The 56,164-nt window shown below is 45.5% G+C and carries 42 protein-coding genes and 4 pseudogenes (1 of these 46 running past the window's edge); 20 read left to right on the forward strand and 26 right to left on the reverse strand.

The window, feature by feature from the left end; all coding sequences use genetic code 11:
* The 7 genes from L1D55_RS08745 to L1D55_RS08775 all read right to left on the reverse strand — a co-directional run.
* Positions 1-248 carry the 5' end (the start) of a CpaF family protein gene (locus L1D55_RS08745; protein WP_239917167.1) on the reverse strand. 1,099 nt of this gene lie to the left of the window's left edge, so only the first 248 of its 1,347 coding nucleotides appear in the window; its start codon is at positions 246-248; its stop codon lies off the left edge, out of view.
* Positions 248-1,408, reverse strand: coding sequence for a P-loop NTPase (locus L1D55_RS08750; protein WP_239917168.1), 1,161 nt, complete (start codon positions 1,406-1,408; stop codon positions 248-250). The genes L1D55_RS08745 and L1D55_RS08750 overlap by 1 nt, the downstream gene beginning before the upstream one ends.
* Entirely contained in the window at positions 1,405-2,028 is a 624-nt protein-coding gene (locus L1D55_RS08755; RefSeq protein WP_239917169.1) for a CpaD family pilus assembly lipoprotein, read from the reverse strand. The genes L1D55_RS08750 and L1D55_RS08755 overlap by 4 nt, the downstream gene beginning before the upstream one ends.
* 7 nt (positions 2,029-2,035) lie before the next feature.
* Positions 2,036-3,430 (reverse strand): type II and III secretion system protein family protein, encoded by a 1,395-nt coding sequence (locus L1D55_RS08760; protein ID WP_239917170.1) that lies wholly within the window; start codon positions 3,428-3,430, stop codon positions 2,036-2,038.
* Positions 3,423-4,304, reverse strand: a complete 882-nt coding sequence (gene cpaB / locus L1D55_RS08765) for a Flp pilus assembly protein CpaB (RefSeq protein ID WP_171367515.1) — start codon at positions 4,302-4,304, stop codon at positions 3,423-3,425. The genes L1D55_RS08760 and cpaB overlap by 8 nt, the downstream gene beginning before the upstream one ends.
* A gap of 30 nt (positions 4,305-4,334) precedes the next feature.
* Positions 4,335-4,517 carry a Flp family type IVb pilin gene (locus tag L1D55_RS08770; protein WP_239917171.1) on the reverse strand — a complete coding sequence of 61 codons (183 nt, stop codon included), beginning with the start codon at positions 4,515-4,517 and terminating at the stop codon, positions 4,335-4,337.
* Between the two features lie 68 nt (positions 4,518-4,585).
* A complete protein-coding gene (locus tag L1D55_RS08775) occupies positions 4,586-9,418 on the reverse strand; it encodes a DUF1566 domain-containing protein (RefSeq protein ID WP_239917200.1) in 4,833 nt (1,610 codons plus the stop codon).
* A gap of 266 nt (positions 9,419-9,684) precedes the next feature.
* On the opposite strand from L1D55_RS08775, the gene L1D55_RS08780 reads away from it, so the two are divergent.
* Both L1D55_RS08780 and L1D55_RS08785 read left to right on the forward strand, forming a co-directional pair.
* Positions 9,685-11,697 carry a hypothetical protein gene (locus tag L1D55_RS08780; protein WP_239917172.1) on the forward strand — a complete coding sequence of 671 codons (2,013 nt, stop codon included), beginning with the start codon at positions 9,685-9,687 and terminating at the stop codon, positions 11,695-11,697.
* A gap of 205 nt (positions 11,698-11,902) precedes the next feature.
* Positions 11,903-13,084 (forward strand): MFS transporter, encoded by a 1,182-nt coding sequence (locus L1D55_RS08785; RefSeq protein ID WP_239917173.1) that lies wholly within the window; start codon positions 11,903-11,905, stop codon positions 13,082-13,084.
* A gap of 81 nt (positions 13,085-13,165) precedes the next feature.
* Here L1D55_RS08785 and L1D55_RS08790 read toward each other — a convergent pair whose 3' ends face one another.
* The 3 genes from L1D55_RS08790 to L1D55_RS08800 form a co-directional block, all read right to left on the reverse strand.
* The gene (locus L1D55_RS08790; protein WP_239917174.1) at positions 13,166-14,512 is read right to left on the reverse strand and encodes an MATE family efflux transporter; all 1,347 of its coding nucleotides are present in this window, start codon (positions 14,510-14,512) and stop codon (positions 13,166-13,168) included.
* Positions 14,513-14,612: 100 nt separating this feature from the next.
* Positions 14,613-15,455, reverse strand: coding sequence for a helix-turn-helix domain-containing protein (locus tag L1D55_RS08795; protein WP_239917175.1), 843 nt, complete (start codon positions 15,453-15,455; stop codon positions 14,613-14,615).
* Between the two features lie 247 nt (positions 15,456-15,702).
* Positions 15,703-16,620: a DMT family transporter gene (locus L1D55_RS08800; protein WP_239917176.1), complete on the reverse strand. Its 918-nt coding sequence runs from the start codon at positions 16,618-16,620 to the stop codon at positions 15,703-15,705.
* A gap of 469 nt (positions 16,621-17,089) precedes the next feature.
* On the opposite strand from L1D55_RS08800, the pseudogene L1D55_RS08805 reads away from it, so the two are divergent.
* Positions 17,090-17,999 (forward strand): annotated as a pseudogene (locus L1D55_RS08805) (LysR family transcriptional regulator).
* Between the two features lie 77 nt (positions 18,000-18,076).
* Here the strand turns inward: L1D55_RS08805 and L1D55_RS08810 are convergent.
* Positions 18,077-19,597, reverse strand: coding sequence for a DUF1254 domain-containing protein (locus L1D55_RS08810; RefSeq protein ID WP_239917177.1), 1,521 nt, complete (start codon positions 19,595-19,597; stop codon positions 18,077-18,079).
* Positions 19,598-19,813: 216 nt separating this feature from the next.
* Positions 19,814-20,707 (reverse strand): DMT family transporter, encoded by an 894-nt coding sequence (locus L1D55_RS08815; RefSeq protein WP_239917178.1) that lies wholly within the window; start codon positions 20,705-20,707, stop codon positions 19,814-19,816.
* A 123-nt stretch (positions 20,708-20,830) separates the two neighbouring features.
* Here L1D55_RS08815 and L1D55_RS08820 point away from each other — a divergent pair, with 123 nt between their 5' ends.
* Positions 20,831-21,313 carry a MarR family transcriptional regulator gene (locus L1D55_RS08820; RefSeq protein WP_239917179.1) on the forward strand — a complete coding sequence of 161 codons (483 nt, stop codon included), beginning with the start codon at positions 20,831-20,833 and terminating at the stop codon, positions 21,311-21,313.
* Positions 21,314-21,543: 230 nt separating this feature from the next.
* Positions 21,544-21,846 (forward strand): hypothetical protein, encoded by a 303-nt coding sequence (locus tag L1D55_RS08825; protein WP_239917180.1) that lies wholly within the window; start codon positions 21,544-21,546, stop codon positions 21,844-21,846.
* 153 nt (positions 21,847-21,999) lie between these two features.
* Here L1D55_RS08825 and L1D55_RS08830 read toward each other — a convergent pair whose 3' ends face one another.
* Positions 22,000-22,614, reverse strand: coding sequence for a LysR substrate-binding domain-containing protein (locus L1D55_RS08830; protein ID WP_239917181.1), 615 nt, complete (start codon positions 22,612-22,614; stop codon positions 22,000-22,002).
* A 411-nt stretch (positions 22,615-23,025) separates the two neighbouring features.
* Here L1D55_RS08830 and L1D55_RS08835 point away from each other — a divergent pair, with 411 nt between their 5' ends.
* The gene (locus L1D55_RS08835; protein WP_239917182.1) at positions 23,026-23,169 is read left to right on the forward strand and encodes a DoxX family protein; all 144 of its coding nucleotides are present in this window, start codon (positions 23,026-23,028) and stop codon (positions 23,167-23,169) included.
* A gap of 178 nt (positions 23,170-23,347) precedes the next feature.
* Here the strand turns inward: L1D55_RS08835 and L1D55_RS08840 are convergent, their stop codons facing one another.
* Positions 23,348-23,788 (reverse strand): heme-binding protein, encoded by a 441-nt coding sequence (locus tag L1D55_RS08840; RefSeq protein WP_017631066.1) that lies wholly within the window; start codon positions 23,786-23,788, stop codon positions 23,348-23,350.
* An 85-nt stretch (positions 23,789-23,873) separates the two neighbouring features.
* Positions 23,874-25,499 (reverse strand): malate synthase A, encoded by a 1,626-nt coding sequence (gene aceB / locus L1D55_RS08845; RefSeq protein ID WP_239917183.1) that lies wholly within the window; start codon positions 25,497-25,499, stop codon positions 23,874-23,876.
* A 303-nt stretch (positions 25,500-25,802) separates the two neighbouring features.
* Here aceB and gcl point away from each other — a divergent pair, with 303 nt between their 5' ends.
* From gcl to L1D55_RS08870, 5 genes are all read left to right on the forward strand, one after another.
* Positions 25,803-27,575 (forward strand): glyoxylate carboligase, encoded by a 1,773-nt coding sequence (gcl, locus tag L1D55_RS08850; protein WP_239917184.1) that lies wholly within the window; start codon positions 25,803-25,805, stop codon positions 27,573-27,575.
* Between the two features lie 116 nt (positions 27,576-27,691).
* Entirely contained in the window at positions 27,692-28,468 is a 777-nt protein-coding gene (hyi, locus tag L1D55_RS08855; RefSeq protein WP_239917185.1) for a hydroxypyruvate isomerase, read from the forward strand.
* Positions 28,469-28,505: 37 nt separating this feature from the next.
* Complete coding sequence (locus L1D55_RS08860; protein WP_239917186.1) at positions 28,506-29,402, forward strand: 2-hydroxy-3-oxopropionate reductase; 897 nt, start codon at positions 28,506-28,508, stop codon at positions 29,400-29,402.
* A gap of 258 nt (positions 29,403-29,660) precedes the next feature.
* Complete coding sequence (locus tag L1D55_RS08865) at positions 29,661-30,971, forward strand: glycerate kinase (protein ID WP_239917187.1); 1,311 nt, start codon at positions 29,661-29,663, stop codon at positions 30,969-30,971.
* 147 nt (positions 30,972-31,118) lie between these two features.
* Positions 31,119-31,733, forward strand: a complete 615-nt coding sequence (locus L1D55_RS08870; protein WP_239917188.1) for a TetR/AcrR family transcriptional regulator — start codon at positions 31,119-31,121, stop codon at positions 31,731-31,733.
* Between the two features lie 64 nt (positions 31,734-31,797).
* On the opposite strand, the gene L1D55_RS08875 is transcribed toward L1D55_RS08870, so the two are convergent.
* Complete coding sequence (locus tag L1D55_RS08875; protein WP_239917201.1) at positions 31,798-33,048, reverse strand: HAMP domain-containing sensor histidine kinase; 1,251 nt, start codon at positions 33,046-33,048, stop codon at positions 31,798-31,800.
* A gap of 50 nt (positions 33,049-33,098) precedes the next feature.
* Complete coding sequence (locus L1D55_RS08880; protein ID WP_239917189.1) at positions 33,099-33,803, reverse strand: response regulator transcription factor; 705 nt, start codon at positions 33,801-33,803, stop codon at positions 33,099-33,101.
* A gap of 197 nt (positions 33,804-34,000) precedes the next feature.
* On the opposite strand from L1D55_RS08880, the gene L1D55_RS08885 reads away from it, so the two are divergent.
* From L1D55_RS08885 to L1D55_RS08895, 3 genes are all read left to right on the forward strand, one after another.
* The gene (locus L1D55_RS08885) at positions 34,001-34,834 is read left to right on the forward strand and encodes an efflux RND transporter periplasmic adaptor subunit (RefSeq protein ID WP_239917190.1); all 834 of its coding nucleotides are present in this window, start codon (positions 34,001-34,003) and stop codon (positions 34,832-34,834) included.
* A gap of 2 nt (positions 34,835-34,836) precedes the next feature.
* Positions 34,837-37,881, forward strand: a complete 3,045-nt coding sequence (locus L1D55_RS08890; protein WP_239917191.1) for an efflux RND transporter permease subunit — start codon at positions 34,837-34,839, stop codon at positions 37,879-37,881.
* Between the two features lie 216 nt (positions 37,882-38,097).
* Positions 38,098-39,534: an amidohydrolase gene (locus L1D55_RS08895; RefSeq protein WP_239917192.1), complete on the forward strand. Its 1,437-nt coding sequence runs from the start codon at positions 38,098-38,100 to the stop codon at positions 39,532-39,534.
* Positions 39,535-39,630: 96 nt separating this feature from the next.
* On the opposite strand, the gene L1D55_RS08900 is transcribed toward L1D55_RS08895, so the two are convergent.
* The 6 genes from L1D55_RS08900 to uraH form a co-directional block, all read right to left on the reverse strand.
* Positions 39,631-42,027 carry a hypothetical protein gene (locus tag L1D55_RS08900; protein ID WP_239917193.1) on the reverse strand — a complete coding sequence of 799 codons (2,397 nt, stop codon included), beginning with the start codon at positions 42,025-42,027 and terminating at the stop codon, positions 39,631-39,633.
* A gap of 167 nt (positions 42,028-42,194) precedes the next feature.
* A complete protein-coding gene (locus L1D55_RS08905) occupies positions 42,195-43,433 on the reverse strand; it encodes an alpha-xenorhabdolysin family binary toxin subunit A (RefSeq protein WP_239917194.1) in 1,239 nt (412 codons plus the stop codon).
* A gap of 692 nt (positions 43,434-44,125) precedes the next feature.
* Positions 44,126-45,490 (reverse strand): 8-oxoguanine deaminase, encoded by a 1,365-nt coding sequence (locus L1D55_RS08910; protein WP_239917195.1) that lies wholly within the window; start codon positions 45,488-45,490, stop codon positions 44,126-44,128.
* Between the two features lie 161 nt (positions 45,491-45,651).
* Entirely contained in the window at positions 45,652-47,103 is a 1,452-nt protein-coding gene (locus L1D55_RS08915) for a nucleobase:cation symporter-2 family protein (RefSeq protein ID WP_239917196.1), read from the reverse strand.
* Between the two features lie 226 nt (positions 47,104-47,329).
* Positions 47,330-48,673, reverse strand: a complete 1,344-nt coding sequence (locus tag L1D55_RS08920; protein WP_004737475.1) for an NCS2 family permease — start codon at positions 48,671-48,673, stop codon at positions 47,330-47,332.
* A 244-nt stretch (positions 48,674-48,917) separates the two neighbouring features.
* Positions 48,918-49,271, reverse strand: a complete 354-nt coding sequence (gene uraH / locus L1D55_RS08925) for a hydroxyisourate hydrolase (protein ID WP_008220987.1) — start codon at positions 49,269-49,271, stop codon at positions 48,918-48,920.
* Positions 49,272-49,682: 411 nt separating this feature from the next.
* On the opposite strand from uraH, the gene puuE reads away from it, so the two are divergent.
* From puuE to L1D55_RS08955, 6 genes are all read left to right on the forward strand, one after another.
* Positions 49,683-50,603 (forward strand): allantoinase PuuE, encoded by a 921-nt coding sequence (puuE, locus tag L1D55_RS08930; RefSeq protein WP_239917197.1) that lies wholly within the window; start codon positions 49,683-49,685, stop codon positions 50,601-50,603.
* A 23-nt stretch (positions 50,604-50,626) separates the two neighbouring features.
* Positions 50,627-51,142: a 2-oxo-4-hydroxy-4-carboxy-5-ureidoimidazoline decarboxylase gene (uraD, locus tag L1D55_RS08935; RefSeq protein WP_004737478.1), complete on the forward strand. Its 516-nt coding sequence runs from the start codon at positions 50,627-50,629 to the stop codon at positions 51,140-51,142.
* A gap of 123 nt (positions 51,143-51,265) precedes the next feature.
* Positions 51,266-52,252, forward strand: a complete 987-nt coding sequence (gene alc, locus L1D55_RS08940) for an allantoicase (protein WP_102425349.1) — start codon at positions 51,266-51,268, stop codon at positions 52,250-52,252.
* Between the two features lie 14 nt (positions 52,253-52,266).
* Positions 52,267-52,827 carry an ureidoglycolate lyase gene (locus tag L1D55_RS08945; RefSeq protein ID WP_171367494.1) on the forward strand — a complete coding sequence of 187 codons (561 nt, stop codon included), beginning with the start codon at positions 52,267-52,269 and terminating at the stop codon, positions 52,825-52,827.
* Positions 52,828-52,841: 14 nt separating this feature from the next.
* Positions 52,842-54,161 (forward strand): urate hydroxylase PuuD, encoded by a 1,320-nt coding sequence (locus L1D55_RS08950; protein WP_239917198.1) that lies wholly within the window; start codon positions 52,842-52,844, stop codon positions 54,159-54,161.
* 321 nt (positions 54,162-54,482) lie between these two features.
* Positions 54,483-54,794 (forward strand): hypothetical protein, encoded by a 312-nt coding sequence (locus L1D55_RS08955; RefSeq protein ID WP_239917199.1) that lies wholly within the window; start codon positions 54,483-54,485, stop codon positions 54,792-54,794.
* Here the strand turns inward: L1D55_RS08955 and L1D55_RS08960 are convergent.
* From L1D55_RS08960 to L1D55_RS08970, 3 pseudogenes are all read right to left on the reverse strand, one after another.
* Positions 54,791-54,979: pseudogene (locus L1D55_RS08960) on the reverse strand (IS5/IS1182 family transposase); the annotation flags it as partial. The gene L1D55_RS08955 and the pseudogene L1D55_RS08960 sit on opposite strands and share 4 nt — an antisense overlap.
* 60 nt (positions 54,980-55,039) lie before the next feature.
* Positions 55,040-55,576: pseudogene (locus tag L1D55_RS08965) on the reverse strand (IS5 family transposase); the annotation flags it as partial.
* 4 nt (positions 55,577-55,580) lie between these two features.
* Positions 55,581-56,164: pseudogene (locus L1D55_RS08970) on the reverse strand (IS5 family transposase); the annotation flags it as partial.

The following is a 56,164-nucleotide window of genomic DNA, read 5'->3' on the forward strand; positions in this document are numbered from 1 at the left end:
TGAGTCACATCCTGATGACCGAGTGGTAGCTGCTTAGAAACCACAATTTCCGATACCATTTCTGAAATTCGAGCTTCAAGATCGGACGCACTTAAACTCACAACCGCTGATGGATCGATTGCCTTGATGATCTCTTCATGAATCACATGATAATGATCACGTAGCGAAGGAGCGGATGTTAACGTTTCATGCAACCGAGCTTGGTTGACTTCAATCGGATCAACCGTGTTTGCTTTTTGACCAAACATTATGCACCTCGCTTCCAAAAACGGCGGCTGTTTTGCTGCGATTCACCTGTGATTAATTCAACTAAAGAGTTGAACGCCACTTTTACTTTCCTGTTGCCTCTGTGGGCTGGTTGACCAAGTGATGACTTGCTCAAAAAGTGGTTCGGGGAGAATGGAATGACAACGTCTACCGGTACACCTAACGACTTTTTCACATCGTTAACTGAAATCATTGAGCCTGAATCGGACTTGGTGTGATTGAGCACAACAAGCGTTTGGGAGTCGGCTTGATTCTGAAGTCGTTTGATTATTTGACCTGCATTGCGGATAGAGCCAAGTGTTGGCTCTACGACAATTACTCGGATATCGGCACTTTTCAGTGCGTCAAAGCCAACTTGATCACGCAAAGAGTACGTCGGGATATCCACTAATAGGTAGTCTGAGTTTTGTAGGCAAAACTTAGTAAATTGGTCTAAAGCGCTCTTTTGTGGCCAAAATGGTGTGGCATCTAAAGGTAGATAGCCAGTAAAGAGGGTGTGCTTTGCTGATACACTGATCCCACTACGTTCGAAAACTAACGGGTCTAGTCTCTCTGGGTATTGTAAAAGCTCGATCAATGCTGAGTTTCCCTCAACATTGAGTAGCAGATCCAAGTCGCCCATTGAAAAGTCTAGGTCTAGACAAGCCACTTTCTTATCGATATCTGCAAGCTGTTGAGCAAGAGTTGCAGTAATGGTGCTGCTGCCTGAACCACCTTTTGCACTGACAACTGAGATGACTTTTTCATTTCGTTTTTCGCTGTTGTTTTGTAAAGCCGCGAAAGAAACGTGTTCTAGATCTTGCGGGGTCACAGGAGGAACTAGGTAATCACTCGCGCCTGATGCCAGCATGCCACGGTAGATGAAAATTTCATCTGAATGGCCGATAGCGATAATTTGACAACCTGTACGCTTAATCAAGCGCTGCACGGCTTGTTTTGACTCAGCCAGTTCACAATTCAACACATCGATAAATACTGTCTTGATGCCATGCTTTAGCACTTGTCGCACCACGTCGTCTTCTTGATTTGAAGAAACAGTGATGTTGTGGATACCAAAGTCATTCAGTGTGTGAGTAAGCGCTAGGGTGTCGAGTTGCTCAGACGCTGCGATCAGTACCATTAACTGGTGTACTTGATTCATAGCGAACCTCCTTGCGTGGTCGTCGAAGAACCATTATTTGGCTGTTGGTTTTGGGCTGGTGGAGCAAAGTAGTTATCGATACTAGAGACAGCTTTCTGCCCTTGCGCACCATTAATTGGCTGACCGACGATCAGGTCTTTAGGGTTGGCTACCATTTGCGCAAGCGCATTGGCATTTGCACACCCAAAATTGCGCTGAGTACGGTAGGCGTTGAGCGTCGTTCTTGGCGTTTTACCCGCGTCACAGGCTGTGACTTTGGCGCGGTAAGACTCGACTAAAATAGTGATGTCGCCTTTACCTTCTGTTGCTTCGTCTGCTACCCAAATTTGTGAGGGGTAGAGACCTGATTTGATAAGATGAAGTCTTACTTTCTCGAGCTGTTTTTCACCTTTCGGAGTTGTTTTTTCTATTTTGATCATCAAGCTACTTGCGCTGCCTCGACGAGCGATAAAGTCAGAAATATCCGCTTTTTCCTGAGTCGACAGTGTTTTCCCGGCAAGCGTTAGAGAGAACTTGTTAGTCACAGACACCACATCGACCGATGGTTGCTGAGTGGTTGGCGTAGGTGCGCATCCCGCAAACACAAATAGGGCAGGGAGCAATAAGGATAATTTATTCATGATGTCCTCAGTAATAGAACCCGTTGTCACCCAGCAAGCGAGGCTTGTGGTTGTCGGTGTATGTGTCTTGGTCGTGTGTTCTTTTACGCTGAATTCTTGGCCATGCTAGAAGACGTTCTACATCGCTTAGTGGAATGAGACCGTCGGTTGGTAGCTGCATTGAATCTGAACGAGTTGGCTGCACTAGGTAAGCTGTGACAATGATGATCAACTCTGTTTCTCGGCGAGTGAATTCAGTTGAGCGGAACAGACTGCCTAGCACAGGTACTTCACCGATAAGCGGCACTTTTTGTAGTTGTTCAATGTCTTCTGATTTCAATAAGCCGCCCAAGGCAAAGCTCTGTCCACTGGCTAATTCGATGGTGGTCGCTGCACTACGGGTAGTAAAAGAGGGGAAGTTAGTCCCATGTATCACTTGCTGGCTTTCGATGGAGACGTTACTGACCTCAGGGTTCACCTTTAAACTGATGCGATTTTGGCTGAGCACCGTTGGAGTAAAGTTGAGTTTTACACCGAAGTCTTTGTACTCGATTTGAGTGGTATCAGCAGTGATCAAAGGCAATGGAACCTGACCACCCACCAGAAACTCAGCATCTTCGCCCGACATCGCCGTCAAGTTAGGCTCAGCCAGTACAGACATCATGCCGTTTGTCGCTAGTGCATCAATCAGTGCGGTAATGCTTGGTTTGCCCCAACTGCTGACATTCGGCAGCTTTGAGAATGAAAACTGTCCAACACCACCTGCGATAGAGCCCCACTTGATACCCAACTTGTTCGAAACATTTCTCGATACTTCAGCGATTTTCACTCGAATGTTGACCTGGTTTGGCATGGTGACAACCAATTGATTGATCAGCTCATCTTCATTGGATTGCATTGGCTGATCTTTAGTCGTCGTATTGCTACTACCTGTACCGCTTTGAGTGTTTGAGCTTTCTTGTTGCTGGGTTTGGTCAACAATAGGAGACAAGTAACCTTTCGCTAAGGACACGATATTATGCGCCATCATAGGTGAAGGCACTTGCCCTTTTAGCCATAGTTTTCCACCCAGAGATTCCGCGTTTACGGACGCTTCTGGGAACTTGTTTTTGACCAATTCATTGAACTCGCGGCTGTTGTGAGTCACGCGAATCTTATTGGTATAGATGACGCGTTCTTGCTCGTTCAAAACAGTGATAGTGGCACTGCCAGCTCGTTTACCAAATACCATTACCTTGGTGTTGGTTAAGGTCTGGTAATCAGCAATATGGGTGCTAGAGATGAAAATCGACTTCGCTTTTTCTGGTAAGCGAATCATTTTTGCCTCATTGATTGTCACATCAAGCGCAGATGCTGCTGATGCGAAAGAGAGGCACAGGCTTGATAGTAGGAGAATCCCCCACCAACGACAGGTACTAGCCATTGTTATCAGCTCCGGTTTTATTGTTGATCGTTTTGTTGTCGGCTCTAAACTCCACCAAACCGACGTCAGGCAGTACCTGAGTTGTGTCTGGCGAGATGGCTTTCAGCGTCGCTGAATTTGCGTGCTGAGTTTGATTTGGGTCTTCGTTTTGTCCGCGTAAGACAAGTGTTAACTTGCCTAATTGCTTAGCCAAAACAACTTGGTTTGCTTGCTCGGGTGTTACCTCTAAAGAGACACTGCTGTCGTCAGGGATACCATTTTCATAATGATTAGATTCGCGGGCCTTTTGATAAGACTCAGCTGTTTGCTTGTCATTAAATGCCAAGACTCTCACATCATGAGCGATCGTTGTGACATACAAACCCTGCGAAGAATTGCCATAACGAAGCAGCTCACCATCTTGTGAACCGAGTAGGAGAATATCCACGTGGTCGCCCGGTTCAATAAATCCCGAATTTGATGTCACCTGATCAACAGGCACTGAGATAGCGCGATAACCGGGTTGTAACTTTAATGAAAGCGAGTAGCCGCCTTCTGGCTCGGTAATATCCGCTTTCGACAATATTGAGTCTTTGACAAGCTTGGTACGCGCAAGCCCCGACATAGAGTGATCAGCAGAAATATCTTCCGGTGTCACATGGTCGATGTAGTTCTCCAACTCTTGTTGTGGAACTTCTTTCCATCGGAACGAGTTTGGTGTGTAGGCTTGACCTATCTCTATCGTGCGAGTTGGAACCAGCACTTTGACCGTTTGCTTAACGGCTTGTTTAGAAGAGGTGGTCGCAGACTCGCTATTGGTTTGGCTCAACAGCAAAACGGATATTCCGAGCACCGAGCAAAATAACGACAGCAACATGAGTCGCTTGGCAGTCATAACTATTCCTTTAATTTGCAATAAACGGGCTTACTCTGAGGCTTGTTGTGCGTTTTTTAGTTGGTCGACTACAGTACCGTAGGCGTCACTGATAGCTGTGGTTAGCTGACCGTTCTCACCGCCAACAAAATTGAGTAGTACGACTGCCATTGCTGCTGCGAGAATGGCGTATTCGATTGCGGCTGCACCGCGTTGCTTTTTCTTGTTCAACATTTCTTGTTTCCTAGATGAAAACAGCCTCAGCAGAGGCTGTTGTAGTAATTAATAAGAGGTTTTAGTGCCTATTTGGCAATAAGTCGGTAGAGGTAGCGGCCGTCGTAACTTTGAGTACCAACTTGGCTTTCATCCATGGTTGTCATATTCAAACCGAGGACACGACCATAAGGAGCAGGATCGCTGGTGATATAGGAACTATGGTTGGAATAACCTCCACCAGTGACTTCGTTAAACTTAAAGACATTCGCATTGATAGGAAGTAATCCATACAGCTCTGCTTTTGATGGGTAGCGCCAGTTCGCTTTGCCACACACCTTTTGTGTATTTCGTGTTGAAATTAAAGGTGTTACCTCTACGTATTTCTTGAAACGACTGCTGTCTCCGTTGGTAAACAGTTGCCAAACGAGCTTGCTGTCAGTGTCTTGTGCGCAAATGGCATTTTGGCGATCGGCAACAACGCTCCCTTGCATATCTAGGTACTGGTACGTTGTCGCTTTTTCTCTAACAAGGCGTCCTAAGATGACGGCATCTATAGTACCGCCGACTTCCGAACTACGGACATCTTGGTAGCTGCGCTCAGAACTGTAGTTTGTGATGTATTGTTTGGTGTCTTTTGCTTGATTCGACCAGTAGTAAAAAATCACACCACCGTAATAGCTAGATTTGTCATACTCCGGATCCAGCCCTCGGTGATGAGGGAATGCATCTGTATCGATTGTTATGGTCGAGTTTGAGCTAGAGATTGCTTTAGTTTGTAGTGAAAGTAGCTGGGACAGCGCTGGTACTTTCCAATCGTTGAAGCCACATAAGTTCGCATCATTAGTGCTTTCTAACAGGCCGTTACTGCCTAAGACACTTGCTACACCAGATGCTGAAGCGTCATAAGCAAGATCGTCAGCACCTTTTGGTCGGCCGTCTTTGAGCAGTGTCCAAACTCGGCGTTTGCCTGTGATATTAGTGTCCTCAACACAACGCCAGCCTTGTTGGTAGGTGGTGTCTTTTGGTAGGTAGTTACCTAACTCGTCCAATTTAGCGAAGCGGTTGCTGACCATTGCGTCTGTTTGAGAAACGCTAAAGCCATTGTCTTTTGCCAGTTTCAGTCCATCTTTTGCTAGCACTTTTGATTGTACTAAGTTGTGGATTGTGGCCGTCGTGTTCATCTCACTGACAAACTTCTGGAACAACGTACTTAGGGTGGCAAACTCCAAGCCTAGCGTTTGTGTTGATGTATTCAGCTCGCTTACGAACGAATTAACCATGCCATATTGATACTCTAAGTCTGAGATAGCCTTGTATAGGTCTAAACTTGCTTGGTGAATATCCTTAGCCAGTGACGCAGAGCTTAGTGCGTTGGTTGAGCTTGATAGAGTTACGGACTTTTGCTGCATGAACGCCAATTTTTGAGCAAACTCAGAACCAGAGACTAATGCGCTCAGTGCAACGGTGTTTTGTTCTAATTTAGCGACTTGTTCTTTATACGCTTTGACTTTATTAATGAATTCAAGGCTTTCAGCATCAGTTCGGCTTTGAGCAACAGATGCCTGAAACTCAAGAGCTTTTAGCTTGAGCTTTGTATTCTTAAGATCATCTGCCCATGGTTGGGTTAAAGCCTGCAGTTCTACTACTTTAGCTTGAGCTTCCGTTTCTAATGCAGCGTAACCTTTGCTCTTAGATTGGTTGGCGGTTAGCCAGGTTTCTAAATAAAGCTCTGTAGCGCTAATCTTCGTATCTTGTGTACTCAGAAAGGTGGTTATTTCAGTCGTCGCGCTATTTACACCAGTGAGTAACTTTGTACCTGATGGCAATTGCCATTTAGCGTATGCGTATTTTGAATAATATTGCTCAACAGATTCTTGGCCTTTGTTGATAGTGACAGCGACGCCATTTTTATCCGCTAATACATTCACTGACTTATTCGATACCAAGTAACCACTTCTTAGATTTGAAGGGAGTGTTGCAGGATCTCTCTGCGACAACGTGATCACTTCATTGGTGTCTGGAAGTGTCCAACCCGCGATACCACAATCATCTAGTTGTGCGATTTTATCGAAGACAGTATTGATGTCTGAAGATATTCGTTCTGCCCAAAATGTCGGTTCCCCTTGTCCTTTATCATCGTATTCAGCAATACAATTGAGCGAGTACGTATTCCATGAGCCACCGTAACCAAAGTCAGCAGCTTGAGAACGGGTTTTCATTGGTACGAATTTTAGGCCGATAAAGCGACTGCTTGCTGCTGTTGCCCAAAGCGTGTCGCTGGTTGAGTTTGCGACACCTTCTTTCGCATGTGCTTTTAGTCGGATACCGACACTAGCCTTGTCATATGCTTCAGGGCCAATGAACTGTGGGTTCGAAACAGCAGGGTGCCAAGTCAGGCCTTTGTCGTTGGTGAACTCATAGTGTTCAGCTTCATCAAAGCGAACAGACTGGCCATCAACGTTAGCCGTTAGGTAGTCCCACTCAAAACCATTGGTCTTGATTGGGTTTGAGCCAGTGAAGGTGTTGGTAATCTCAGGCGAGGTTGGTGCTGGAATCTCAAACACTTTGGTGAAGGCTTGTGTGGTTAATGCTGCTACGCCATGAGGCATGCCATTCGTCGGATTTTGAGCGACGCGTAATTGAACCTCACCGATATTCTTGTCTACGTTACCGATCACAACCGGTTTGGCAGTGACTTTAGTCCAAGTCGAGCCTGAGTCGATCGTGACTTCGAAATGCTCTGGTTGTGTGAATTCGCCAAAGTATGTCCAATCTAGTGTGTTGTCCGTATCGTTCACCACTAGGCCTGTTGGAGCATTGGGTGCAGATGGACGAACGGTAAACGCAGTATCATTTGTCAGCTCTGATCCACTAGGACGACCGGTGATTGGATCTCGTTTGACTCGTACTTGAATTGAGTTAACAGCGTAAGCTTGATCGTTTAACTGATAAGGTTTCTGAGTAACCGTTGCCCAACCAGTATTGAGTACATTGATCTCGTAATCTGCAGCTTCTGAAAAGCCTGTTGCGAATGTCCAATCAAATGTGTCTAACCCATCGTGAGTGATTGGAGATGTTGGTGCCGATGGCTTGTCAGGTGTCACCGAATATGGCTTATCTGAGCATAGCGTTTCACCAGGATCATGTTGAGGATCTGTTCCGGCTTTCACTCTTACACAGACTTGTCCCTTAGCAAACTTCTCATCTGGGACTGCTTGTGGGTTGCTAGTTACCGGGCTAAATGTAAGACCTCTGTCTAGTGAGTATTCGTAGAAGTCATTGCCTGCAAACTCTGTAACTTCTGTCCACGCAAATGTGTTTTCAGCATCATCAATAATCGGCAGGGTTGGCGCAACAGGCTGGTTTTCTGAGCGAGTGAAAGCCGTACCAATCACTAGTGGATTGCCTGCAGGGCGAGCATCTTGCAAATTAGATTTTACACGGATAGAGATGCTGTTAGCCGGAAGTGAAACGTTGCCAACCACATATGGCAGTTCAGTGACAGTATTCCAACCGTTACCTAGGTTAATCTCGTAGAAAGATGGCGCATCATATCCAGAGACCCAAAGCCAGTTGATCTGATTCGTGCTGTCGTTTGCAAAATCCAGCACAGGTTTTACTGGTTGCGCCGGGGTTACTGTCATCGGTTTGTCTGAAATAGCACTTAAGCCGGTCGGGTGACCTAGGGAGTCATCCTTCGCGATACGTACTTTTAGATGCCCAACTGGAATATCTAAGTCTTGAATGCGTTGAGGCTTTTCAGTTGCTTTTACCCAGTTAGCACCGTTATCTAGAGAGTACTCGTAAAGAGAGAATTCATTAAAAGAATCGACCAGCGCCCAATCAAATTCGTTGCTAGCGTTGTCCACGGTGACCCAAGCGGGTGCTGCCGGGACTGTCGTAAGCGTAAATGCTTTGTTTGAAAGAAGCGGTTTACCTGCTGGAGTATTACGAGCACTAGAGGCTGCGACTCGTACCTGAATAGCGCCTTTATCGAATGCCTGTTTTCCAACCACAATTGGTTTGCGAATCACAGTCGACCAGGTGCTACCGGAATCTACGGAATATTCGTAGTCTGTGTTTTGATTGAATCCACGCACAAACTGCCAGTTGAAAGTATCTGATGCATCATTGACTTTACCGTGCTTGGGCGCTGGTGGCTTAACCACGATTTCACTACCGTCGATATCTTCTTGCGAGACTTTGAGCTGCTCTCGGTATTCCTTGCCGAGTTGATCCAGAGCACCCTCTGTCCCAGACGCACCGTGTGAAAGTCGATCCGTTTTGGCTTTGAACTCGACCAAATCAAGATCAGCAAGCTTGTACATTGCACCTTTGCGGGCGTTAACTTGGTCGACGCCTGCGTCTACTGAAGCTTTTTGAGCTTCTTGCAGTACGCGAGTCACACCACGCGCAAACATGTGCACTTCACGGCTTTTTGCCGAATTTGAAGCAGAGTAATCACCCAATGCTAGGCTTTTGTCGATCCCAAGGTCGTTAGCAACAAGCTCAGTCGCATCATCGAAGCTGATACCGCTGGTCTTTGACACACTGGCAATCAGTGAGGTAACCGGGCTCACTACGTCCGAGTTGTTACTTGGTACTTCTAAGGTAAACCCAGATTCAATTGCGTGGTTGGGGGAGTCCATATCTACGGTTATGCCTGCTACGGCTTCAACCAACACTTTGTATTGAGCCACATCATCGTCGACATTGAGTTGGAATTGTCCTTTGGCGTCCGTTGTCGCAATTTCTCCATCGGCAGAATCACACATCGCATTGCTATTTTTGTCTAAACAGACCTTGGCTTTGTGCAAATAACCATCTAACGCTATGCCTGAAATATTCGAGGATTTTGGCTGAGTTTGTGACTGGCTAAGCTTGGGATCTGACTCTGCACCACCACAAGCAACAAGCATTGTAGAGACGAGTGAAATACCCGCCAATTTGTATGGATTCCTTACCACTTGAACTCCAAAAGATTTATAAATTACCCGTAAGAAAGGCTGAGAATATTAATTTAAATGATAGTAGTTATCAATATCATTTGATCTTTTATTTCGTTAAGTGATTTAATAGCAAAATAAAATACTATCAACGCAACAATAAACTAGGTGAATCGGTCGAAAAAATGCACAATAATTTTTTAGTATGCAAACTATCACTAGCTATATCTAGTGTCTTAATGGTCGCAGGATGCGGAGGCGGTTCTGATGGCGAAAACCCAGTTGGATCTACTACTTCAGGCTATGCATTTCAAAGTTCATTAGTATGTGCTGATGCAGATCTGAATGGTGTATGCAGTGAGCAGGAAAAGCAGCTTGAAGAGGTTTCTGGTTATGCAAAACAGCGCCAGTATGATGGTGCAATTTTAACCGCTTCACCGAGTATGGCGTTGGTTACTCCATTCACCACTTTGATTCATAGTGAGATGATGTTTAATCCTGGCGTCAGCAACAATGTTGAACAAGCCAAGGCCTCACTTCAAAGTAAATTGGGTGATCATGTTGGTGTTAATTTTTCTTCACTAGATACAACGTACGGCCCTAAAGATCAGTCTAATGTGTTGCTAAAATCTCTGAAAAAGGCACAAACTGATGGGAAGCAAGCTGCATACACCAACATCGCTCATGCGCTCGATCTCATGATTGAGCATAAAACGCTAGATCTATCCGATGTCGATGTTGCGGGAACCGCTTCGAGACACTTACAGATTGAGGATGCTTTGGTCGTTCGTGGCTCTCAATCGGTGCCAGAATTCTCTGGTGCGAAGTCTATCGCTCTGAACCCAGCGAGCAGCCAGATTGTGTTTTTAACGGCGAATGATGTGGTTATGCAAATCGATAGCTCTTCACGTAATAAGCCTGTGACAATTGATGGTGATCTTGCTTCCCAAGCGAATTTTGATGGTGTTGGTATTCGTTCGTACGACGACGATTACGACGATCATGATGATGACGACGATGACGATGACGACGATGATGGTGACCATGGTAGTGGCACCGGGGGAGGCGAAATACCGGTAGACTCTAATGAAATTGTTCAGTTAGTGCCTGCGCTGAATGGCGTTCAGGCCTATAAGCTTTATAAGCCGACCTCCCATGTTTCCTCGACAGCGAGTGATGTTTGTAATAGCAAAGGCTCGAACGGTATTTTCTTATCGAATCTAAGTGACACCAATAACAATAATAATGGCGCAAAAGCGTACGCTATTGATAGCTATAGCGGCCAAAGTGGAGGAACACTACCTCCAATTCCGACGCCGAAACCCAAACCTGCCGTGACTCCTAATTCGAGTGAATCTTGTATTAACGATAACTTCGCTAAAGTGGTTCCATTGCTGCAGAGCGGTTCGTTATTGGCAGTTAAAAATACGGGAGGTTCGATTTACTCGCAGCAAGAGCTCAAATCGTTAAGTGCCGACAAGTTAACGATGAAAAGTTGGCGCCATACTCTTAAATCTTCTTCACCTCAAATCATGCCATCGTATGACCAGAGTGAAGCCTTGATTGTTTACAAAAATTATTTTTCGAGCGCCAATTTAGCGGCTGAGGTTATTGATACAACTAACTTATCCACTAAGAGGACGATTGATAAGTTGAACCTGAAAACCGCCAATATTGTAGCGAACCAGCAAATTTTGTTGGGGCTAGACAGTAACAAGCTTGAATGGGTGTCAAACTCGATTCAGCAAACGGTACTTGGGGAGTTAGATGTCGACTCCACCATCAGTAAGATAGCAACATCGAAGGATGGCAAAATAAGTGCGGTTGCTACAGCGAACACTCTCTATATCGTTGATAACACGAATAGAACCTTGTTAGTACAAGAGGTGTTGAGCAGCTCGGCAATCAATTCTTTGTATGTATTAGCTGAAAAAGTGATTGCGCTGACTTCTTCTGGGGTAGATTACTATCAATTCCGAAATATTAGTGGTCCAGCTCTTAAAGTTGGCAGCCAACTGGTAACAAAAGAGCTCCTTAAAAAATGGGAAGACAGTGGAAACTCAAGCTGGAACTCTACTAACTTGGGCTACATTCTTTCTCAAACAGGAACCGAAAGTAGCATTTCTGATAAATTCAAAAATGTTAATCTTTCATTCTCTCCTTCTAACGCAACAACCTCAAGTGGCATCACTGGAGTGAACGTTAGCGGCTTAGAACGAGGCGAGTGGTTAACCTTCTATAAATCTCTATAAGAGTTTTGGGTAGTGAAAGAGGGGAGGTTAGCTCCCTTCTTTTTACATTTTTGCCTCTAAGCTTTATTAAATAATTCCCCCCGAATATCATTTTTACCACCCAATATTTACTCGCCTTATAAGCATAAAAAACAAAAGTTAATCATTTGTTACTCGACATAAAACCGGAGTATGATACTGGATTACTATTTAGGATTTGGTTGTTATGAGTGCATCGAAGGCGAGCTGGAAAACGCCGCAAAACTTTTTATTATTGATTTCGATTGTTGTACCTATCGCGTTTTCGAGCTGGATGGCTCTGTTGAACAACTTCGTGATAGAGAAAGCTAACTTTGATGGTGCCGATATCGGCTTGCTGCAAAGCGTTCGTGAAATTCCGGGCTTTTTAGCTTTTACTGTGGTGTTTGTGTTGGCTTTCATCCGAGAACAACGTTTCATGTTGGTATCGCTGGCAATGCTCACTGTAGGTACTGCGATTACTGGCTTGTTCCCTTCACTTACCGGCCTTTTGTTTACCACCATTTTGATGTCGACGGGCTTTCATTATTTTGAAACCCTCAAGCAATCTTTGTCCCTACAATGGCTGAGCAAAGAAGAAGCGCCAGAGATGCTAGGTAAAATGATCTCGGTTGGTGCGTTAGCATCTCTGCTTACTTACGGCTCTATCTGGGTGATGTTGGAGCAGTTAAAGCTCGATTTCGTTTGGGTATATGGCATTACTGGAGGGCTAGGTTTTGTTCTGGTACTCGTGATGACTTTTGGCTTCCCTGAATTTCAAACGAAGACCCAACAAAATAAGAAGTTGGTGCTGAGAAAGCGTTACTGGCTGTACTACGCGTTGACCTTCATGAGTGGTGCTAGAAGACAGATATTTACGGTTTTCGCAGGCTTCTTGATGGTAGAGAAGTTCGGTTACTCGGCGGCAGACGTTACTCTACTGTTCTTAATTAATTACCTGTTTAACTTCTTGTTTGCTAAGCGTATCGGCAAGTTCATTGGTGTAGTGGGTGAGCGTAAAGCGCTTATTTTCGAGTACGTGGGTTTGATTGGCGTGTTTGTCGGTTACGGCTTGGTGCAAAGTGCGGAATGGGCGGCAGCATTGTACGTGATCGATCATCTATTCTTTGCTTTCGCTCTAGCAATTAAAACATACTTCCAGAAGATTGCCGATCCGGCTGATATGGCTTCCACTGCGGGTGTGTCTTTCACTATCAACCATATTGCGGCAGTCGTTATTCCTGTTGTATTCGGTGTGATTTGGCTCTCTTCGCCTGCGACAGTGTTCTACATTGGTGCAGCAATGGCGGCGGTTTCTTTGGCGCTGTCTTTGAATATTCCGAAGAAGCCAGAAGAGGGCAACGAAGTGCGAATGTTTAGCTGGCGCTAATGTCACGGTCACCTAACGTGAGATAAATAAAAAGCTCCAATAGCGATATTGGAGCTTTTTTAGTTTCTGCTGTTCGCTCGTCTACACGATTTGTTGCTCTAAGGAGTCAGCAAAGCGCTTCTTGTAACTGCGTAACATGCTAAAGCTGGCGATTGCCGTTAGAGTTTCCGCGAATAGAATACTTGCCCAAATCCCTTGTTCTGGGAACAGCTTTGGCAGAATGATGATACCTAAAGCCACGAACACAAAACCGCGAGCAAGAGATATCAGCGTTGCCTGTTTAGGTTTGGCAGTCGCTTGAAACAGGTTAGCAATCACTAAGTTGATTCCCATTAGCGGCACACCAAAGAAAAAGAAGGTGAGTGCGGTCGCGGATAACCCTATCAAATCACTTGAAGCTCCCAGATAAAGCGCTGCGATTTGAGGGGCGAACAGATACACAATCCCCATAAATACTAGGCCACTGCCGACCGCACTTTTTAATCCTAAGCGGAAGATTTCTTCGATGCGATTTGGCTGGTTCGCACCATGATTAAAGCTAATGATAGGCTGACAAGCTTGAGCAATACCGACCATCACAAATAGAGCAAAGACCCCGATGTTGGCTGTTAAACCATAAGCGATAATGTGGTTCTCACCAAACTGATCCAACAGTACATAGTTGAACAGCAAGATCGTCATAGCGGCTGTTACTTCAATGAAGAAAGTTGGAGTGCCAATCTTAAGGATGCTTGGCAGTTTATCAAAACCAATGCCTTTTAAACTCAGCGTTAAGGTGCCTTGTTTACGTACAAAGTGACTCAATAAAATACACGCGATGACACCCTGCGCTATGGCTGTGCCGTAGGCGGCCCCTTTCATGCCCCAGCCCCATTTTAGGACGAAGAAGTAATCCAATACGAGGTTGACCACTGCACCAATCGACATGGCGTAAGTCGCCAGTTTTGGGTTGGTATCGTTACGCACAAAGCACGATATAACCCAAGCTAACGAGTAGAGCACGAAGAACTGCAGCATTACAGATAGGTAGTCGTGAGTGAGCTCTGCCATGTACCCAGAAGCACCCATCAGTGCAATAATCTCATCGAGCCAATACAAGGCAACGCTGACGGTTACTGTGCTAAACAGAGCGGTGATCAACATCGATTGATTAAACAGAGTTTGCCCAGAGGTTACGTTGCCTTTGCCCACTTCAATAGACATCAGCGCCGCACCACCAATACCAACCATCATGGCGATTGCAGTGAATATTGAGAAAGCAGGGATAGTTAGAGCGATAGCGCCCAAGCCATCAGGACCGACACCATGCCCAACGAACCAAGCGTCTCCCATGATGAAAAGGGATTTGATCACCATGCCGGTTAACGCAGGCCAAAGGTATTGATAAAAGGATTTAGATATTGGATCGGTTTTTAGGTTGATGGCCATTCGAACAAGCTCCCAACAATTTGGATGTACCAAAATGGATGAAATAAAGAGGGAGCATTATCGGAACTTAGTGGCAGCTAAAAAAGGGATTATCTGCGTATTATATTGCACTATCTGCACATCGGGTTCGAAACTGTGCCGGTGACTCTTTCATCTGTCCGCGATAAAAACGGCTGAAATAGGCCGGGTCTTCGAAGCCGAGTTCAAAAGCGATGGTCTTGATGGTCTTGGTTGAGAAGATCAGCTCGCGATTCGCTTCTAAAATGATCCGATCGTGGATCAATTGAGTGACGGTTTTACCTTTTTCAGCTTTGACGATCTCGTTAATGCGTTTGTTGGTTATCGACAGAGCTTGCGCATAAAAATCACAATGTTTATGGGTGGCGTAGTGCTGCTCAATCAAATCAACCACCTTGTTCACTCGACTATCGCGTACTTCACCTTTCAATGAGGATTGGCTAGCAAAGCGCAGGATGTAACGCAAAAAGCTATTCATGAGTGATTCTACTATGTCCCAGTCGCTCTCTTCTCGTGCGCACTCTTCTTTCAGCATGTTGAAAATAGGCAGCAGGTAGCAGTTGCCTTCTTCACTGCAATCCAAATAGGGAGGGCGGCTTTGGTGCATGGCGAAAACTGTGTCGACTAGCTGAGTGTTGCGATGGTTGGTTTTAACAAAACCAGGGGTGAATACCAGTAAACGAGCATTTTCTCCGACTAGCTCCGAGCGGTGTACTTGGCCCGGTGCAATGGTGAAAATACGGCCGACCTTGTTGTCGTAGTCAACGAAATCAATGCTCTGACTGCCATGGTTATTCACGCACCATACTAACTCCCAGTATTCATGCCTGTGCGGCTCTAAGAACGCATCATCACTGTTAGACAGTTCTGTCACGCGACAAGGTTGACCTTTGACAAGACGCATGTGTTTGATGGGAGTACTCATGACATTCCTTTGTGGAGAGATAACTAAAGGTACTAACCAGAGCTAGCAATAATGGCTGAGTCTAATGTAGTTGATCTCGATGTTTAAGTCATTCGCTTGGTGAGCGATTCGATATGAGAAGGGGCTGGCTGTAAAGGGGCAGTAGGTTGTGAGGGAGTATTTGAGCTAAACAAAACCCCAGAAGCGGATTGTGAGCTTCTGGGATAGTTTGAATACGGTTTATCTTAGTTCTTAGTTGTTTAGCTACTTAGCTACTGCTTGCCGTTTTAAGCGTTGAACGCAGCTTGAAGATGCTCTTAGGTGCTTTAGTTAGCAGGATGCCACAAAGTAGAGGGATCATCATAAGCAGAGACTGTTCTGATAGCACCTCACCATTGATGTAGCAAGAGATCAGCAGCGCAACCACTGGGAAGATAAGGAAACAAATGGATGCTTGGAACGGCGTCGAAACCTGACCTAGTTTGAAGTAAGCCACAATACCGCCGACACTCGCTACAAAACCTAGATACACGACCGCTGAGATAGAATCCCAAGTGAAAGATTCTACGTTCACGTTCTCGCCAACAGCCGATACAGCAAACAAGAAAATCGCAGCAATGAAACTTGGTACAGCGTTGTAAGTCAGTACCTCGATGCCTTTACAGTGTTTTTGAACTAACACGTACATTACCGCGTGAATTGCGACCGCAAGACCCAGGCAAACCGTACCGATAAAGTAGTCATCACCGCCCATTTGCATTTCGTTACCAAGAATTAAGCACAGGCTTATAACCGCAGTAACTAGGCCGAATATTTGATGCTTCGCTAAGCGTAGACCAAGGAACAAACCCGACATCAGCATCACAACAACAGGCATGTTAGCGAAGATGATCGAAGCAAGAGCAGAAGAGATGTATTGCTCACCATAGATCATCAAAGTGAACGGAATCGCAAAATACATCAGTGCCACAATAAGCAGCCATTGACGCTTGCCTTCAGGGAACAGCATAGGTTGATTGAAGGCTTTTGCTAATACTGCAAGCAGAGGGGCTGCAAGTAAAAAGCGCAGTCCAGTAGCAAAAATTGGTGGGATAGAATGCAATGCCACTTCCATAGCGAACCAAGTGGTTCCCCAAATTAAGCAAACAGAGACAAAAAGCAAGATAGTTAGCGACTTCGAATTCATGGTGACTGCTCATTAATAATTATTTTAAATCATAGGCTTGTAGCGCCTTAATGACGTGGCACAGTATAAGGAGGTCGTCGGAGAAAAAGTTTGTCTTTTTGTCTCTAATTGGAATGAAATGTAGAAATTAAATCTCCAATATAACTATTTAAAAGTAAATATTTTCACTAATTGATATTTTTATAAAGTCATTATTCTTTGTAATGTTTAATCTTAGTTTAAGAATTGACCAATTAAGTGAAGAAGGGTGATTTGGCTGAAATCAACCCAGCCGTTTGCAACTGCTCACGGGATCCTCACTTTCGGTCAAGTAGGGCTGACGAGTACGTTTATTTGCTCTGTTCCCGAATGCCCTCTTTTAGATAAAATCGTTATTAGTCGCAAAGTTATCGTATTAAGTGTTTAAAGTTTATTTGGTTCACGTTCATACTGAATAAAGACGACATAGTATGGAAATGAGGTAGGGCATTTGAAAAACACAATCGACTTAAATCTGTATCGATTTTTGGACCTGCTTTATGAGCAACAATCTCAGGCGAAGGTGTGCCATATTCTGGATATCAGCCGCGCAACGTTTAATCGTCATCTTTCCGATTGTCGAGATTTATTTGCCAATGAGTTATTCATTGCGACCAAAGGTGTTTATACGCCGACTTTGTTCACCACGCAATTGATGCTAGTGGTAAAAGAACCGTTGGAAAAGCTAGAGCAAGCGCAGCAACTATCGCAGTCGTTTATCGGTAACGATTCGAACATCGAATATGTTTTTCACGCCGCCAACCCACTGAGCACACTGTTTACGGTTCCTCTGTTGCAGGGGCTTACTAATGAGGAATCTAAGCCCAAGATATCGATGATGGACTGGTCTTTAGATGGCGTTGAATTCCCTAAAGCAGGGACCTTAGCGATTGGTGTGTCGGGCTACCCGAATGAACTCAATGACCGCATTGTTGAGCGCAAAGTGGGTTCGTTGGAATTGTTTGCTTATGTAGCGGATACCCACCCTTTAGCGAAAAACGAAGCCATTGACCTTAACCAACTAGAGAGATTTGATACGGTGCGCGTTTCGATGGGATCATTGGATGCTAACTCCTATTACGAACGCCTAAAAAAAACGCACAGGCTTGGTATTGCAACAAAAGCTGACTGTTGCATCGGTATCCTCCGCATTGGAATGTGTTCAAGTCAGCCAGTATGTCTACGTTGGCTTTGATATGAATTTGGCTTCAACCCCAAGTGGGCTGAGCAAACGACCTGTTTTATTCAATGGAGAAGCGGTGACTTTTGATGTAGGTATTCAGTATCACCGTGCTTGTTATCAGCACCCTATAGTGAAGCGTATTGAACAGATCTTAAGTGAGAGCTTAGAAAGCTATTGATTATATAGCTGACAACAACAAAAAACGCGCCGATGCCGGCGCGTTTTAGTTACTGTCTAATTGAAGACTACTGAGTGTTACAGCTTAACTTCTTCAATGTCACTTGGCTTCCATGTTTGGTCATACCAAGCTTCTTGAGGACCGTAGAGTCTTAGAATCGTGAACCAACCTTTTCCTGGTACCGTCTCAATCCAGTTCGCTTCTTTGCCTTCAGGTGCTGTTGGACCAAAGTACAAATCAACCGAGCCATCTTCATTTTCAATAAAATCATCACGCTGGTTATTCTTGCTTGGCAGCGGCTGACTGGTTTGTAGCTCTGAACGCGTTTGTGTGTCGTAAGCTACAATCGACCAGAAGTTCTTAGCAGGAACATTCGCAGGGATATTCAATTTATAGTGCTTACCGCCATCAAAATATTCACCGTCTTTCGCTTGATCAAGTAATGCATATTTAGAGCCTTTTTCTATCAGCTTGAGCGACATAGCTGGGGTATTCACCGTAGCAACATAGAAGAAGTAAGAACGAGCATCTAGGTTGCGTCCGCCTTCACCTTGGTCAACAAGCCATTGGTAATCGTCACCAATAAATGCAGTCTTCCATAAACGATCTTCATAAATGTAAGCCTTCTTGTCTCTTGGCTGGAAGTACAAAGATCTTGCCGTTGCGTTACCAATCGCGACGCCGTCTTTCATCAGTTTCTTCATGCGCTCATCGGGTGCAAAAGGTTTGTTCTTTTGAATACCAATACTCGACATCAGTCCACGCAGTTCAGGGGCGATGAATGACACCGGCTCTTTGTCTAACACGGTTTTAATTTCTGAATAGAAGTGCTCATCGTTCGCATGAATGGTATTGAACGCTTTGCCACTCCCCGAGATGAACTCCATTTCTGGTTGGTCATCTTTCTTCGCTAATGGGTAGATTTTTAGTTTTTCTTTATATGCTTTCACCGCCGCATCGGTTTTACCATCTTTCAGAAATCCGCGAGCGATAAACCAGTTGGTATAACTGGTGGATTGTGAAACAAAGTAACCCTCAGGCACTTCGCCTTCATAGCCTGGAGGTAAAATCAGGTATTTACCGCCTTTGCCTTTATCTGGTCCTACGATGCCTAGGTCAGTCACAAAGCGGAAGAACGCATCGTTCACCGTAGTTGGCCCCATACCCTCAGGTACTTCAATGACGGTTGGGCCATCTTTCTCCAAGTCTAGGAAAACAGAAGCGTAAACCGTGTCGGTGTTACCGGTTAGAAATAGTGGGTTTGAATCCATCAGGTTATCAAATACCACCACTTGGTTTGATGATGTTGAACCTATCTCGGCATGACCAACGCGCAGTGCTTCAACCGAAGCCATTGGAATTGCATTGAGGAACACTTCCGTTGAGCGAAGTGTATCTAAATTGTCGTATAGTTTTTGCGCTGTTTCAGCCGTTGGCGCACCATCTTTAAAGTTCAGCTCACCAATGCTGGTTTGTACTGTATCTGCCGTCATAATGCTCGGCGGGATATCGGTATTGTAGTTTTCCGTCGCCAGTACTTGATGTGAGATAAAGAGACTGCTCGCCAACACAAGTGCTTTTAGCTTCGACTTAATCATGATGTCACCTTTCAGTTTCGTTTCGATGCACTTACTTTAAGCGAGTCGACAAAACATATCTGATACGCGATAGGCTCAAAAATGAGCTTCAAAGTGAGGAGTAATGTGCAAGGGTTAGAAGACGCTCGCAGAACGGTGTGGATACGCTGCAATAAACAGTTCTATAGACAAAACAAAGCCCGCACTTGGCGGGCTTGTGAGTCGTAATTTTGATCTTTACTGCGTAACGGGTTTGACTGTCTTGGACTGTCGGATTGCAAGAATCAGTTGTGGTAGCAGTGACATGATGATCATGCCTGTCATGAGTGAGTATTGTACCGCAGTGAAGGATTCGCCCATCAAAACCATACCTGTCACGATGCCCGCTACTGGGTTGGCGATACCACCAAAGGTAAAATCAACCACAGTCATACGTTGTAGCAGCCATACATACATGCCGTAACCCAGCGCTGTGTTTAGCCCAATTACCCAAACCAAGCCCATTGCGTTACGAGTATCGAAATGAGTCACCGCATTCACATAAGGCTGCGGGTCGATGAAGGCATGAACGCCAGACGCGACAGACAAGATTGCACCGCCCAGAATCAGCTGCCATGTCAGTACCTTCCACCAGTGCATACGATTACCCAGTGATTTGGTAATGCTGCTGCCGATAACGATACACATGATCGCGGCAAACATGGCACCTAAACCGATAGGGTTCAATGCGATTTGGCTTGGGTTGAATAGAATCCACGCCAAGGTGACCAATCCAATACCTGATAAGGCTTGAATCAAATGTGGGTGCTGCTTTTTCACTACCCAATGGAAGATCATTGCGAACACAGGCACAGAGATCATACCCACGCCCGAAATCGCGGAAGGCAGCGTCAGTGCCATCACGAAGATCAAACCAAAGAAGGTCGCGATGTTGATCAGACCTAAAGTGAAAATGATTTGCCACTCGCCTTTTTTCGGCAGTGTCGGTTTTACCGCTAGCAATAACAAACCAGCAGGTAATGCACGCAAAGCACCTAGTAATAGTGGTGGCCACTCCTGTAGCGTAAATTGCGTCACTGCATAAGTTGTTCCCCAGAAGAATGCGGGAATCATTGCTAATAATATGTTCATCTAAAATATCTTTATGTTAAGATAACTATTGTGTGAACTGTATACTGAGAACTAGTGGTTGTAAAGTATCTTTATGTTAAACTAGTTTAAAGTAATCAGACTAATAACGGAGCTAGATTGCAAATGGATGCTATCGACCGCGTTGTAGAGCAATGGGCAAAGGAAAAGCCCGAATTAGAAACTGAGCCTATGGCAATGATGGGCCGGATTATGCGTATTGCCAAGTATATGGAGACGCAAGTTGCCGACCTTCATAAAAAATACGACATGAAATTGGGCGAGTTTGATGTATTGGCGACCTTGCGACGTTCTGGCAAGCCATACCGACTAACGCCCTCTGAGCTTATTGGGTCAATGATGCTGACATCAGGTGCGATGACTAATCGTCTTGATAAACTGGAAGGCAAAGGGTTAATAAGCCGCGAGCACAGTAAAGAAGACCGACGCAGTGTCAGCGTTAAATTGACCAAAGATGGTTTAGTTCTGATTGATGAGATGATGACTGAGCACGTTGAAATGCAGAAAAAGCTGGTTAAGTCTTTATCGGCTAGCCAGAAGAAAAACACTAACCAACTTTTAAAAACTTGGCTGAGCGCTTACGAGTAGTGAGATTGCTGAAACGTAGTCTCTGATTTGAAACCGAAGTGATGAGCTTCGGTTTTTTTATACCTGCTATATCAAGCCTATCAAGTGGGCAAACGCAAAAGCGTAGACAATGAAAATATTTTACTAATGTCATTCAAATTTTTTGGACATCCCTTTTAAGAGTTCCCGTTATCAATAGAGAGTGCCCTCCCGTATATTTCTCGTATTCCCATAATACAGAGATTACTGAAATGAAATTTAAATTAACCCTTAGTGCGATATTGCTAACGACTTCTTTTGCCTCACACGCAGAACTGAAAATGTCGATTAACGAACAAACGAATGGGGTGTTGGTTACGGTTTACCAAGACGGTGAGCGTCTTTCTAACGCTACAGTGACCACCAATATTCATGGTCAACAAGTGAAGGAAACCTCAGACAAAGGGCAAGCATTTTTCTATAAGGGAGAATTCCCAAGGGTGTATAAATTTAAGGTAACCACACCTCAAGGTGAGAGTGTGCAACAAAGCCGATTCATTGGACGAGACAAGTAAATTGATGAGCCCAAATATGCGAGTTCCTAAGGGGAGTTACGCGATATTTGGGCTAACTGTATTGATTCTTTAGCGCTCTAGCGCTGACTCTTTCCAACATTTTTCGAGCTTTTTTAAAGCCAGTGTTTTGGCCTTTCCCATATTCCCTACTTGCTAGGCTAGTACGACATCCACCGTTCTTGCATGACCAATTTCCACCAAGCTTCCCGATTCCAACTCTTTAGAAATGAGATGCCTCGGGAGGGTTCCTATCCCTAAATTACGTTGGATAGCTGCTAACTTGCTGTTCATTGAACTGACCGTAATGGTTTTCTGATTCGATAAGATATTTTTTGTGGTCTTTGGGGCTGACTTGGCAGTATCTGCCACTGCGATGATGGTGTAGTCACGTCGTGTCGACTCACTTAGTGGGTCTTGTTCGGCCAAAATAGATGATTGTTTTGCAGCGACCCAGATCATCTCAATATTGCTGATGGCCTTCAGGTTGATGGTGTTCGGCAGTTGGATACTTGGTCTTGAAGAGATGAGAATATCGGCTTTCCCAGAGATTAATGCTTCCCATCCTCCCGATAAAATATCTTCTTGGACATAGAGCTGTGTGCTGCATTCGGATTCCATTTCACTGACTAGCGAAAGCACCACATCTTGCCCGATGATGCCATCATAAGACACAAGCAGTTCACTTTCCCAGCCACTAGAAAAACGCTGTATTTGGTTTATGAGTTCATCGGATCCTTCGAGTAATTGACGGCCATTGTCTACTAACATTTGCCCTGCTTGAGTAAACACAGCTCTATGCCCTGAGCGATCTAAGATCAGAATACCGAGTTCCTCTTCTAATTTTTGAACCTGATAACTTAGGGCGGAGACAGAACGGTTAAGGTGTGCAGAGGCTGAGGAAAAAGTCCCTTCTCGCTGTAAAACATCTAAAATTTGTAACGTATCGAGTGGCAGTGTTTTCTTCAGGGTCTTCATAAATCAGTATTTGTCAGGCTGGTTTCTCAAGAATTTGAGGCAATGGTAACAGTATTGGTGCCGATGAATATTCGTATTTCGTCAGTAATTTGTATACGAGTATGTCTACTAAAATTTCAAACAAGTCGTTCTATTTTTCTCGTTATCATCTGGATGCTAAGTCGAATAGTCTACCGGCAATGAAACTTATCAAGGCTTGGTATTATGAACATCAAATGGAATGACACACTGACTTTTTTCGCCCGAATCTTATTGGCTTACTTGTTTATTCAAGCGGGGTGGGGAAAGCTATTTAGCTATGAAGGAACCGCGCAGTACATGACGTCTCAGGGAGTCAGTGCTCAATAGTTACCTTTGGTTATCTTGCTGGAACTCGGTGGTGGGCTGACAAACAAGTTCAAGCAAGATGCTAGATACACACGTTTAGCTGCTTTTGTTCGTTAGTGCTGTTGCCGCTGTTTAATGAAGAAGAAAACCGAAGCATAAGGCTTCAGTTTTCTTTTTTTAAGTTGTCGCTATTGCTGAATTAAGCTTGCAGCATCTCGTCGCTAAACAGTTCTGCGCAGCCAATTCCGTTGATGGCGCAGCTTTCATCGATGTCTGATATGTCGCCACTGACACCAATAGCACCGAGTACCGTTTTATCCTTGTCTCGAATCAGTAAGCCCCCTGGTACTGGCACCATGTTTCCGTGTGCGAGTACGTTCACAGCGGAGATAAATGCTGGCCTGTTGTCAGCATCTTGGGCGAGTTTTCTTGAGGAACACCCTAGTGCGAGTGCTCCCCAGGCTTTAGCAATGGCGATGTCTGGTCGCATCATGCTGGAGCCATCTTGACGTTGCAGAGAAATCAGTTTGCCACCGCTGTCTAACACAGCAACAGTGAGTGGCTCGGTATGAATCTTTTTGCCTGCTTTAAAGGTGCCATCTATGATGGTTAACGCTTGTTGTAGAGTCAAACTTCCCATGTTATCTCCTAATTTTCAGGGGCTTGGCTAATTCAAACAGACCAAAATCAGTATTTATTGATCTGTTTGAATCGCCGCAAGACGCCTAGCTGGATTCTTGCAAAAGCCCATAGCTGGGTAAAGTTAGGAAGGCAGCGAACTCTTCGGCTGTAGAAAGTTGATAGAAAAGATCGGCTGTCTCTTCAAATCGACCTGCTGCGTAGCGCGAGTCACCGACTTCGTGTTTTATTGTGTCTAACTCTTGGTAAAGCCAAGAGTGGAACAGTTGTTTGGTAAAGGTTTGGCCGTCATCGAGCGTGACGCCATGGTGGATCCATTGCCAAATGTTGGCTCTTGAGATCTCCGCGGTGGCGGCATCTTCCATTAGTCCGTAGATAGGTACACAGCCGTAGCCTTGGATCCAAGCCTCAATGTAATACAGCGCAATACGGATATTCTTGCGCACGCCGGCTTCGTCGCGGCTGCCTTCACATGGTTTAAGTAAGGTGTCGGCATTGATGGTGTGTTCAGGACTTTGGAAATCCATTTGATTGACTTTGCCATCAAGATGCTTGTCGAAGATCGACATCGCTAAATCGACTAGGGCAGGGTGCGCGACCCATGTGCCATCGTGTCCGTTTTGCGATTCTCTCTGTTTGTCTTCAATAACCTTGGCGGTAACACGCTCCATCTCTTGTGGATCTTTTGCTGGAATGAAGGCTGACATGCCTCCCATCGCCAGTGCCCCACGAGCGTGACAAGTACGAACCAGTAGTTGGCTGTAAGCATTAAGGAATTCTTGATCCATGCCGATCCCGTGACGGTCTGGCAGGATACGATCTTTATGATTTTTCAGCGTTTTGATGTAGCTGAAGATGTAATCCCAACGGCCACAGTTCATCGCAACGATATGATCACGCATGGCGTACAAGATCTCTTCCATTTGGAAGACGGCAGGTAGAGTTTCAATCAATACGGTCGCACGGATGGTGCCTTTTGCGACATTAAAATAGCTCTCGGTGAAACTGAAAATGTCGTCCCACCATTGTGCTTCTTCCATGCTCTCAAGCTTTGGAATGTAGTAGTAAACGCCCAAGCCTTGCTGTGCACGTGATTGATAGTTGTGGAAAAAGTACAACGCAAAGTCCATCAAACAACCGGCGATAGGTTGATTGTTGAATTGAATGGATTGTTCAGGGAGATGAATCCCACGAGGACGAGCAATCAATAGAGCAGGATCGCTATTTAGCTGATAGTTCTTTTGTTTCTTCTCATCGAAATAGCTGATGGTGCCCAAGTTGGCATCTCTTAGGTTGATCTGCCCTTCGACCATGTTGGCCCAAGTCGGAGAAGACGCATCCTCAAAGCAGCACATGAAGACTTTCGCGCCCGAGTTTAATGCGTTTATCACCATCTTTCTTTCGATAGGTCCGGTGATCTCTACTCGGCGATCCAGCAATTCTGGCGGAGGCGTTGCTACTTTCCACTCTTTATTCTGACGAATAGAGACAGTGTCCTTTCTAAAGTTGGGTAGCTCACCGTTATCGTATCGCGCTTGTTTGATGTCGCGATCATTTAGCAGGGCATGACGGCGATCTCCAAATTTGTTAACGATAGCTTCTAAGAATTTCAATGCATCTTTAGACAAGATCTCTTTGTACTCGGGGTTGTCCATATTCCCAAGTACCTGCATACACAGCGTTTCTTCTCTTTCTTTCACGTCATTCATCATTGTCTGTCTCCTTTACACAATGTGATGTCATTTTGTATACAAAATGCTCTTTTTAACGATATTTATATTGTATAAATTGTAAACAAGCAAATGCTATTTATCATTTGATCTTTTTGTGATTTATTTTTACGTAAAGATATTTTATGTAAAGCAATGAATTGTAAGCTATTCAGGCTTGATTGCTGTTCAATAGGATAGGTTGATGTAACAAAATTGTTTTAAATTGGACTTGATAAATACTGAGGATGATTCATAGTACACAAAAGTTAGTTTAATTGTATACAATCTGAACTGGAGGTTCGAATGGCAATTATGAAAGCGATTGAAGCAGCGGTAGAAGTGCTTAAACGTGAAGGAGTAGACATCGCATTTGGTGTTCCCGGCGCAGCGATAAACCCAATGTACGCAGCGATGAAAAAGCTCGGAGGGATCGACCACGTCTTAGCTCGACATGTAGAGGGTGCCTCACATATGGCTGAAGGTTACACACGTACCAATCAGGATAATATTGGTGTGTGTATTGGTACTTCTGGCCCGGCAGGAACGGACATGATCACGGGTCTTTATTCTGCATCCGCTGACTCGATCCCTATCCTATGTATCACTGGTCAGGCTCCGCGTGCTCGCCTTCATAAAGAAGACTTTCAAGCGGTCGACATCGAATCGATTGCCAAGCCAGTCACTAAGTGGGCAACCACGGTACTGGAACCTGCTCAAGTGCCGCGCGCATTTCAAAAAGCCTTTCATTTGATGCGTTCTGGACGCCCTGGCCCTGTGCTGATCGACTTGCCTTTAGATGTGCAGTTGGCTGAAATTGAGTTCGATATTGATACCTATGAACCGCTAGAGCCTTACAAGCCACAAGCAACCCGCGCTCAGGTTGAGAAAGCATTAACCATGATGTCTCAATCGGAAAAACCTCTGATTGTATCCGGTGGTGGTGTGATCAACGCAGGCGCATCTGAGCTGTTGCAGCAGTTTGCTGAAATCACAGGTGTACCAGTGATTCCAACCTTGATGGGGTGGGGGTCTATCCCAGATGATCACGAGCTGATGGCAGGCATGGTGGGGCTACAAACTTCTCACCGTTACGGTAATGAAACCATGCTGAACTCTGATTTCGTGTTTGGTGTGGGTAACCGCTGGGCTAACCGTCATACCGGTTCTGTCGATGTTTACACCGAAGGGCGTAAGTTTGTTCATGTCGATATAGAACCGACACAAATAGGCCGCGTGTTCTGCCCTGATTTAGGCATTGTTTCAGATGCAAAATCAGCACTTGAGCTAATGGTTGAAGTGGCGCAAGAGTGGCGTGATGCTGGCAAATTACCAAATCGAAATGCTTGGGCAAGCGAGTGTCAGGAACGCAAATCGACCATGCTACGCAAAACTAATTTCGATGAAGCGCCAATGAAACCGATGCGCGTTTATGAAGAGATGAACAAGGCTTTTGGTCGTGACACTTGTTATGTGAGCACGATTGGTTTGTCGCAAATTGCTGCCGCTCAGTTCCTGCACGTTTATAAGCCGCGTAACTGGATCAACTGTGGTCAGGCTGGCCCGCTTGGTTGGACAACACCAGCTGCACTGGGTGTTCGAGCTGCCGATCCAAGTCGCGATATAGTCGCTATCTCTGGTGACTACGACTTCCAATTTATGATTGAAGAGCTGGCGGTAGGTGCGCAGTTCAACTTGCCATACATCCATGTGCTAGTGAACAACTCTTACCTAGGCTTGATTCGCCAAGCACAGCGTCAGTTTGATATCGATTACTGTGTACAACTGGCGTTTGATAACCAAAATGCGCCAGAGCTTGAAGGTTACGGTGTCGACCATGTGGCGGTTGTTGAAGGCCTTGGTTGTAAGGCGATTCGAGTTCGCGAGCCAGACCAAATTGCAGCAGCGTTTGAACAAGCCAAAGAGCTAATGAACAAGCACAAGGTGCCTGTGGTGGTTGAGCTGATTCTGGAGCGAGTGACTAACATTGCGATGGGCGTAGAGATCAACGCCATCAACGAATTTGAACCACTTGCCGAGAGCCGAGGCGATGCGCCAACCGCGCTAGCGTACAAATAATCAAAAAATAATGTGTATCTGTAGAGCCGAGATTGGGCTCTACAGAAAGTCTCCAATAGCGCGAGGCTTTACTACAAATAACCAGATTTTCAAAAAGAAAGAATAAGGACAGAGTCATGGCAAAATTTGCAGCAAACTTGTCAATGTTATTCACGGAAGTTGATTTTATGGCTCGCTTTGAAGCCGCCGCAGAGGCAGGTTTTCAAGGCGTGGAATACCTTTTCCCGTATGCCTTTGATGCGGATGAGATTAAACAAAAGCTTGATACTAATAATCTAGAGCAAGTGCTATTTAACTTGCCTGCTGGGGATTGGGATGCAGGCGATCGTGGTATTGCAGTTGACCCCGCACGCGTCGAAGAGTTTCAAGCGGGCGTTCCTAAAGCGATCGCTTATGCCAAGAAGCTGGACTGTAAACAGGTGAACTGTTTGGCGGGTATTGTCCCACAGGGAGTGACTCCGCAAGACGCTCAGGCAACCTTTGTGATTAACCTTCACTATGCCGCAAATGCTCTGGCTGCCGAAGGCATTAGCCTAGTGATTGAAGCGATTAACACGCGCGATATTCCGGGCTTTTTCCTAAACACCACCGAGCAAGCGAAAGCCATCATTAAAGAGGTGGCGAGCGATAATCTTTCTATCCAATACGATATCTATCACATGCAGATAATGGAAGGCGATCTTACACCGACCATGCAGCAGAACATCGGTCAAATCGCTCATGTGCAGCTGGCCGATAACCCTGGTCGACACGAGCCGGGTACCGGAGAAATCAATTATCCATTCGTACTTAACTACCTTGATGAGCTTGGCTATCAAGGCTGGGTTGGCTGCGAATACAAACCTAAAACGACAACGACAGAAGGCCTTGGTTGGCTGAACCAGTACCGTTAATTGCGCCTGGTAACCCTCAAACGTTAAGGAGAACAACATGTCTAAAATTGCATTTATCGGAACTGGCATCATGGGTAAACCTATGGCGAGTAACCTTCAAAAAGCGGGTCACGACTTGATTCTGTCGGATCATTTCAACGCAGCTCCTGCCGAGCTGGTTGCAGCAGGCGCAACGGTGTGTCATTCCCCAGCCGAAGCTGCGGAACAGGCGGATGTCATTATTCTTATGGTGCCGAACACCCCTCAAGTAGAAGAGGTGCTGTTTGGTGATAACGGTGTCGAGCAAGGTCTTAGTGCTGGTGGGGCGACGGGCAAGCTAGTCATCGATATGAGTTCTATCTCTCCTATCGCGACGAAAGCCATTGCAGCACGCATCAACGAAGGTGGTGCATCATATCTTGATGCTCCGGTTTCAGGTGGCGAAGTAGGCGCGATCAATGCCGCACTGACTATTATGGTGGGTGGTGAGCAAGACGCTTTTGATAAAGCTCGACCTCTATTTGAAGTGATGGGCAAAAATATCACGCTGGTGGGTGATAACGGTGCTGGCCAAACTTGTAAGGTTGCCAACCAGATCATCGTTGCACTGAACATTGAAGCGGTCTCTGAAGCACTTGTATTTGCATCAAAAGCCGGTGCTGATCCAGCGCGAGTTCGCCAGGCGTTACTGGGTGGCTTCGCTAACTCTAAGATCCTTGAGGTGCACGGTGAGCGCATGGTGGAAGGCACATTTGACCCTGGCTTTAGAATCTCGCTTCACCAGAAAGATCTAAACCTTGCGCTAACGGGCGCACAAGAACTAGGTGTTGCGCTGCCAAACACAGCTATCGCACAAGAGCTATTTGGCGAATGTGCTGAAATGGGCGGTGAAGGTTGGGACCACTCTGCGCTGATTCAAGCGATAGAGAAACGTTCTGATCACTCAATTCGCTAATCGTTAACGAGTAATCCGTCTCAATAATTGGTTTGGTCGTTTCTGCTGAAACTAAAACCAATGAATCCGGGCTAGCTTCGATAAGTTAGCCCTCAGTTTCAAACAGTTTGTTTATAAATCGCGTAGTTTCGTCTCCTTTTATACGCGTTCCCGATACGAGGCAAAGGTTGAAGTTGTTCCTTTCCAACTTAATCTTAGCAGGCACCCTTTCGCCTTGTATTGGGGTTCTTTTTTCCTCCGTCAACTAAGGAGTGGCTGATGGACATTGATGCTAAGCAGTTTCTGCAAACCCTTTTCTCAAGTGCTGTAAATCAGGCACTACCCAAAAATCACATCGAACCTTTTCTTCCTCAAGACATATTTTATCGCTCGGCAAATCAAGCTGGGCGAACTGTCGTTATCGGGGCAGGGAAAGCGGCAGCATCGATGGCCGCTGAATTGGAAGCCGTATGGCAAGCCAAGAAACAACAAGACCTTGCGCTACGTGATTTAGAAGGCTTGGTTGTGACTCGTTATGAACACCTCGCGCCTTGTGAGTACATCGAGGTGATCGAAGCAGCGCACCCAGTTCCGGATGCGATGGGTCTCGAAGTTAGTCACCGGATGTTGGAGTTGGTGAGCAACCTCAGCGAAGACGACACCGTGATATGTCTTTTGTCAGGAGGTGGCTCCGCATTACTGAGTCTGCCTGGTGGCGATATTAGCTTGGCAGAGAAGCAACAAATCAACAAAGCGCTGCTTAAATCTGGTGCAGCCATTGATGAGATGAACTGTGTTCGTAAGCATCTATCTTCGATAAAGGGCGGCCGACTTGCCAAAGCAGCGTATCCAGCAAGAGTGGTGTCATTGGCGATTTCAGATGTACCGGGTGATGACATCAGTGTGATTGCCTCTGGACCAACCGTAGCGGACACCACCACGCGTTTTGATGCACTCGCGATATTGGAACGCTACCAAATAGAAATACCAGGCTCGGCATTTGAATGGCTGAATAACCCAGAATCTGAAACCGTAAAGCCAGATGACATTTGTTGGAAGAACGCTGAGCACCATATTATCGCGACTCCAATGTCTGCTCTTGAATCAGCGGCGGCAGAGGCTGAAGGTTTGGGTATTCCTGCGTATGTGTTGAGTGATTGTATCGAGGGGGAGGCGAGAGAAGTGGCTAAGGTGCACGCAGCATTAGCGAAGCAAGTCGCTAATAATAAGCATCCATTCGAGACTCCTTGTGTATTGCTTTCAGGCGGTGAAACAACAGTAACGGTTAAAGGAAATGGTCGTGGTGGGCGCAATTGTGAGTTCCTTTTAAGCTTGTACAACGAACTGAAAGGGCAGGACAACATATTCGCGCTGGCCGCTGATACGGATGGTATTGACGGCGTGGAAGACAATGCCGGAGCATGGATAACACCACAGACTTGGCAAGAAGGTACTCGCTTATCACTCAAAGCCGATGATTATCTAGAGGCAAATAATAGTTATGACTTTTTCAAGCAAACAGGCGTTCTGCTGACGACAGGGCCTACTCTGACTAACGTCAATGACTTCCGTGCAATATTGATTCTTTAGCGACCGGATAAAAGGGTCGCTCCACTGTGCATGTGGGCGGCCATTTTCTGTTATCAATGCGGTGACCTTGAGTTCTTGAATTATCTTCTGGACTAATGAAGCACGTTGATTACTATGGTTTAAGTAATGAGCTGTAAAGGAAGTCATATGTCTAGGATCAGACAAAAGAATCAAGATTTAATCATCGAAGTGGCGTGTGAACAATTCGCTACTCATGGTTATGCCGCAACCAAAATGGCGGACATCGCGAAGGCGGCCGACATCCCCAAACCCAACGTATTTTATTACTTCAGCTCGAAAGACAAGCTCTACAATGCCGTTCTAGAAACCGTCACGCAGCCATTACTTGAAGCCTCTCGTCCTATTGAAGAGCTGAGCGATCCCGTAGAAGCCCTATCTCAATACATTCAAACTAAGTTAATCATCTCACGCGACCACCCACACGCTTCTAAAGTGTTTGCTAATGAAGTGATGTCAGGCGCTAAAGTGCTTCCGAAAGAGATCGGTGATGAGCTGTATAAGCAGTCACAGATGATCCTTGATAAGTTCTCGACTTGGTCGGCAAAAGGGCTGATGGACGACGTACCTGCGCATCACCTGATGTTTACCATTTGGGCGGCAACCCAAACCTATGCCGATTTTGGCTGGCAGATTTGCAGTGTTATGCAGAAAGATAAGCTCGATGATAAAGACTACGAAGAAGCCGCTGAGTTTATCACCCAGTTAGTGATTAAAGGTTGCGGTGTGAAAGGAAAGTCTTAGTACTGTGCTCCTAACTTATTGGAAAAGGACATCATTTGATGTCCTTTTTTGTATTTAGTGGCGATTAATGCGCTTTCTTTGCAAAGATTGCAGTACAGCCAGTGGTAGCTAGGGTTGAGTCTGAATGGGCGTTATCTACCAATGTGGATGTCCAACCGTAGCTGTCTCCGATGCGTTTTACGATGATGAGGCCTAGGCCGTGTTCCGTTTTAGTATTGTCATTCAGCCCTGAGCCTGTATCTGAAACTGAAATCGTGTTGGAGTTGATGGTCACGACAATCTTACCGTGCGTGGTAAATCGAATCGCATTTTCGATGTAGTTCTTTAATACCATGTTCACCAAAGCGAGCGGCATGTTGAGCGTGGTATTTGGCTCAACATTCAGAACTAACTCCACGTCAGTAGCTAGCATGCCGAGGTATTTCGATATATCGATAGATTCTTGGTTAATCGCTGTAAGAGTCTTATCTGTTGAAGAGTTCTCTTGTTTTACGATGTTCAGCAGTACTTCAACCGTAGAACTCATGCCGTTGGCGGCTCCAAGAATACGTTCTCGTTGTTTAGCTTGAAATACAGGGTCATCGGGCTTCATAGCTTGTAATTCTGCTGCGCCAATCACGATTGAGATCGGTGTTTTCAATTCGTGGCTAGCGTATTTCGCAAACATCATCTCTTGTTTGGCAAGTCTGTCTTTCATTGTTGAGTAACTGTTGAGGTGCGAGGTGAGCATTTGTAGCTCATCAACCGTGTGGTCAGGTACTTTGAAGTTGTCAGATTCATGTTTAGTGAGTTGAGAACTGAGGTCTGAAATGGGGGCCATCAGTTGGTCAAATACTCGCTTTAACGTAAAGCGTAAAACAATGATCAGTCCGAGCATTAGTAGCGTAGAGGTTGCCATCAACACGCCCCAACTGTCGTCCCACAGGTCCATGTCAAATGAGCTGATAGCGATATAAGTAGGAATGGTTTTTCCCTGGTCTTCAAAAGCAAAGTGGTAGACGATTACACCCGGTATCACGATGTTGTCTTCTGAAAGTCTGATTTCAAAGCGAAGCCTGTCTACGGTTTCCAATGCCATTGGTGGAAGCCTTTTTAATTGATCGGTAAAGTCGGTTTCACCATAGTAGGCGGTCACGTTTTCCGAGAGCTTGAGGGTGCCTTCGGGAGAAAGGAGATGGTAAAACTGCTGTGCCACCCCTTTATATGATTTTAAGTGATTCTCGATTTGCGCCTCTTCTTGCCACACCAAGCGTAGCGAGAAAACGAAAAAGACAATACATGAAGAGACCAGTGCGATGACCGAAAAGGTTCGCATAGTGCGAATTCGGACATCTTCAATTGAGTTGCCTAACTTTGTGCGAATTTTCATGAGGATTTAGGCTCATTGTTAGATGCGAGTAATTGAAAACCGTGTTTAGGAATGGTCTTGAGCATCGGAAAATCGAAGGGTTTATCGAGCACATTTCGTAGTAGGTAGATATGACTGCGGAGTACGTCTTTGTCTGGAATATCATCTCCCCACAGCATGTAGATTAAACAATCGCGAGTGACGACCCCACCTTGAGCTTTGACTAGTTCCCTCAGAATCTGAAACATGATTGGGGTTAGGTTAAGTGATTGACCGCTTCTTGAGGCGGTATGTGTTTTTTGATCGATGATCACTTCACCAAAACTCAACGACTTTTTGGCGACTAAGCCTTTATTGCGTTTGATTAGTGCACAAAGGCGAGCTTCTAATTCAGGAAACTGAAAAGGTTTGGTGACAAAGTCATCGGCACCTGAATCAAAGCTACTTAGTAGGTCTTCTTGGCCATTCAATGCTGTTAGCATCAATATTGGAGTAGTTACGCCATTTTGACGTAACTTAGACGCCACTTGCATTCCGTCAAGTTTGGGCAGCATGACATCGAGAACGATAGCGTCAAAGTCGTTTTCCATCGCAAGTTTGAAGCCTTGCTCACCATCAGAAGCGAAGTCTGCAACGGCCTCTTTTACTTCTAAGAAGTCGGCAATAATGCCTTGTAGTTCGATATTGTCTTCAACAACCAAAATACGACTGCGTTCAAGCATCGCTCTGCTCCCACCCAAAATATACGGCCAGTAAAATTGTAGCCTATCCAAAATTATGTCGAATTTATGTCTAATTGATACTGCTGCGCACAAAAATACAACGCCATCAGATTATTTATCATTGTCGAACCGACTTCGACTTTAATTCGACAAAGCGAATTCAACAATGGTCCGCATCAATAGGTGAGGGTTGAATTATGAACACTAAAATTATCGCGCTTGCAGCTCTTCTGGGAGTCTCCATAAATCAAATATCAATAACTCAAGCGACGGAGTTAATTGGTCATGTTCAGGGTTTAAATAAACACAGTGTTGTGGCCGAGGTGCCTGGCGTGGTCGAGATGAATAATCTTGAGGTGGGTGATGCGGTAAACCAGCAGCAGATACTGGCTCAGATAAAAGCCGATGATTTTAAGTTTAGCGTGAACAAGGCGAAAGCGAATCTTGCTTTGGCAGAGGCGGACCTTGCATTGCGTAAAGCAACCTACAACCGCTATCAAGCGCTCATCAAAAAGAACAGCCTTTCATTAGGAGAGTTAGATACCGCGCGTGCAGAATTTCTTAGCGCCAAAGCAGCCGTTTCCGTAGCGAAAATTGAATATCAACAATCGCAAGTGGATCTCGAAAACACTCAGATTGAATCCTTAATCTCGGGTTACATCTCCAATAAACCGACGCAATCAGGCGCTTGGGTGAGCGAGGGAGATTTGCTTTATGAAGTGGTTAATATCGACAAGGTGACGCTGTCGTTTATGGCAAGTGAATATGACTTAAAACATTTCACCGTTGGTCAGGAAGTGGTGGTGTGGTCTGAGACTAATCCAGAATTCAAGATGGAAGCCAAGGTGCAGCGTATTGGTGTCGAGATGCAAAACTCAACTTATCCAGTGCTCGTCGAAATTACCAACCAAGGTCATCAGTTTAAGCCGGGGATGTCGGTTTATGCCTCGACGGATCTTTCTCTGCAAAGCATGACAACTGCTCAAATACAATCGAATCAAACTGCATCAAATGAAGGTAAAGGGCTGTAACAATGAACTTTCTAGCATACTTCGCCAACCGTCAGTTCTTGGCTCGTATTATCACGGTAATGGTGCTGCTAACCGGTGCTATGTCGTTAATGCAGCTCAATTTTCAAGAGTACCCAGATGTTGCGATGGACACCGCGGAAATCGAAACCATCTATCCCGGTGCAACGGCTCAAGACATTGAGTTGAACATTACTAATCCAATCGAGAAAGAGCTTCGTTCAGTGGATGGTATTGCGTACTTTTCGTCTGAATCTTCGGAGGGACGTTCTTTCATCGAGGTTGAGTACCTACCCGGTGAAGATGCCGCCGTGATCTTGCGAGACATCCAACAAGCCGTCGATCGAGTCGGTAATCTGCCGAAAGATATTGATTCGCCACCGGTAGTTACTCAGCCAAAAACCTCTTCGTTGGATGTGAACCATTTTGGCGTCAGCTTAGCGGGTAATAATACAGATTCGGCGTCTTTGCAGCACTACGCCTATCAGTTAGAAAAGAAAATCAACAACCTTGGCGGTGTTGGTTCTATCAATATGTCTGGCTTTAATGAGCGAGAGTTCTGGGTTGAGGTTGATCCTGAAAAAGCGCGTCGCTACCAAGTGGCTTTTAACGATATCAGCACCGCGATAGAGCAGCACAATTTGTCTCAATCAGGCGGCTTTGTTGAGTCGTGGAGTCGAGAACAGAAGATCGTCACCATGACCAGAGTAGAGTCGACGGATGATGTGTCTAACATCGTGATTAAGGCGTTGGATTCAGGTCAAGTTGTGCGAGTTTCTGATGTGGCGACAGTCATCGATACTTTTGCTCGAGCTACGCAAGCTCCAGTCATGAGCGGTAAGCCTGCAGTTATCTTCTCAATCACCAATAGCGGCAGTGCCGATGTGATCGCCACCATCGATAGCATCAAGGCATTGTTGGACAAAGAGAGCGAACGCATTGGCGACCAATTCATTTTCCAGACAAGCTTAGATCTTGGTAAAGACATGGGCGAGAAGTTCTCTATCGTGGCAACCAACGGTGCAATAGGGTTAGTGTTAGTTCTACTGATCTTGAGCATGATCTTACAGCGTCGCGTGGCTTTCTGGGTATCGGTCTCTATTCCATTTTGTGTATTTGGCGTGATGATGGTTCTGCCAATCATGGGGCTGAATTTAGACAGCATTACATTGGCTGCGTTGTTATTGGTGATCGGTATTATCGTCGACGACTCAGTGATCATTGCTGAGAGTATTTTCCAAGAGAAAGAAGCGGGTAAAACAGGCGTCGATGCTGCGGTGTCGGGGACTTTAAAAGTGATTAAGCCATTGATGGCGAGCTTAGTGACGACTGCATTGGTGTTTATTCCAATGATGTTCATTCCGGGCACCATGGGTAAAGCCGTCGCAGTGATTCCAATTACGGTCATTGCAGCATTAGTGTTCTCTTTTATCGAGTGTACGTTAACACTACCCGCTCACTTATCTTCTGCGAAAGAGAACAGCAAAAAAGTCGAAGAAAAAGACCGTTTTGAATGGATTTCTAACCAATATCGTTTATTGCTGAACGTGGCACTCAACTACAAAAAATCGGTTATCGCATTGGCCATTGTTGGTTTTGTCGCTTCAGGTTATTTAGTGTCTTCGTTGAAAGTGGATATCTTCCCGACTGAAGCGGGTAAATACATTGATGTGTATACCGAGGTAAAGGCTGGAACTCCATTATCCCAAGTGCGAGAGGCTCATCAAGCTATGGAACAAGCGATTGAATCTCTGCCTGAAACCGAGCTAGTCAGCTATGAACTGATTTACTCGTCGCCAGTGTCACAAGGTATCATCAACCTAACGAACTTTGATCAGCGTAGCCGTTCTGCTGAGCAGATCATTACTGCACTGAATGAAGAGTTGGCGTCGTTGTCTGATGAGATGTTTATTAAGTTCTCAATTGATGCTGGTGGTCCTCCTCCGGGTGACCCGGTTGAAGTCCGCGTGCTTGGCGGAACGGAGAGCGAGCGTAACCAAACGGTTGATCTGGTGATGGCTTGGTTAGAAGACTACCAAGGGGTAACCAGCATTAACCACAGTGAAGCGCTGAAAGATCCCCAGCTTAATATTGTTCCTCAGTATCACTGGTTGGCGAAATATAACCTAACGGTGACTGATCTATCGAATGCGCTGCGTGTCGGGTTTGATGGTAACAGCGTGACATCCACGTGGCTTGGCGACCAAGAAGTCGATATTCGAGTGGTATTGGACGAGCAGTTCCGCGATATAGAGAAACTGAAAACCACCAAAATTTACACGGCAGACGGACAACAAGTGCCACTGAGCCGCTTAGCTACGGTTGAGCAGATAGAAATACCGCGTCTTATCAAACACTACAATGGTGAGCGCGAGGTGACAGTTTCTGCAGGGTTGTCTGACGAGAGTATTAGCTCTGTCGCGTTAGCCGATGAGTTAGTCGCTGAGTTGGTAGGCCAATACCCGACAAGCGTGACTATTGATGTCGGTGGCGAAGCGGAAAGCACTAATGAAACCATGAGCGGTTTTATGGTGGTGTTCCCTGCAGCGATGGTGGCGATCTACTTCGTATTAGCGGTGATGTTCAACTCACTACTGCAACCACTGCTTATTATGGCGGTTATCCCGTTTGCGATCATGGCTTCACTGATGGCGTTAGTGGTACACATGCAGCCGATGTCTCTGTTTGGACTGATTGGCGTACTTGGAATGACTGGAGTTGTGGTCAATAACTCTTTGGTTCTGATTAACCGGATCAACGAGCTAAGAGTCGAAGGATTGAACGCGATAGATGCCGTGACGCAAGCTGCAGTCAGCCGTTTACGTCCGATTGTGATGACTTCTCTAACTACAGTTGCTGGTTTGCTACCGCTCGCCTATGGGCTAGGTGGAACGGATGTGTTTATGGGGCCAATGTCGCTCACATTAGGCTATGGTTTGTTGTTCTCGTTGCCTGTCGTACTCATAGTGATTCCTGCGATGTATGCGCTATTCTTTGCAAAAGGAATACCTTCGCCGGTTAAGGAGAATGTGCACGCAGAAACCACGTAGTACGCCAACATCAATGCGTCTTGAAGCTTGGTTTTGTGACCTGTTGTGCAATTACTTATTTATCTCGAATTTGGCTAGATTTGGTATGCCATTTTATTTAAAGATAAGGGTATAGTGTCGCAAAAATTGGCGGCACTGTTGTTCTCAAGCACGAATAGCTAAGAACAACAAAGTGAAGCTCCTAACAATACACACGCACAACATATAGGTTTAGCAATGACGCTTAAAAGCTTGGCATGCACCATCAGCGCCGTTTTACTGGCTGGCTGTGGTTCGACAGTGGCAACTCAAACATATAACGCCGATCTGATTATCACTAATGGACAAGTCCTGACGATCAACTCTGAAATGGATGTGATTGAAGATGGTGTTGTTGTCGTGAAAAACGACCAGATCATCGCGGTGGGTAATGAGGACTTGATTACTCAATATCGAGCTGAAAAGGTGATTGATGCTCAAGATGGTATTGTTATGCCAGGCATGGTCAATGCTCACAACCACCTTCCTATGATTGCGTTTCGCGGTCTAGGTGAAGAGGGGATTTCCAACCGATTATTCGCTTATTTCTTCCCGCTTGAAGCAGAAAAGCTAAGCCGTGAACTGATTTATAACGCGACCAAGCTAGGAAGTATTGAGCTAGCACAGAGTGGTGTCACGACTTACGCCGACATGTATTACCACATGGATGAAATGGCTAAGGCGACCAAAGAAGTTGGCCTGCGTGCGGTGCTTGGCGAGACCGTGATTAAGTTCCCAGTGGTAGATGCTAAAGAACCTTATGGCGGTATCGATTATGCCAAAGGCTTCATTGAGCAGTACCAAAACGACGAGCTGATTACACCTGCTTATGCACCACATGCGGTGTACACAGTGAGCAAAGACAAGCTTCAAGAAATCAACAAACTGTCGGCTCAATACGATGTGCCGGTGTTAATTCACGTTGCTGAATTCCCGAATGAAGAGAAGCGCATCAAAGATGAAACTAAGGCAACGTCACCAGTCGAATACATGGATGAAATTGGTGTGCTGGATGAGCGTGTAGTCATTGCTCACGGTATCCATCTTTCAGAAAACGATCAAAAGCTTCTAAAGCATGCTGATGCAGGGATCTCATACAACCCAATGGCGAACGCTAAAGGCGCAACCGGCATCGCACCAGCATGGGATATGTACCGTGCTGACATGCGAATAGGTTTGGGTACTGACGGCCCAATGAGCTCAAACCAAGTCGATATTATGCGTGCCCTAAGCTACGCAGCCAACATGCAACGTTTGAAGCACTCAGATCGCACCATCATGATTCCTGAGCAAGTGATCGAAATGGCAACCTTAGGTGGCGCAAAAGCTCTACATATGGAAGACCAAATTGGCTCTCTTGAAGTCGGTAAAAAAGCGGATATCGTGATTGTCGAAACACAATCAGCGAACATGATGCCAAGCTACGACCCATACGCAACCTTGGTTTATCAAGCGAACCCGAGCAACATCGACACGACGATTGTGAACGGCCAAATCGTAATGGAAAACCGCGTGATGCAAACTGTTCAATTGGATGAGATTCGTCAAAGCGTCGATGAGTTTGAAGCCGACATTACTGAGTTCGCCAAAGAACTGTCTAAGAAGGCGATTAAGTCTAAGAGTTTGATGGATTAGTCTCCAAACGCTAAGTCGTTAATCGAATGAAACGAAAAAGGCCGACATCTTGTCGGCCTTTTTTATGGTTATGAGATAGCTTGGCTATTCCTCACATCAGTTAGAACAACTGTTGCCATTCGGGATGCCGCTGCCTAAGAACTCAACCCTAATTTGCTCGACATCTTTTAGGTATAGGTTGTTGGCTTGGTCTGTCTCATCGAAGTTGTTGAGGGTGACATTCCATGTCGAGAATGGAGTTGGTTGGAAGTACGCATACTCGAACTTATTCGCCACTGCGCCATCGGTGATGATGCTAACGTCATTGGTGGTTGGATCATCCAAGCGATAGTAAAACGCTCGCGAGACCGGGTTCGAACTGAATTGGTAATCTTGATCCTGATAGCGGTCGGCATAGTTACCTGAACTCGATATCCCAAGGTTGAGCTGCTTGCCATAAGGTAAGTTTTCCCCTTCTAAGAACACACGCACTGTAGAGAGTCTGACTCGGTCGAATGAACATAGTTGTGCCTGCCCTAATGGAATTGTGAAGTTCAACTCGCCAGTGGTTGCGAAGCTATCGAGTTGCTCTGGGCTAGAGATGGTGTAGTTGTCGATAGTGAAGTCTTGTGGTGCTGGCTGGAATGAAGAGAGTGCATTCACATACTCACTTTCTATGGACGCAAGGTCAAACTGGTAGTCCAAGTAACTTTTATTCAACGAAGGTGTTATCTCACTTGGTTTCAACGCCCAGTATTCGTATGCCTGAACATAGTTAGACAAAGCCACATACATTGGTCGTTTGAAGTGCATTAGCACTCGTGAAAGCTCACGCTCGATGGAGTCAAAACTTTCGCTGTCTACCTGATAACCTTCAATGGTTTCACTCAATCTTTGCTGTTGATTAGCGGTGACGCTCTCGGTCAATAGTAGGTCGACGAGTTTGGCTTGCTCTTGTGCAAAATTAAGCTGAGTGGTGTTAATTGCTTTGCCTAATAGCACCTGTTTTTCAAGTTCGACTAAGTATTGTCTCGCGCCTTTAATTCCTAAGCTATCAGCAAGCCTTAAGTTACTGCGGATCTCGGTGATCATCAGGTCCCATGCTAGATTACTCTCATTCAAAGTCGGAATATTAAAGTCAAAGCCATCCATCGCTTCGGAGATTTTATGAAGTTTGATAGTCGATTTCACATCGGCGGTGAGCTGTGCGATGCCCGAAATGGTCTTGGTAACGCTATCAATGATCCCCGTGACTGATTTGATATTGGTGACTAAGTTTTTCGCTTTATCTAACGCCTCTGGGGTTTTGGCTAATTGTTCGGTAAGGTCGTTCACACCAGATAGATTACCTGTGAACACGCCGCTGACAGCACTGCCAATCTCTGCGATCGCTTTGAAGATAGCTAACGCTGCATTGAGCTCTTGCTGAGTTTTCCAGTTTTCCACACCGACCAAATAAGTGGTTCTTGCACTCAGTGTCACAAGTTCTTGAGCTTTGTATTGGCTGTCGATTTCGGTCAGGCTGTCGCCTATTTTGTCGATGTTGGATTGGGTTTGAGTGATGATCGAGTCTTGTGCTCTGAGAACGTCTTCAACGTTAGCGAGTGCTAACTTCGCAGCTTCAATCTTGTCTTCGATCACCGTACTTCTGTCTTGAATGATGTCCCACTGCGCTTGATACGCGATCATTGCATTCAGGTACGCTTCGTATTTGCCTTGGTAGAGTACCTTGTCGAGATAAGGCACATAGTTGCTCTCTTTAGTGCTGAAACTAATGAACTGTTTAAAGGCAACGGTTTGTAGGTATAGATCTGAAAGGATAGGGTCATCTTCCACCACAGAGCCGGCGTGACGCAAACTCTGCTCAATCCAGTTAATCAGTTCGAGGCTAAGCTCTGGATTCGTGTCGAATAAGCTGGCAGCCATATCAAAAGAGCGGTTAACAATGTCGGTAAAAGGTGTGGTCGCCAGTTTCATTTGCCCTGTAATGTTTGAGTCGATGGTGGTTCTTCGGTAGTGTTCACCTGCTAGTACCACAGAGGTTCCATCACCGTCTTCTGCAGAAAGGGCATCTCGTGTAATGCTGCCATCGTTTTGGAAGGCAAGGACATTAATCGGAGTTTCGATCTCTCCTGCTATTACAGTCACTGATGCCGCCGCGCCTTGTTGCCCGAGAACGAACGTCGGGGCACCTTGACCGACAATTTTACGGGCAAATATGAGAATGTTTTGGTTGTTCACCACCAAGTTGAAGTTTTCTGGAACCTCAATGGTATCGGCAAAAACAACGATCTTTGAGGGTTTAGTCACGTAGAGGTTCTGTTCCGCAATCCAGTCACTGAGGTTGATGTGAAGATCAGACGTAGATCGAGAGAGAACATCGACATCGGAATAGGCAGATTGAACCCAAGTTGGGTATTCGGTGGAATTAGGCAAGTTATTAAGCTCTAGCCAGTCACTAGCAAAAGCTTGTGGAGATAATGAAAGAGAAATAATAATCGGTAGAATTCTCATATTAATGTCCTGTCGAAATGAGTATTAGCCAAATTTTGGGTAGCAGAAACCAACACCTTATTTTTCATAAGGCGTGGTGTTCTGTTGTTGTTTTGTTTTTATTGGTCTTGCTGGTTTAACTTATAGCGAGGCGTCGCTTTGCCGAGCTATTTGTCGATGGGTATGGACTACTCCATTTCTTGAATATAAGCATTATTTGCAAATGCCTTGGCTTTCTCGCTGATGTTATTCCAGTTCATTTCTGCAACCGATGTATTGGCTAATGCACCGATAGCACCAAGCATTGCGTCGTCTTTCATGATATCGGCATTGTTTTGAGCTTCATCTAATGCAGCAAGCAGTGATGTGAAATCGGTATTCATTTTCTGCCAATTTAACTTCAGCTTATTAATATGTGGGATAGCATCTTCAATTTGCTGAGATATAAGATCAATGCTTTCTGAAGAGCGATGGTAAGAGTTATATACCTTTTGTGTGTAAGACAATTGTTCTTCTAAATCTTTCACTTCGTTTTGCAGTTCATTGCGAAGCTTACGTGCTTTCTCTGCTTTATCTCCGTAGACACCCATGATTGGCACTGCGACCAAAGGGAACCATGCGTAGGTGACGGCGGTAGAGGCAACCGTGACGTAGTGAGTGTAGTCTTTGTTAAGTTGCGCGATTCGGGCATTGATGTCGTTTACTTGCTGTTGAAGTGCACTGCCATCATCCGTTAGATAGCCGTTATGTGTGCCTTCTAACACTTCAAGCTGTAGCTTTTGCGTGTCTAGCTGCGCAGAAAAGTCCAACAAGTTATCACCCACATCGGACACCTCTTGCTGGTATCTCAATGAAAAGTTTTGCAGGCTTTTCAGGTAAGCAATCGCCATTTTTCGGTTGCGTTCAACGGCTTCAATGTCTTCTGGTAACGGTGAGAATGCCTTTGCCAACATCTCATTGAGGGCGTCGCTCAAAGGATTAAGCATGTAATCTTTGATTTGCGCATAGTTAGCCAGGCTTAGTGATAGGTTAACGATGCTTGGGTATAGGTCCTTTTTCCAGTAGAAAGCGGTGTCATGGATATTTGAGTATTGCTGAACTAAAGCTTGGAAGTTAGAGAAAGGGATGTCGTTAGGAATGCTAAAAGCCGACTTCATGCTAGTTTCTGTCACGGGCAGTGCCAGTGCTCCCTCTACATAAGCTTGGATTTGGTACCACTCTTGCTGCTTGAGGATGAAATTGTCGGTTTCTAGATCGATAAAGACGCCATTTTCACCGATGATCGTATCGTAGGTGATTTGAGGAATATTCTGTTCCGCTGACGCTTGATTTGCTTGAATTGGCGCTGCTTGAGAAGTGAAAGCAAAAGAGGAAAGTAGCCCAATCGAGATGGAAGATAATACGAGTGTTCGCGTGATTTTTTTCATTTTTTATCCCTGTTAGATTTGTTATTAGCTTTTTTAAAGACAATAAATCCCCCTACCATGAAAATGGTATTTCTATATATTTATGCGGGTTTATTGAATTCTTTATATTGTTATTGTTGTAATTATGTTGTGGGTTTTAAATACACTCTCCATTAATGTGTTTTTTGTTTTTATAAGATTTGGTCAATCTATAGTAAATTTATAATGAAAAGTTCTATTTAGATCACATATTTGGATCTATATTGTTTGATTGTTGATCTATTGAATTTAGTGATATTTAAGTCATTAGTTTCTGTTCTTTCTTCAGGCTATATCTAGAAAGGCGTCGGAGATTTTTATTCTATTCACCAATGAGTTAAGTGATAAAAATGTAATTATCATAATTGTTGTGATTATTACTAAATCTGTTGATTGAATTGATGTTTATATAATTAGAACGAGCGTTTTAAATTTGACCTGTGCCAAATAAATAAGAGGTTTAATATTTAGCTTTAATTAAATTAGTTGAATTTAAATTAGTGATTATTAAATTAGCAATGTTAATTGTAGGGTGGAGGTTGGTTGGATATTTAGGGGAAGAATAATCAAGAGGATGGCGTATTTAATAGTCAGAAGTGAATTTGTATTAGCAGTATTAAGGAAGCTTGCCCATCATAGTGAGATATACACTGCTTGATGGACAAGCATTGGCGTTAGTTATTATTCATTGCCAGTTTCCCGAGTTTCATCGCAGCGGCGTGGTGACGGTGCATTAACTGCTCCATGTCTACGCCAATCACAGCACCATCGTTAACTCGCCACTTACCGGCAACCATCACCTTATCTGCTTGTTGAGCACCGCAGAGCAGTAGTGCTGCCAGTGGATCGTGGCTGCCAGAGAAGCGAATGTCATCAAGTTTGAACATCGCGATGTCGGCTTGTTTACCTACCTCTAGCGTACCAATGTCGGTTCGGCCCATTGCGGCTGCAGAGCCGGATGTCGCCCAGCGCAACGCATCAAAGTGTGAAACATTGGCAGAACCGTATTGTAGGCGCTGTAGATACATCGCCATGCGAACTTCGGCAATCATATTGGAGCCGTCGTTTGAAGCTGAGCCATCTACACCCAGTCCGACTTTTACTCCAGCCGCCTCAAGGTCATTGTTCTTACAAATACCGGAAGCCAACATCATGTTGGAAGTTGGGCAGTGGCTGATACCAATACCTGCTTTACCCAAGCGCTTGATCTCTTCTGGATTGAAGTGAATACCATGAGCAAGCCAAGTACGATCGTTGAGCCAGCCAACATCTTCTAGGTAATCGACAGGGCGTAGACCAAACTTCTCTATACAGAAGTCTTCTTCGTCTAAGGTTTCACACAGGTGGGTGTGCATCATGACGTTTTCACGTTCACTGATCTTGGCGGTTTCCCTCATCAGGTCGGTAGTGACCGAGAATGGCGAACAAGGCGCGAGTGCGATTTGAATCATCGCTCCTTCATCACGCTGGTGGTAGTCGCGAATCAAACGTTGGCTGTCATCGATGATGGCTTGTTCGGTTTGAATGGTGTGTCTTGGTGGTAATCCACCCTCATCTTCCCCTAGGCTCATGGAACCACGGGTGAATATGGCTCTAACGCCAAGCTTTTGAGCTGCTTCAACTTGTAAATCAATAGCGTGCTCAAGTCCGTTCGGCAACAAGTAGTGGTGATCGGATGCTGTGGTACAGCCCGACATCATCAGCTCAACCAGAGCGAGCTCGGTTGCGAGGCTCATCATTTCAGAATCGAGATTTGCCCAAACCGGGTAAAGGCTTTGCAGCCAATGGAAAAGCTCTTTATTCAGTGCACCGGGGTAGGCACGCGTCAGAGTTTGATAGAAGTGGTGGTGTGCATTGATAAGCCCAGGAGTCACAACATGACGAGAAGCGTCGACACTGTAGTCTACGGGTAGAGTTGGCTCTTTGTGTTTGCCAACCAGCTCAATGACTGTATTACCTTTAATGACGATACCGCCTTCTGCATCGGCGTGTGAGCCAGTGTAGATTGCGAGAGGATTCTTAATCCAGATGGTTTCCATTCATAGTAGTCCTTAGCCATCTCAGCCTTTTCAGGGAAGAGGGTCTTTATTTGGTATTTGTTGTTGAAAGATAAATTTGAATCAAGGACGATGAAAAATTCAGTGTTTATGCTGCGCCCGTGATTCTACGGAAATCGGTTTTACGTTCGTAAGTGATTCATCTAGTTCGTTTTTGGCTCTGGGTTTTCTGATGCTGCTTGAATCTCAGTAGCTGTTGTTGCTTGTTGAAGCTCTAGTTGCTCATCTGATTGTAGTGCTTCTTCGGCTGCCTCTTTCATTTCTAGCTCAACTTGCGCTTGGCTTTCTGCTAACGCTTCTTGCTCTTCCGCTCGTGAAGATTTCGGTAGCACAAGGTTTAAAACTACCGTCATGATGGTGCCAGTCGTAATGCCTGAGTGAAGGAAGTTCGCTAAATCGTGCGGTAAATGTTGAAGTAATCTTGGCTCGAAGGTCACAGCCAAACCAGATGCTAACCCCACACAGATTACCAAGGCATTTCGCTTGGTGTCTGCGGCTTTGATCAACATGCGGATACCTGCGTAGGCAATCATTCCGAACATCACAAAACCCACACCGCCTAATACAGGCTTAGGAATCGTAACGGCTATGGCAGCTAATTTCGGGAATAGGCCGCCTAAAATCAACAAGCCACCCGTTGCGGCAACCACATAGCGACTCGCAACCCCGGTGATACCAACAATACCAACGTTTTGGCTGAATGAAGCCAGTGGCATTGCAGTGAGAATCGACGATAAGGTACTGCCGATACCATCACCCAGTAGCCCACGTTTTAGGTCTTTACCGCTGACCTGCGTCTGACAGTTGTTGCCAAGCGCCATGAAGTCACCTGTTGCTTCAGCGATAACCACGATGTACACCAAACTCATACTGATGATGGCACTGATGGAAAAGGTAAAGCCATATTTAAAAGGTTCAGGACCGCCAATCCAAGCCGCAGAGCCGATCTGCTCAAGGTCGACCATGCCAAGTGATAAAGCCACAATGTAACCGCCAGCTAAACCGATCACGATCGCGGAAGCCGCAACCGCACCTTTACAGTAAACCGATACGCCAACCACAATCCCCAAAGAGACCAGAGCTAGAAATAGTTTGGGTAGCGTAGCGAATTGTTCGCTGTTGGCGGGAGAGTCTCCGACCCAGTTCATGGCAACCGGTAAAATGGTTAAGCCAATGAGCGTAACCACTACACCACTTACCACGGTTGGGAAAAGCTTACGGACCTTGTCCATGTAAAAGCTGGCGCCAATCACAACGAATGAGCCGATAAGCGCTGAGCCCATAATGGCTGCGACACCACCTTCGTTACCGATGGAAATGGCCACACCTAAAAAGGCAAAGCTTGAGCCCATTACCACGGGCAGCCGAATACCCACTGGACCAAAGCCAAGACACTGCGCGACGGTCACAATACCTGACGCCAATAGCGCAGCATTGATCAGTGAGACGATCTCGGTGTTGGGCAGGCCGATGGAGGCGCCAACAATAAGGGGGACTGCAACAATGCCACCAATCGAAGCAAGCATGTGTTGCAGAGCGAGTAGAAGGGTTAGCCCATGGGGCGGTCTTTCATTAAGGGTGTACAGAAGTTTCATTTGATATTCCTCTGCCTGCGTTTTCGTTTACAGGCGGTTGGCGGTCAAATAATGACTTCTACAAACTGCGTAGGGTCATAAAAAAGGTGCACCGAGTCATTGGGAGCTCTGCTCTCGAGTCATCAATGCAATTAGCTTTCTTAAAAATGTTGTCGTTGCTTGGCTAGCGAACGAGCCAAGCAACGTTTCTGAACGTTCAATGCCGAACTATTCAGGAAAGATAGGATTAACCGATGAACACCAGCTTGGCGATGAAGATAGCCGCTAGGAAGTACATCGAGATAGAGACATCTTTCGTTTTACCTGTCGCAAGCTTAAGTACGGTGTAGGTGATGAAACCCAGTGCGATACCGTTAGCGATAGAGAAGGTCAGTGGCATCATCAGTGCGGTAATCGCAGCTGGAGCACCGTTGGTAAAGTCTTTCCAATCGACGTGTTGCATGCTGCTCATCATTACGAATGCTACGTAGATCAGAGCGCCAGACGTTGCGTAAGCGGGGATCATGCCTGCAAGCGGTGATAGGAAAATTGCCGCTAAGAACAAAGCGCCCACCACGATTGCTGAAAGACCAGTACGAGCACCTGCAGCAACACCAGCAGCACTTTCTACGTAACTGGTTACTGGCGGACAACCCACACACGCACCTGCAACGCTTGAGATACTATCGGCTTTGAGTGCCTTGCTCAGGCCTTCAATCTTGCCGGTTTCTGGGTTAGTGAGGTTTGCACGCTCAGCAACGCCCATTAGCGTACCGGCAGTATCGAACATGTTTACGAAAAGGAAGGCCAAGATAACGCTGATCATGGATACGTTCAGAGCGCCTGCAATATCCATTGCCATAAAGGTAGGTGCTAAGCTCGGCGGTGCAGCGAAGAAGCCGTTGTATTGCACTAGGCCTAGCATCATGCCGATAAGCGTGACGCTTAAAATACCGATAAGTACCGCACCAAATACTTTGCGCTCACTTAGAACCGCAATAATCAAGAATGCGATAGCTGCAAGTAGGGCTTCTGGTTTGGTGAAATCACCCAGTGAAACCAAAGTTGCAGGGTTTTCGACGACGATGCCCGCTGTTTTCAAGCCAATTAAGCCTAAGAAAAGACCCACACCGGCAGTCATCGAGTAGCGTAAACTTTCAGGAATGCTCTCTATGATCCATTGACGAACCTTGTAGAAACTCATCCCGACAAACAAGATACCCGAGATAAACACCGCACCCAGTGCGACTTCCCAGCTATAGCCCATCTCGCTCACAACCGTAAAGGAGAAGAACGCATTCAGCCCCATGCCCGGTGCTAGACCAACAGGCCAGTTCGCAAATAAGCCCATTAATAAACAACCGATAGCGGCACCGATACAAGTTGCAACGAATACTGCGCCAGCATCCATACCTGAAGCGGCCATGATTTGGGGGTTAACGAAGATAATGTAAGCCATCGTCGCGAAGGTAGTGACACCGCCGACTAACTCATTTTTCACACTGCTTCCGTGGGCCTTAATTTTAAAGAATTTCTCTAAAATTCCGTTATTCGCATCTTGGTTGAGTATTTCTGTTTTACTCTCACTCATGTCTGCAAGTCCTTTTATGTTGTGATCCATTTATTGAATACAGCGAAATTTCAATATGAAGTTTTAAGGTTTGTCCTAGCGCTAAGTCTCTATTGACGAGTTTCTCGCGACTCATTTTCTAACTGTTAACGTTGTTAGTATTTTTATATGAGCGTGCTTAATGAACGCGCATCTTTTCAGATGCACGCATGAATCTGTTTATTGTTTGGTGATAGAGCCTAGATCGATAATCTAGGCGCAGGGATTAACTGCCCCGATAAGTAGAGAAACTGTATGGTGAGACTAAAAGCGGAACGTGGTAGTGCGCATCAGGATCATCTAAGCCGAAGCGAATCACTACGTCGTCTAAGAAAGGCACACCATCGAGTTCGACACCTTTGCTTTTGTAGTAATCAGCTACGTAGAACACCAATTGGTATTTCCCCGGTCGAAATTCATTCCCGGCCAGAATTGGTGCATCGGTACGACCATCTGAGTTAGTAAGCACTGTCGCCAGCTTTTCAGTGGAGTCTTCGTTGACCTTATAAAGCTCTACCTTGATCTCTGCACCAGGCAAGCCGTGAGTGGTGTCTAAAACGTGTGTTGTTAATCTTCCCATAGTCCTTTAATAGCGCTTTTGGCGCTCCTCTGTTCCGTGGTTTATGTATCCATTTCGACCTTGCAAAAGAGAGCAATTGGTCACTTTGTTAGCACTAACTATGTACGAACTGTACACAATTAGTAAAGTGAATTGTTGGGAAAATGTTAACTAATGTGTCGTTTTATCTGAATTTGTAGATGTTGAATATTCATTATTAGTAGTGTTGCATTTTGTTAAATACTTGTTTTTATTCGTATTTGGTTTGATATTTTAACTTAAGCAACAAAATCTTTACATTAAGATAAATAATTGTATACAATAAATGTACAGGGGTGAGGTTGCTCGGTTTTGGATAAATCACTAGCTGAATCATTTCGATGGGACAGCTGAAGAGCGGCTAAGCCAACCACTTATGTTAGGAGTACTTGGATGAATAAGGATTATTCAAGAAATTTGATCGGTTACGGAGCTAATCCTCCTAACCCTCAATGGCCAGGTAATGCGCGCGTCGCGGTTTCTTTTGTATTGAATTATGAAGAGGGCGGTGAGCGTTGTTTGTTACATGGAGACGACGAGTCTGAAGCCTTTCTCTCAGAGATCCCGTCAGCACAGCCGATCAAAGGCGAGCGTCACATCAGCATGGAATCCATCTATGAATATGGTAGCCGAGCGGGTGTATGGCGTGTTCTTCGCTTGTTCGATGAATATGAAATTCCACTGACTGTATTTGCGGTCGCTATGGCCATTGAGCGTCACCCAGACGTAGCTGAAGCCATGGTAGAAGCAGGTCACGAAATCTGTAGCCACGGTTATCGCTGGATAGACTATCAATATATTGATGAGTCAGAAGAGCGTGACCATATGACCAAAGCGATTGAGATTATCCAACAGGTAACGGGTCAACGCCCGCAAGGCTGGTATACCGGTCGTACAGGGCCGAATACTCGTCGTTTAGTTGCAGAAGAAGGTGGCTTCCTTTACGACTCAGATGCCTATGACGATGACCTGCCTTATTGGCACACTGAAACCGGTCATCCACAGCTAGTGATTCCATACACACTTGATGTGAACGATATGCGCTTTTCAACGGCGCAAGGCTTCAACTCTGGTGAGCAGTTCTTCCAGTATTTAAAAGACACTTTTGACACCCTTTATATGGAAGGCGAAACCGCACCAAAAATGATGTCGGTAGGACTGCATTGTCGTCTTATTGGTCGTCCCGGTCGTATTGCTGCATTGAGACGCTTCTTAGATTACGTAAAAGAGCATGACAGCGTGTGGCTATGTCGTCGAATCGATATTGCCAACCACTGGCACAAACATCACTCATACAACGGACAACATAATTAGAACGAACAGCAAGGAGGCTTAACGTGACTGAATTTCGATCTTGCCAACCAACAACCATGGACCGTGACACTTTTGTCACGCACTTTGCTGATGTTTACGAACACAGCCCATGGGTTGCTGAGGCGGTGTATGACCAGGGTTTGAATGCCGAAGACGACCACATTGAGAATCTTCATCTAAAAATGGCATCGACCTTGTTGAATGCCGACCAAGGTAAACAGTTGGCTTTGATCAACGCTCACCCGGATTTAGCAGGCAGAGCAGCAGTAAACGGCGAACTTACTGAGTCGTCGACAAAAGAACAAGCGGGGGCGGGCATTGACCAATGCAGCGCCGAAGAATTTGAAAAATTCACTTCTTATAACAACAGCTACAAAAGTCGCTTCAATTTCCCTTTTATCATGGCGGTGAAGGGAGCCAATCGTTACCAAATTCTTGAGTCGTTCGAGATGCGATTAGGAAATGATAGTGAAACTGAGTTTGCTACGGCGATTCAAGAGATCAACAAGATCGCGATGTTTCGTCTCTGGGATATGTAAGTTAACGGAGTTAACAGCTATCTCAGCCCAGTCTTAGTGCGCTAAGAGCCAGCTTTATGAGCGAATAAGCCACTAAGTTCTCATTTTATTATTACTTGATTAATTTCATAGGATTACACGGAAATGACCCATAAATTTGAACAGTACATCAACCTTGCAGACGAAAAACTCGGCGCAGAAGCTATCTTTGCAACAGACGATTTTTTCGCAGATAAAAGCCGTCTACTCAGCCATGCAGCACCTGAGTGGAAAGACGACTTATACGACGATAACGGCAAGTGGATGGACGGCTGGGAAAGCCGACGCAAACGTGGCGAAGGTTACGACTACTGTGTGGTACGCCTTGGCTTAGCTGGCACTATCGCTGGCGTTGATATTGATACCTCATTCTTCACAGGTAACTTCCCACCTTCGGCATCAATCGACGCGTGCTATTCACCACAGGGTGAGCCAACCGATTCAACAGAGTGGCAAGAAATCCTGCCTTCAATGGCACTACAAGGTGACCACCACCATTTTGAAGACATTGAAAGTGATCAAGTATTTACGCACCTGCGTTTGAACATCTACCCAGACGGTGGTGTTGCACGCCTACGTGTTTACGGCCGACCAAGTGTTGATTGGGACGCAATAGACTCTCATCAACAGGTGGATCTAGCAGCCGTTGAGCATGGTGGTCGAGCACTGGCATGTAGTGATGAACACTACGGTAACAAAGCCAATATTCTAGGCCCAGGCCGCGGTGAAAACATGGGTGACGGTTGGGAAACAGCGCGTCGCCGTACGCCGGGTAATGACTGGGTTATCGTAGCATTAGGCCACCCAGGTAATATCGAACGTATCATCGTTGATACGGCGCACTTTAAAGGTAACTACCCAGACAGCTGCTCAATTCAAGCGGCTTACGTGAAAGGTGGTACCGACGATCAAGTGGAAACACAAAGCCTATTCTGGCGTGAACTGCTGCCTGCTCAAAAGCTACAAGCGCACGAGATTCACGAATTCATTTCTGAGGTAAACGACCTTGGTGCGATTACCCACGTACGTGCAAACATATTCCCAGATGGTGGTATTAGCCGTTTGCGTCTATTTGGTACGAAAGCGAAATAGGTAAGGAAATCAGTATGAGTAATGGAATACGTCGTTTAACTATCGAACCGTTAACTAAGCAAGCTTTTGCAGAGTTTGGTGATGTTATCGAGTCTGATAATAGTGATTTCTTCATGATCAACAGTGGATCAACACGTCGCTACCACAAGCTAGCGACAACGGATGTGCAAGACCAAGGCGGAGAAGCGATCATCAGCATCTTCCAAGCTACGCCGTTGAGCTACCCACTGACTATCAAGATGCTAGAGCGTCATCCACTTGGCTCTCAGGCATTCATTCCATTACTTGGTCAACCCTATTTAATTGTTGTTGCCCCAAAAGGCGGTAACCCATCGTTAGCCAATTGCCGAGCTTTCTTAAGCAACGGTCGTCAAGGAGTGAACTATCACAAAGGGGTGTGGCATCACCCGGTTCTTGCACTCACGGATCAAGACCAGTTCTTGATCGTCGATAGAGGCGGAGAAGGGCATAACTGTGATGAAGTTTATTTTGAGAACGACCTAGTGGCATTGCATTTGGAAGATATGCCAACGGAAGACAACAAGGAAGAGCAACGCTTAGCTAAAGTGTTGTGATACAGGAGTTTATTATGGATCCGCATATTACAGAGTGGTTGAATTTAGCGATTCGCTGGATTCACATGATTGTTGGTGTTGCGTGGATAGGCGCATCATTTTACTTTGTTTGGTTAGAGAACAACCTTAACCGAGTTAACCCTAAAACAGGCCTTTCAGGCGACTTATGGGCGATTCACGGCGGTGGTATTTATCACCTAGAGAAGTACAAACTCGCTCCACCAGAAATGCCAGAGCACCTACACTGGTTCAAGTGGGAAGCCTACTTCACGTGGATCACAGGTGTGTGTCTACTGGGTGTCGTTTACTACCTCAACGCAGAAATCTACCTGATTGCACCTGGCTCTGGCCTTGATTCAACAACGGCAATCGCGATTGGTATTGGTTCTCTTATTGCCGGTTGGTTTATCTATGACCTACTGTGTGATTCGCCGCTAGGCAAAACGCCGGTTCTACTTGGCCTAGTACTTTTTGTTGGCCTGGTTGGTGCAACTTACGGTCTTACGCAAGTGTTCAGTGGTCGTGGTGCTTACATCCACGTGGGTGCCATTATCGGTACCATAATGGTGGGTAACGTATTCCGCGTCATCATGCCTGCGCAGCGCAATTTGGTGAAAGCGATTGAAGAGAAACGCGAACCGGATCCAGCACTGCCTGCGAAAGGTCTACTACGTTCTCGTCACAATAACTACATGACACTGCCAGTGCTGTTCATCATGATCAGTAACCACTTCCCAAGCACTTATGGTTCGGAATACAACTGGTTGATTCTTGCTGGCCTAGCAATCTTCAGTATCTTGGTTCGTCACTACTTCAACACACGTCATGGCAGTCAGAAGTTCGCATGGACAGTGCCTGTGGCGGCATTAGGTATGATTACTCTCGCGTTTGTTACCTCACCTTACGCGAAAAAACAGATGACTCCGGTAGTGCAAGCACCAGTGGTACAAGAAGCTCCTGTGAGCACGACGGAATCGAAGACTGAAGAGATCGCTTCAAGCAACACGGCTTCAACGGCGGCTGACTCTCAAGCTGTGTCTGCCGACCATGCCAAGCCAACGGCGAGTGCAGGTGTCAGCTTTGAAACCATTAACAAGGTCATTCAAGAGCGCTGTTCAGTGTGTCACTCTGCAACGCCTAGCCACGCCGCTTTTGCTGCTGCGCCAGCGGGTGTCATGCTTGATACGCCAGAAGAGATCAAAGCTAATGTACCTAGGATCGTTGCTCAAACCGTAACAACTCAGGTGATGCCTCTTGGTAACATGACTCAAATGACCGACGAAGAGCGAGCACTCATCGGCACTTGGGTAGAACAAGGCGCTACGATTCAATAACCGTACTTTTTAATAACCGTACTTTTTAATAACAGTACTCAGCATCCTTTACCTAAGAGCATGAGTCTTAGGTGAGGCTTGGGGAGAGTTTGGTCTTACGGGCACGCGCCAAACTCATCCCACCCTGTTTCCCCGGTTCCTATAACCGGGGCTTTTTGTTTTTGGACAAAGGAAAGGAAGAAGTATCAGATAGTTGATGACTCTATATGCATATGTGAATTAAAGTGTTTTATCAACAGTTTGGCTATATCAAGAGCTGTGTTGTGATTAGAAATAAACATAAGTCATTGTGAACATGTGCTTTCCGAAGGGAAAATAGAGATGGTTAGAAAAGGTATGCTTCTTCAGTTACTGGATGAACTCCGAACGCTTGAAGAAAATGGATCCGAATTTACTGCAAGAGAAGTTGCTGAATCTGTTGGCTACAGTGTTAACTCGGTGAATAAGTATTTTAATGAAAAATTAAAAGGTAAGTATGTTACTAAAGTAAGTCGCTCACTATGGAAATGTAGCGGTATCACGCAACTATCAAATGACCAGTTTTTCTTATTGATGTCTCAGAGTCAAAATACTCAGGCGTTGTTGATCAAATCAGCTAAAGGACGTATCTATCCTACGGAACTTACCTGTTAGTTTCTAATAGGCATACCTAGTCCTAGAACTTTGTTCATTGCTTTGACGTTTGCTAACGCCTCACCAACTTGAGCGTTATAACATCTCAAGCTCAATGTGCCGCTAGTCAGTCCTTTATATCGGGACATTGCCGTCTCAGAGATTGAACGGTCGTGGTAGCCAGAGTCAGTTTTCCATTGAGTTAGCGAATGGGCGTTGTTGATCAAATCAGCTAAAGGACGTATCTATCCTACGGAACTTACCTGTTAGTTTCTAATAGGCATACCTAGTCCTAGAACTTTGTTCATTGCTTTGACGTTTGCTAACGCCTCACCAACTTGAGCGTTATAACATCTCAAGCTCAATGTGCCGCTAGTCAGTCCTTTATATCGGGACATTGCCGTCTCAGAGATTGAACGGTCGTGGTAGCCAGAGTCAGTTTTCCATTGAGTTAGCGAATCGTTTTTAAGTGCATCGACCACTTCATTTCGAGGGTGTCCCTCTTCCCAATAACCAGCATTTATTCTGGGAGGTATGAGAGGTTTRCAACCCTTGTTTTGCAATACTTCATGGCACTTTTTTGTGTCGTAAGCACCATCTGCTGATACGGAATGAACTTTCCTACGCAGCGGATTCAATAATGTTGGGAGAGCTTCGCTATCACCAACATTGACGAGGCTGACTTCTGCACTAATCACATCATGGGTATCGACATCAACGGCCAGGTGCAGTTTACGCCAAGTTCTACGCTTCTCGGCTCCATGCTTCTTAACTTTCCATTCGCCTTCACCGAAGACTTTCAGNGTTTTGCAATACTTCATGGCACTTTTTTGTGTCGTAAGCACCATCTGCTGATACGGAATGAACTTTCCTACGCAGCGGATTCAATAATGTTGGGAGAGCTTCGCTATCACCAACATTGACGAGGCTGACTTCTGCACTAATCACATCATGGGTATCGACATCAACGGCCAGGTGCAGTTTACGCCAAGTTCTACGCTTCTCGGCTCCATGCTTCTTAACTTTCCATTCGCCTTCACCGAAGACTTTCAGACCTGTTGAATCAATGGCGATATGGCGAACTGAGCCTTTAGATTTGTTCTTGTATTTTACCTGAACAGTCTTTGAACGCTTGCTAATAYTGGTGTAGTTAGGAGAGCGCAAAGGGACGTTCATCAAAGCAAATATAGAATCGATAAAGCCTTGAAGCGCACGTAACGGGAGAGAGAATATCCCTTTAACCATCAAAGCTGTTTCAATAGCAGTATCAGAAAATTGAAAGCCTCTACCTCGTTTACCATGGTGACTTTTACATTGCCATGCTTCAACGGCTGAGTCGTCAATCCAAAACGTTACTGAGCCTCGCTTGCACAAGGCTTCATTATACTCAC

It is taken from the genome of Vibrio sp. Isolate22, from assembly GCF_022398115.1.
In the GTDB taxonomy this organism is placed as follows: Bacteria; Pseudomonadota; Gammaproteobacteria; order Enterobacterales; family Vibrionaceae; genus Vibrio.

Coding starts and splice junctions, on each gene's coding strand:
- L1D55_RS08820 (WP_239917179.1), top strand. CDS start 20,831: ATGGATGCTATCGACCGCGTTGTAGAGCAATGGGCAAAGGAAAAGCCC.
- L1D55_RS08915 (WP_239917196.1), bottom strand. CDS start 47,103: ATGAAACTTCTGTACACCCTTAATGAAAGACCGCCCCATGGGCTAACC.
- L1D55_RS08810 (WP_239917177.1), bottom strand. CDS start 19,597: ATGATTAAGTCGAAGCTAAAAGCACTTGTGTTGGCGAGCAGTCTCTTT.
- L1D55_RS08895 (WP_239917192.1), top strand. CDS start 38,098: ATGACGCTTAAAAGCTTGGCATGCACCATCAGCGCCGTTTTACTGGCT.
- L1D55_RS08760 (WP_239917170.1), bottom strand. CDS start 3,430: ATGGCTAGTACCTGTCGTTGGTGGGGGATTCTCCTACTATCAAGCCTG.
- L1D55_RS08890 (WP_239917191.1), top strand. CDS start 34,837: ATGAACTTTCTAGCATACTTCGCCAACCGTCAGTTCTTGGCTCGTATT.
- L1D55_RS08870 (WP_239917188.1), top strand. CDS start 31,119: ATGTCTAGGATCAGACAAAAGAATCAAGATTTAATCATCGAAGTGGCG.
- L1D55_RS08885 (WP_239917190.1), top strand. CDS start 34,001: ATGAACACTAAAATTATCGCGCTTGCAGCTCTTCTGGGAGTCTCCATA.
- L1D55_RS08950 (WP_239917198.1), top strand. CDS start 52,842: ATGGATCCGCATATTACAGAGTGGTTGAATTTAGCGATTCGCTGGATT.
- L1D55_RS08900 (WP_239917193.1), bottom strand. CDS start 42,027: ATGAGAATTCTACCGATTATTATTTCTCTTTCATTATCTCCACAAGCT.
- L1D55_RS08785 (WP_239917173.1), top strand. CDS start 11,903: ATGAGTGCATCGAAGGCGAGCTGGAAAACGCCGCAAAACTTTTTATTA.
- alc (WP_102425349.1), top strand. CDS start 51,266: ATGACCCATAAATTTGAACAGTACATCAACCTTGCAGACGAAAAACTC.
- L1D55_RS08825 (WP_239917180.1), top strand. CDS start 21,544: ATGAAATTTAAATTAACCCTTAGTGCGATATTGCTAACGACTTCTTTT.
- L1D55_RS08865 (WP_239917187.1), top strand. CDS start 29,661: ATGGACATTGATGCTAAGCAGTTTCTGCAAACCCTTTTCTCAAGTGCT.
- L1D55_RS08800 (WP_239917176.1), bottom strand. CDS start 16,620: ATGAATTCGAAGTCGCTAACTATCTTGCTTTTTGTCTCTGTTTGCTTA.
- L1D55_RS08860 (WP_239917186.1), top strand. CDS start 28,506: ATGTCTAAAATTGCATTTATCGGAACTGGCATCATGGGTAAACCTATG.
- L1D55_RS08795 (WP_239917175.1), bottom strand. CDS start 15,455: ATGAGTACTCCCATCAAACACATGCGTCTTGTCAAAGGTCAACCTTGT.
- L1D55_RS08815 (WP_239917178.1), bottom strand. CDS start 20,707: ATGAACATATTATTAGCAATGATTCCCGCATTCTTCTGGGGAACAACT.
- aceB (WP_239917183.1), bottom strand. CDS start 25,499: ATGATGAATGACGTGAAAGAAAGAGAAGAAACGCTGTGTATGCAGGTA.
- L1D55_RS08750 (WP_239917168.1), bottom strand. CDS start 1,408: ATGAATCAAGTACACCAGTTAATGGTACTGATCGCAGCGTCTGAGCAA.
- L1D55_RS08840 (WP_017631066.1), bottom strand. CDS start 23,788: ATGGGAAGTTTGACTCTACAACAAGCGTTAACCATCATAGATGGCACC.
- puuE (WP_239917197.1), top strand. CDS start 49,683: ATGAATAAGGATTATTCAAGAAATTTGATCGGTTACGGAGCTAATCCT.
- L1D55_RS08955 (WP_239917199.1), top strand. CDS start 54,483: ATGGTTAGAAAAGGTATGCTTCTTCAGTTACTGGATGAACTCCGAACG.
- L1D55_RS08775 (WP_239917200.1), bottom strand. CDS start 9,418: ATGCTTGTTGCTTGTGGTGGTGCAGAGTCAGATCCCAAGCTTAGCCAG.
- uraH (WP_008220987.1), bottom strand. CDS start 49,271: ATGGGAAGATTAACAACACACGTTTTAGACACCACTCACGGCTTGCCT.
- L1D55_RS08875 (WP_239917201.1), bottom strand. CDS start 33,048: ATGCGAACCTTTTCGGTCATCGCACTGGTCTCTTCATGTATTGTCTTT.
- L1D55_RS08920 (WP_004737475.1), bottom strand. CDS start 48,673: ATGAGTGAGAGTAAAACAGAAATACTCAACCAAGATGCGAATAACGGA.
- hyi (WP_239917185.1), top strand. CDS start 27,692: ATGGCAAAATTTGCAGCAAACTTGTCAATGTTATTCACGGAAGTTGAT.
- L1D55_RS08830 (WP_239917181.1), bottom strand. CDS start 22,614: ATGTTAGTAGACAATGGCCGTCAATTACTCGAAGGATCCGATGAACTC.
- L1D55_RS08905 (WP_239917194.1), bottom strand. CDS start 43,433: ATGAAAAAAATCACGCGAACACTCGTATTATCTTCCATCTCGATTGGG.
- L1D55_RS08790 (WP_239917174.1), bottom strand. CDS start 14,512: ATGGCCATCAACCTAAAAACCGATCCAATATCTAAATCCTTTTATCAA.
- L1D55_RS08755 (WP_239917169.1), bottom strand. CDS start 2,028: ATGAATAAATTATCCTTATTGCTCCCTGCCCTATTTGTGTTTGCGGGA.
- L1D55_RS08770 (WP_239917171.1), bottom strand. CDS start 4,517: ATGTTGAACAAGAAAAAGCAACGCGGTGCAGCCGCAATCGAATACGCC.
- L1D55_RS08780 (WP_239917172.1), top strand. CDS start 9,685: ATGGTCGCAGGATGCGGAGGCGGTTCTGATGGCGAAAACCCAGTTGGA.
- L1D55_RS08880 (WP_239917189.1), bottom strand. CDS start 33,803: ATGCTTGAACGCAGTCGTATTTTGGTTGTTGAAGACAATATCGAACTA.
- L1D55_RS08945 (WP_171367494.1), top strand. CDS start 52,267: ATGAGTAATGGAATACGTCGTTTAACTATCGAACCGTTAACTAAGCAA.
- L1D55_RS08910 (WP_239917195.1), bottom strand. CDS start 45,490: ATGGAAACCATCTGGATTAAGAATCCTCTCGCAATCTACACTGGCTCA.
- gcl (WP_239917184.1), top strand. CDS start 25,803: ATGGCAATTATGAAAGCGATTGAAGCAGCGGTAGAAGTGCTTAAACGT.
- cpaB (WP_171367515.1), bottom strand. CDS start 4,304: ATGACTGCCAAGCGACTCATGTTGCTGTCGTTATTTTGCTCGGTGCTC.
- L1D55_RS08835 (WP_239917182.1), top strand. CDS start 23,026: ATGAACATCAAATGGAATGACACACTGACTTTTTTCGCCCGAATCTTA.